We start from the raw sequence: 56,174 nt of genomic DNA, 5'->3' as shown, positions 1-56,174 counted from the left end.
GCCGGAGCGGCTATGACGGCGCTGGGTTTCTACGGCAAGTTGGCCAGCCGCGGTGATTTTGTCAGCCGCGCCTTGCCCCAGAGTTTTATCGGCCCGTGGGACAGCTGGCTGGCGGCGGGTTTGCTTGCCAGCCAAAACAGCCTCGGCGCTGATTGGCTCAACACGTACCTGGTCAGCCCGCTGTGGCGCTTTGTGCTGGCGCCCGGCGTGTGTGGGCCGGACGCGGCGGCGGGCGTGGTGATGCCGAGCATCGATCGGGTCGGCCGCTACTTTCCGCTGGCGGTGGTGGCGTTGCTCGATCACGCCACCAACCCAGCCTCGCTGGTGGGCGGGCCGGACAGCTGGTTCGAGCAGGCCGAAGCGCTGTTGCTCAGCACCTTGGATACTGGTGCCACCTTCGAAGGCTTCAATGACGGTCTCGATAGCCTGGGTTTCCCGGCGAGCGAGCTACGCGCGCAGGACAGCCGTTTCGCCGGTCTGCAACGGGTGGCCGCCACTGAACCGCACCAGCGCATGACCGCGCTCGCCGAACTGGCCTGCGACGGCGCGAGCCTGTGGTGGGGCCGGGGCTCGCAGGCGATTTCCCCAGGTTTGTTGCGGTGTCAGGGCCTGCCTGCCGCCAGCGATTTTGCGCAGTTTTTGCTCGGACAAGAAGGTGTGGTGTAGATGGGGTCGACGTACAAATCCGCGAGCAAAAGCCATGTGGGCATGGTCCGCCAGGTCAACGAAGACGCCTGCCTGGACCTGCCGGAAAATCGTCTGTGGGTGGTGGCCGACGGCATGGGCGGGCATGCGGCGGGGGACTATGTGAGCAGCCTGATCGTCGACAGCCTGCGCAGCGTGCCGGTGGGGCGCTCGCTGGATGAATACACGGCGGCGCTGCGCAACGACCTGATCCGCATCAACGCAGCCGTGCGCGAAGAAACCGCCCATCGTGGCGTGACCATGATGGGCAGTACCGTGGTGCTGTTGGCCGCCCGAGGCCTGCGCGGCGTGTGCCTGTGGGCCGGCGACAGTCGCTTGTACCGCTTGCGCGACGGTGTGCTCGAAGGCATCTCACGCGACCACAGCTACGTCCAGGACCTGCAAGACAGCGGCCTGCTCAGCGAAGCCGACGCCCGCGTCCACCCACGCGCCAATATCGTCACCCGCGCCATTGGCGTGGAGGCTCACTTGGACCTGGCGGTGGTCGACCTGCTGATCGCCCCCGGTGACAGCTACCTGCTGTGCAGCGACGGCTTGAACAAGACCGTCGAAGACCATGAGATCCGCGAAGTGCTCAGCCATGACGCGCCGGATGAAATCGTGCGCAGCCTGGTGCACCTGGGGCTCAACCGGGGCGCGCCGGACAACATCACCGCCATCGTCGTGAAGGTATCGCCATGAACATCGTCATCCCCGGCTACGACATCGAAGGCGAGATCGGCGAAGGCGCGATGGCCAGCGTGTACCTGGCGACCCAGCGCTCGCTGGAGCGCAAGGTGGCGTTGAAGGTGATGGCGGCGGCGCTGGCGGCCGACCCGAGCTTCTGCGAACGCTTCCTGCGCGAGGGTAAGACCCTGGCGCGCTTGTCGCACCCGCACACGGTGACCATCCATGACATCGGCAACGTCGGTGAGCTGTATTACATGGCCATGGAATACCTGCCCAACGGTACGCTCAAGGAGCGCATCGCCGCTGGGTTGACGCCGGAGCAGGGCGTGACGCTGATTCGCCAGATCGCCTCGGCGCTGGGCTATGCGCATGCCCAAGGTCTGGTGCACCGCGATGTGAAACCGGCGAACATTCTGTTTCGCGCTGATGGCACGGCGGTACTGTCCGACTTTGGTATCGCCAAGTCGCTGGACGACCGCACCCAGTTCACCCAGGCCGGGTTTGCCGTGGGCACGCCGAGCTACATGAGCCCGGAACAGGCGCGGGGCCAGGAGATCGATGGCCGTGCCGACCTGTACGCGTTGGGTGTGGTGCTGTATGAAATCCTCGTCGGCAAGCTGCCGTATAGCGGCACCGACGCGCTGTCCACGGCATTGGCGCACCTGACCGAGCCATTGCCGGAACTGCCGGTGCACCACGGTCGCTACCAGGAGGTGCTGCGCAAGCTGTTGGCCAAGGACCCGGCGGAACGGTTCCCGGATGCAGCGGCGTTGTTGCAGGCCCTGGATAACCTGCCGGCGGAGTCGCCGGAGGCCACCTTGGTGCGGCCGCTGCCCATCCCGCTGAGCTTCGACCTGGCGGGCATGACCCCGGTCACTATCGATATTCCGACCGATAAACCACAGCCGCAACCTGTCGCGCGCCAGCCGGTGGTGACACCGACGCAACACAACGCCGTGTCCGAGCAGCGCCGTGGGCCGGTGATGGCGCTGGCGGCGGTTGCGGTGGCGGTGGCCTTGGCCATCGGTGGTGCCAGTTACTGGTGGTTGAGCGGTAGCGATAAGCCCGTCGCCAAGCCGCCGGCTGCGGTGGTGCCGACGGTGGCGCCGCCTGTTCCCGACGTCGACGGCGGCCAGCGTCCGTTATTGATGGCAGGTAAGAAGACACTGTTCCAGCGCGTCCTGAGTAAGCCGGGCGCCAAGCTTTCCTCTGACGCAGGCAGCGCGCCGGGCAAAGCCCTGCCGGCGTTTTCCGTGCTCTATGTCTACCAACGCAAGGACGTTGACGGCAGCCCGTGGGTACGCGTCGGTGCCGCCACCGATGGGCGCAGCGACGGTTGGTTGCCGGCGTCACACGTCAGCGACTGGAAACAGAGCCTGGTGCTCAAGTTCACCGAACGTTCGGGCCGGGCGCCCGTGATGTTCCTGCGCCAATCCGGCGAAGTAGAGAAGTTGTTGGCCGACCCGGCCGCCGCCAAAGGCGTGCTGGCCAAGGCGCAGAAAAACAGCGAAGACAACAGCCAGATACTGGCCCTGGAACCGACGGCCAGCGCGGTGCCGCAGAACCAGTTCTACCTGTTGCCGATCTTCGATTCCAAAGAGAGCTTTGACGAAAACGGCCAGCCGGTGCAGTTGCTCAATGTGGCCTCCATCGACCCCGGCAGCAGCGCGGCCGTCAAGCCCTCGACGCCGGTGATCAAGGCCAACGCCGACGCCTTCCGGACCGCCGTGGTGCTGGTGGTCGACACCACCGTGTCGATGCAGCCCTACATCGACCAGATTCGCGACGTGGTGCACGAACTGCAAACCCGCATCGCCGAGCGTGGCGAGTTGGACAGTGTCAGTTTCGGCATGGTGGGCTTTCGCAGCAGTATCAAGAAAACCCCAGGCCTGGAGTACGTGGCTAAGACCCTGATCAGCCTCGACCAGGGCCGCGACCCGCAACGCTTCCTCGACATGGCGCGCCAGGTCAAGGCATCCACGGTGTCCAGCCATTCGTTCAACGAAGACGCGTTCGCCGGGGTGATGCAGGCGGTGGATGGCATGGATTGGTCCGGCTACGGCGGGCGCATTATCCTGCTGGTCACCGACGCAGGCGCGCTGCGCAAGAACGACCCGTTTGCCGCCACCCAGATGAACGAAGCCGAAGTGCGCCAGGCGGCGCTGGGCAAGCAGATCAAGATCTACGCCCTGCACCTGCGCACCGACGCCGGCAAGAAAACCCATGCCGGTGCCGAGAGCCAGTACCGCATCCTTACCGCCGACGCCAACCCGCAGATCGGCGACCTCTACACGCCGGTGCCGGGTGGCGACGTGCGTAAATTGGGCGAGCGTGTGGACGAAATCGGCACGGTGTTCGCCAACCTTGTTCATCAGGTACGCAGCAATACGCCGCAGCCAGTGCCGTTGTTGAGTTCCGCGCCAACCTTGGCGGATAAATCCGCAGCCGTCGGCTACGCCATGCACATGGATTTCCTCGGTCGCAAAGCCGCGAGCCAGGCGCCGCAACTGGTCAGCGCCTGGACCGCCGACCGCGACCTGACCAACCCGGCACTGCCGGCGTTCCAGGTGTGCGTGATGCTGACCAAATTGCAGCTCAACGACCTGCAACAGTCGTTGAAACTGATCGTCGACGCGGCGCGCAAGACCCAGACTTCGCCCAAGGACTTCTTCCAGGAAATCGCCAGCGCCTCGGCCTACATGAGCCGCGACCCGCAGGCCCTGCGCAAGGGCGGCAACCTGGCCGACGGCGGCATTCTTGGTGAATACCTGGAAGGCCTGCCGTACCGCAGCAAGTCGCTGAACATGACTCAGGACCTGTGGTTGTCGTTGAGCGTGGCCGAGCAGGAAGACTTTATCGACGAGCTGGATTCGAAGATCCGCCTCTATGAAACCTTCCACAATGACGTGGCCAACTGGGTCCGTTTCGGCGATGCCGAGCCGGGCGATGCGTTGTACCGCGTGCCGTTGTCGACGTTGCCGTGATGCTGAACCTGAGCGCGGTGCACAAGAGCCGGGGCGTCGGTAGCCAGCGCTATCGCTTGGTGATCCCGGCGTTGACGCTGCGCGTGGGTGAGCAATTGGCGATTGTCGGGCCCAGCGGTTGCGGCAAAAGCACGTTGCTGGACCTGCTGGCGCTGGTCTTGGCGCCGGACCAGGTCGGGCAGTTCGATTTCCATCAGCACGACATCGCCGGGTTGTGGCGCGGCGAGCAGCAGTCCACGTTGGCCGCGCTGCGTAGCCAGCATCTGGGGTATGTGCTGCAGACCGGTGGCCTGCTGGGGTTTCTCGACGTGCGCGACAACATCGCCTTGTCCCGGCAACTGCTGGGATTGAAGGACGACGGCAGCGTGTTGCGCCTGGCCGAGCAACTGGAAATCAGTGACCAGTTGGCCAAGAAACCGGCCGCGTTGTCGGTGGGGCAGCGCCAGCGCGTCAGCTGCGCCCGCGCCCTGGCCCATGCGCCGCAGCTGGTGCTGGCGGATGAACCCACCGCGTCCCTTGACCCGCTGAACGCCGAGCGCGTGATGCAGGCGCTGCTGGCCCAGGCTCGTGAGCACCGCGCCGCGTGTGTGATCGCCACCCATGACGAACCATTGGCCCGCGCCAGTGGCTTGCAGGTGCGGCGCATCAGTTGCCGTCGCGACACCGACGGCGGCGTCACCGCGACCCTCGGGGAGGCGTGCTGATGCGCATCGGCTTGGTCGCGTCGCTCGCCTGGCAGGATTACCGCAACGACGCGTGGCTGTCGGCCTGTTCGGTGCTGGCATTGGTCGCTGTGATCGCCCCGTTGCTGGTGTTATTCGGCCTGAAATTTGGACTGGTTAGCAGTTTGACCGAACGTTTGGAGACTGACCCCGCCACCCGTGAAATTATTCCGCTGGGCGGTGGTCGATTCAGCAGCGCCTTTATCGAGCAGCTCGGCCAGCGCAGCGATGTAGCGTTTGCCGTACCGCGCACGCGGCAGATTGCGGCAACAGCGCAGGTGGGCTCGTTGAGCTTGGAGATGCTGCCGACGGCGTCGGGCGATCCGTTGTTGAACGGCTTGCCGTTGCCTCGGGGCCTGGACCAGATCGTGCTGAGTCACACCGCCGCCGAGAAGCTGGCGGCGCGGCCCGGGGATTGGCTGGAAACCAGTTTTGCCCGGCAAGTGGCGGGGCGCGTGGAAGCCCAGCGCACGCGCTTGCAGGTGCTGGCGGTACTGCCGCTGGAGGCCTTCGCCCGTGACGGGTTGTTTGCCGATTTGAAATTGCTGGAAGCAGCAGAAGATTACCGTGATGGTCGTGCAGTACCGGCGCTGGGCTGGGTCGGGGAGGCGGTTGGTGTGACCGAGCAGCGTGTGTACCCGGCGTTCCGCCTGTACGCCCGTCACCTCGTCGATGTGGAACCGCTGCGGGTGTTTTTCGCCGGTCAGAACCTGTTGGTGTCGACCCAGGCCCAGACCATCGCCCAGGTGCAGTCGTTGAGCCGCAACCTGTCGATCGTGTTTTGGATGATTGGCGGTTTGGCGGTGGCGGGTGCGTTTGCGGCGATCTTTGCCGGGGCCCTCGCGGCTGTGGCGCGCAAGCGTCGGGAATTGTCGGTGTTGCGCCTGTTGGGGTTCTCGACGGGTGGGCTGTTGCTGTTTGTGGTGGTGCAGGCGCTGTACAGCGCAGGTTTTGCTGCCGTGCTCAGTGCCGGCCTGTATGGCGTGGCCGAGGCGGCGTTGAATCAGTTATTTGTGCAGGTGCCGGGCGAATACGCCAGCCATCTGTTGGCGCGTCATTACGGCCTGGCCCTGGTTGCAGTCATGGGCGTCAGCGCCGTGGCGGCGGCCTGTGGCGGTTGGCGAGTGGCGCGGATCCAGGCTTCTGAAGGAATCAGAGATGTATAAGTTACTGGGCGCCTGCGTGGCGCTGACCCTGGCCTCGATGGCCTGGGCCGATGAGGCGAGTGACAAGCTCGACAACCCCAAACCGTTGGAAGGCGACGTCAGCCTGCCGCTGCCGTGCGAAGGCAACATGGTGTTCCGCTACGCCTACGTGTTGGCCCAGGGCACCCTGGATGACCGCGAGATCAGCCTCGGCTACCCCTTTTCCGAAGGCGAGGCGGGCTATCAGCAGTCGTTTATTTCCGGCTACCGCCGTGACTTCATCAACGGCCAGTTCACCCTCAAGGACTTGCCCAAAGACTGGAACAAAGTCATCGCGCCGCTGATGCCGAAGACCGACGCCAAGACCCCGCTCAAACCGATGCTGTACTTCATCGGCAAGTACGAAGTGACCGCCCGCCAGTACGCCCAAGTGATGTCGCAGGCACAGTCGCTGGCCAGCGGCGAACCGGCACCGGCGTGCGATGCGCCGACCGGCATGGCCGGGCGCTTGCCCAAGGTCAAGCTGTCGCGCTTTGAAGCCGAGCGCTTTTCGGCGGTGTACAGCGCCTGGTTGATGAAATACCACCGTGAGTTGCTGCCGGTCAGCGGTCGTGGCTCGTCGGCGGATGACGGCGGCTTGGGCTTTGTGCGCCTGCCCACCGAAGTGGAGTGGGAATTCGCCGCGCGCGGTGGCCATGCGGTCAGCCGCCAGGACCTGGAAGGGCGCCTGTTCCCCCGCCGCGTCGAAGGCAGTGACAGTGACGGCCCGCTCGGCGATTACGCCGTGTTCAACCAAGTGGCCGGCGGCACTGGCCAGGCTGCGCGCCTGATGCCCATCGGCACCAAATTGCCCAACCCGATCGGCCTGTTCGATGTGATCGGCAACGCGGCCGAAATGGTCCAGGAGTCCTTCCAATTGGTCCACGCGGGGCGCCGTCAGGGCACCTACGGCGGCTTTGTGGTCAAGGGCGGCAACTACCTGGAAGGCGAGGGCACGCTGTTCACCGGCATGCGCCGCGAGTACCCGCTGTTTGCCGCCGACGGCACCGAGCAAAGCAACGAGACCACGGGTTTCCGCGTGGCGATTGGTGCGCTGTCGGCACCGCGTTCGCGCTACAAGGAGCTGTTCGCGCAGTGGCAGAAAGAGGGCCGCCTGGCCTCGCTGACCGACGCCATCGACGACGCCCAGGACCCGACCAAGCGCCTGGACAGCATCATCGCCGCCAGTGTCGATCCCAAGCTGCAAGCTGAGCTGGGGCTGGTCAACGAAGAGCTCAAGCGCAATGTCTCGCTGATCGCCCAGCAACGTGAAGAAGCGGCGGGCAACCTGATTCAGTCGGCCGCGCTGGTGGCCGAGACCATCGCCAACTACAACATTCGCCTGGCCAACCTGCAGAAGAGTCGCCAGCAGGCCCTGGACAACAAGGACGAGGCCAGCGCGCAGCTGTTCGACATGGCCATCGCCAATGGTCGCAGTGCGCTTGATGGCGCGGTGGCGATTTATATCGACAACCTGGCCACCGGCACGCGTTACACCGATGCGGTGATCCAGGCGCAGTTTCAACGGATCAAGGAAGAGTTGGATCGCAAGCCTGTGCTCGGCAAGAGCCTGGTGACGCGCGCAACACTGTTCGTTCGCCATGTCGGCAACTACCGCAAGCAACAGCGGGCCGACCCGGCGACGATCTTGAAGGAATTGCTCGCAGCGAGCGGTCAGCGATGATCGCTGGCTGTATGGCGAGCTTGGAAGGGACTCAGGCGGCGGTGAGCCGTGCTGGGCAAGTCAAACTTAAACGAGAACACACTTATGCTTTTTTCCCGTAAGGCGGTTTCCAAGCGTCACTTGCTGCTGATCGCAGCCGGTTTCAGCACTGTGCTGACCGGTTGCGCCACGTCGCCGGCCTCCAAGGTCACGTCGAGCACCAAGGTCGAGTACTACCCGAACTGCTACGAGCCGGTGCAGCACCTGCGCGCGACTGATTCGGACATGACCAAGTCGGTCGTGACCGGTGCGGCCATCGGCGCTGCCGGCGGTGCACTGCTGGGCGCCCTCACAGGCGACAAGGAAAAACGTGGCCGTAACGCCGCCATCGGTGCTGCAGGCGGCGCGTTGGCCGGCGGCGCGGCGGGTTACTACACCGAACGTCAGAAGCAGATCGCCGATGACAACCAGCGTATTGCCTCGTATGCGGCTGACGTGAACAAAAGCGCCTCTGACATCGACCGCAGCACTGCGTACGCCAAGGCGTCCCAGCAGTGCTACCAGAGCGCGTTCACCAAGTTGGTGGCTGATCGCAAAGCCAAGACCGTCAACGACACCGAAGGCCGCAAGCGCCTGGCGGAAATCGTCTCGGGCCTGAAGGAATCCAATGACCTGATCGTTGCGGTCAACGGTAAAGCCGCCGAAGACCTGAACAACTACACCCAGGCCTACGAGAAAGACCTGCAACAGGTTGGCGTACAGCGTACCGACGTGGTCACCGTGGCCAAGGCCGATGTAACACCCGCTGTGACATCGGGCAAGAAGAAAGGCACAGGCACCAAACCGCCTAAAAAGCCGGTTCTTCCAACCGTACCAACAGAAGCGGTGAGCACCGAGAAGACCTTCCAGACCGCCCAGACCAAGCAAGATGAAAGCAAGAAGGTCGCCAGCGCCGGTAAAGCTCAGCTCGAAGGCAGCTGCCGCGATCCGAACCTGGCCGACTGGGCGCCGGTACCTTGCCCAAACGTTTAAGTAAAATGCTGCTATAAGCGTCAAACGCCAGCCGATCTTCCGCTAAAGCGCTAGATCGGTGGCGTTCTTTTTGCAAATCGTTAAACTGCTGCGGCCACTCAATAATTACACCGAGGCCGTGTGCATGAAATTTCGTCTTCTCCTGTGGGTGCTGGGCCTGATGATGGGCAAAGCCAGCCGCACCAATCCCGCCTTCCAGCAGCAACTGGGTGACAAAGACCTGGCCTTCCAGCTGCAGACCCTCGACGGCAAGGTTGCCCGTCACTTCATCGTCAAAGACCAGCGCATCACCAGTCGCTCGGGTGTTCACCCGGCGCCGGCGTTTGCTATCGCGTTCAAGGACGCCGCCTACGGCTTCGCCACGATGCAGGCGAAGAACAAGCAACTGGCGTTCATGACGGGGATTCAGGACAAGTCGATCCAGATCAAGGGCAACCCGGCGCTGGTGATCTGGTTCCAGGGGTTGACCAAGTATTTGAAGCCGAAGAAAAAGAAGTAGACCGAGGTGGATTCATCGGGGGCAAGCCCCCTCCCACACTTGACTGTGCTCGCAGATCAACCTGTGGGAGGGGGCTTGCCCCCGACAGTGGTCTAACACACTACCGATTCAGCCCTGGCTGAACTGGGACGCCAACTCGCGCAACAGCACTTCAGCATCCAGCACTTTGCCCACCACTTCCTCAGCCTTGTCACGGCTCAAGCCCAGGCGCTCAAGCAGCGCGTCCGGAATCGCCTCGTCCGGCCCGGAGCCAATCCCCCGGCTGCGCAACAAGCGCACCGCCAAGCACACCAGGTTCGGATACTCAGCATATTGCCCGTCGTAGGTCGGGTCGTGCTGGAAGCGCAGGGCGGTGGACAATTCGTCCGGCATGTCCCAGTAGCGCATCAACCAGGCACCGATCTGCTCGCGGCTGATGCCCAGCAAGTGTTGCTCGACATAGCTGTGGCACAGGTGCGGGTTGACCTCCAGGTGGCGGCAGATCAGCGAGAAGTGCGGCGGGAACACGTGGGCCAGCAGCAGGTAACCGAAGTTGTGCAGCAGACCGGCCAGGTAGGTCAGGCCGGCTTCCGGGCGCTGGGCGCGGGGCATGGCGCGGGTCAGGCCTTCGATCACGGCGGCGGTGTAGATGGACTGGTGCCAGTATGGCGTGGCCTGGTGTGGGTGGTCCTTGGGCAGGCTCAGGGTTTTGCCCAGGGCCAGGCCCAGCGCCAGGTTGATCACTAGGTCAAAGCCCAGCACGCGCACGATGGCATCTTCCACCGAGCGGATCTTGCCCGGCGACGCGTAGTAGGGCGACGCGGCCCAGCTCACCACTTGCGCGGCCAGGGACGGGTCGGTCTCGACCACGCCGGTGATGTCATCGATGGTGGCATTGGGGTCGACGCGCAACTTGATGATCTTCTGCGCGGTGTCGGCCAGCGGTGGAATCTCGATGGTCGCTTCCAGGCGTTGCTGGATGCGGCGCGCGGTGAACGCTTGCATCGCCTGGGTGATTTCCTCGCGGTCGTCGTTTGGGCGGTCGAGGTTCGGGCGAATGTTGCTCAGCGGCTCGCCGAATTGAGCGGCGCTGGCCTTGGTCAGCATGGTCTTGAAGTCGTCGCTGGCGATTTCCAGCAGCAGCCCGGCTTCGCCCGAATGCACCAGCAGGTTCGGCTCATTGAGCAGGCTGCCTTCGTAAAGGCACGGTGAGCTGGTGAGGGGCGGCAGGCCTGGCAGCAGGCTCAGGTCATGTTTGCCCAGCATGCGCGCGACGCGCTCCGGCGACACGGCAATGAGGCGGCGACCGGTCAGTTCGGTGAGGCGGTTGAGGTCGAGCAACTGGTTCTGCGGGAACAGCACCATCAGTGCGCCCACCGCATCTTCCAGCAACACGGCCTGGACCTTTCGCGCAGGATTCAGGCCCGGTAGATCCGCGACTTCCGTATAGGGGATGGCGAGTTTTGCGAGCAGAGCCCGAATGACCGGCGGGGCGGTCAGTGGGGCTGTGGCGAGGGCAACTTCTGACATGGCCTGATCCAATTTCTTACAGTCATTGGAGTATAACCAGCTTGCTACCTATGTTGGTCGGTTAAGTGAGTCAGGCGTCACACTTGGCCGTATTGCTGCCCATGGCGCAACCAGCGATTCAGCAACGGGCTGACATGCTCCGGCCAACGTTCGAGCAAGGCTTGCGCGGCATCGCGTACGGCGGGCAGTAAATCGGCGTCGCGCATCAGGTCGGCGACCTTGAATTGCAGCAGGCCGGTCTGGCGGGTGCCGAGCATTTCGCCGGGCCCACGCAGTTCGAGGTCCTTCTCGGCGATGACAAAACCGTCGTTGGTTTCGCGCATGATGCCCAGGCGCTGACGACCGATCTGCGACAGTGGCGGGTGGTAGAGCAGCACACAATGGCTGGCCGCGCTGCCCCGGCCGACACGTCCGCGCAACTGGTGCAACTGCGCCAGGCCGAGGCGCTCGGGATTTTCGATGATCATCAGGCTGGCGTTGGGCACGTCCACGCCTACTTCGATCACCGTGGTGGCCACCAGCAGTTGCAGATTGCCGGCCTTGAACTCGGCCATTACCGCGGCCTTTTCCGCAGGCTTCATGCGCCCGTGGATCAGCCCGACCTTAAGCTCGCCGAGGGCGCTGGTCAGGTCTTCGTAGGTGGTTTCGGCGGCCTGGCAGGTCAGCTCTTCGGACTCTTCGATCAGCGTACAGACCCAGTAGGCCTGGCGACCTTCGGCACAGGCGCCGCGCACGCGCTCGATCACTTCGACACGCCGGGTGTCGGTGACCAGTACGGTGTTGACGGGCGTACGGCCAGGCGGCAGTTCGTCGAGGATCGAGGTGTCGAGGTCGGCGTAGGCGCTCATGGCCAGCGTGCGCGGGATCGGTGTGGCGGTCATGATCAACTGGTGCGGGTTCATGCGCCCGCCCACGCCTTTCTGGCGCAGGGCCAGGCGCTGCTGCACGCCGAAACGGTGCTGTTCGTCGATGATCACCAGGGCCAGGTTCTTGAACTGCACCTCGTCCTGGAACAGCGCGTGGGTGCCCACCACCATCGGTGCGCCGCCGGCGATCTGTTCGAGTGCGGATGCGCGGTTCTTGCCTTTGAGCTTGCCGGCCAACCAGGCGACTTCCAGGCCCAGCGGCTCGAGCCAACGCTTGAAGGTGATGAAGTGTTGCTCGGCCAGGATCTCGGTCGGCGCCATCAGCGCCACCTGGTAACCGGCTTCCAGCGCTTGCAGCGCGGCGAGGGCGGCGACCACGGTTTTGCCCGCGCCGACGTCGCCCTGGATCAGGCGCAGCATCGGTTCTTTCTGGCTGAGGTCATAAGCGATCTCGTTACCCACGCGCTGCTGGGCGCCGGTCGGGGCAAAACCGAGGTTGGCCAGGTACTGCGCGGGCAGACGCGTGGCCTTGGGCATCGCTGGCGCGCGCAGGGAGCGCATGCTTTCGCGCAGGCGTTGCTGGGACAGTTGATGGGTCAGCAGCTCTTCGAAGGCCAGGCGGTGCTGCGCCCAGTGATGACCGAGGGCCAGTTCGTCGACATCGGCGTCGGCGGGCGGGTGATGCAGGTAGCGAATCGCATCGTCCAGCGGCGCCAATTGATAGTCGCGAGCCAGTTCCTCAGGCAGCCAGTCGGGCAGGCTTTTCGGGCCGAGCATCGTCAGCGTCTGCGTGCACAGCTGGCGCAGGCGTTGCTGGGTCAGGCCTTCGGTGAGCGGGTAGATCGGGGTGAGCGTGGTGTCGACCGGCGGCGGTTCATCCCCGGTGATGGCGCGGTATTCCGGGTGATAGATCTCCAGGCCTGACGCACCGGGCCGCGCTTCGCCGTAGCAGCGCACGCGGGTGCCGCGCTTGAGGCCTTCCTTCTGCGCGTTGCTGAAATGGTAGAAGCGCAGGCTGAGGCCGCCGGTACCGTCCTGAAGCCGCACGACCAAGCTGCGGCGTTTGCCCATGACCACGTCGGCACCGCTGACGGTGCCTTCGACCACCGCATCCTGCCCAGGGCGTAACTGGCCGATGGGCACTACGCGGGTGCGGTCCTGATAGCGCAAGGGCAGGTGGAACAGCACGTCCTGGAGGTTCTCCAGGCCGACCTTGGCCAGCTTCTCGGCCATGGCTTCACCGACACCCTTGAGTGCCGTCACCGACACCTGCGACAGCTCAGTCATACCCTTGCTTAACTCGCAGCAGGCGGCTTGGCCACCGAACACAGGCGGATCGAGTCGGCGAGGATCTCAATGGCTTTTGGCCGTGGGAAGCTGGCGCGCCAGGCGATCGCCACGGTGCGGAACGGCACCGGCGGCGTGAGTGGGCGCACTTCGATCACGCCGGGGGCGTAGTGATGGCTGTCCACCGCCGACAGCGGCAGGATCGAGATGCCCAGGCCCGACGCGACCATGTGCCGAATGGTTTCCAGGGAGCTGGATTCCACGGTGGTGTGCTTGGCGCCGTCGTTGCCTTTGGTCAGGGTCGGGCAGGCTTCGAGGACCTGGTCGCGGAAGCAATGACCTTCGCCGAGCAGCAGCAGGCTCTTGTCGTTGAGCAGGCCGGCGTCGATGGTGTCTTTCTGCGTCCACGGGTGGGAGGCCGGCATCAGCACGTAGAACGGCTCGTCGTAGAGCGGCAGGGTCAGCACGTCGGCTTCATTGAACGGCAGGGCGATGATGATTGCGTCCAGCTCGCCGTTGCGCAGTTTGTCGCGCAGCACGTGGGTGAAGTTTTCTTCGATATACAGCGGCATCTGCGGCGCGACGCGGTGCAGTTGCGGAATCAGGTGCGGGAACAGGTACGGGCCGACGGTGTAGATGGCGCCGACTTTCAGCGGTGCGGTCAGCTGGTTCTTGCCGGCCTGGGCCAGCTCGCGAATGCTCTGTGCTTGCTCCAGCACCTTCTGTGCCTGGGCCACAATACCTTCACCCACCGGGGTGAGGCGCACGGCGCTCTTGCTGCGCTCGAAAATCAGCACACCGAGTTCGTCTTCAAGCTTTTTCACGCCCACCGACAGCGTCGGCTGGCTGACGTGGCAACGCTCGGCCGCGTGGCCGAAATGCTGCTCTTGGGCGAGGGTAACGATGTAGCGTAATTCTGTAAGAGTCATAGCGGGCGTCCATGAGGTTGCGGGCCAAGCATACCGGCTGCAATCGATAGACGCACGTTATCAGAAGTTTGGTAGGGATTGAGCGGGGAGTAGTCGGGAATTTTCTTGTGCGATGCAACCAAAATGTGGGAGGGGCAAGCCCCTTCCCACATTGCTTCCTGTGTGCCTTTAGCGGCGGCGTTTCTCGATGTTGTACACGAACGGTGCAACGATCTCGATGCTGCCACCTTTGAGCATGTCCGCCGGCGGCTTGGGCAGAGGCTGGGCACGACGGATCATGTCCAGCGTGGCACGGTCCAGGTCGGCGTTGCCGGAGCGGCCGACCAACTCGTAGGAAAGCACGTTACCGTCGGCATCCACCACGAACTTCAGGCGGTTCAAGCCTTCCTTGCCACGGGCCTGGGCACCTGGCGGGTATTTCTTGTACTTCTGCAAGTGTGCCAGCAGGGTGCCTTCCCAGGACGCTTTGGCGGCGATCTGTTGTGGCGACGGGCCAGGTACCGGTTGGGCCGATTTTTCAGCCGGCGCTTGGGTCGGTGGAGCGTCGCTCGGCGGGTCCTCGGAGGGTTTCTCCTTGGGCGGCTCGATCTTCTTCTCCACCGGCTTGGGCGGCTGCGGTTTAGGCTTGGGCTTGACCGGCTTGGGCACCTGGATTGTCGGCTTGGGGGCCTCGGCCAGTTTCGGCAGGGGCAGCTCTTCTACCGGTGCAGGCGGTTGCGGCGGCGTTACCACTTTGGGCGGTGCCGGCGGTGGTGGCGCTGGCATCGGGGCCAGGTCGATGACCATGGCGGCCGGTGGCAACTGCACCGTGCGCGGCGCCGACCAATGAAGCGCGATAGCAATCGCGATGGCATGCACGCCCAGTACGACGGCGAGGCTGGTGCCATAACGCGTCAGTTTGTGGCGCGTCGTGATCATTTCTTGGCTGCCGTCTCAAGTCCGACCAGGCCTACCTTGAGGTAGCCGGCTGCCCGCAGGGCATCCATCACGCTCATCAGGTCGCCGTAGTCCACGCCCTTGTCGGCCTGGAAGAAGATCGTCGTGTCTTTTTTGCCTTGGGTCTTGGCGTCGAGCACCGGCCCCAAGGTTTCAGCCTTGACTTCCTCTTCGCCCAGGAACAGGCGTTGGTCCGCCTTGACGCTGAGGAAGATCGGTTTCTCTGGTCGCGGTGCCGGCTTGGCGCTGGACGCGGGCAGGTCAACCTTGATGTCCACGGTGGCCAACGGTGCCGCCACCATGAAGATGATCAGCAGCACCAGCATCACGTCGATAAACGGCGTGACGTTGATTTCGTGGTTCTCGACGAGTTCGTCGTCGCCTTGATTCAAATGCAGGCCCATGGCCGATTACCCCACTTTCACCATGTGCGGTTGCGAGCTGCGCTCGGTAGGCAGGTGATCGAGGTCGCGGCTGACCAGCAGCAGGACTTCCGCCGACGCGTCCGATACCTGAGCCTTGTAGCCGGCAATCGAACGGGCAAAGACGTTGTAGATCACCACCGCAGGAATCGCGGCAACCAGGCCCAGGGCGGTCGCCAGCAGGGCTTCGGCGATGCCGGGGGCAACGACGGCGAGGTTGGTGGTCTGGGTTTTAGCGATGCCGATGAAGCTGTTCATGATGCCCCACACGGTACCGAACAGGCCGACGAAGGGCGCAGTGGAACCAATGGTCGCCAGAACGCCGGTGCCGCTGCTCATGTTACGACCGCAGGCCGCCACCAGGCGCTCCAGGCGGAAGGCCACACGTTCCTTGATGCCTTCTTTTTCGCGGGCGTTGGCCGACAGGCGCATTTCTTCCAGTGCGTCGTGCACCAGCGTGTTGGCCAGGGTGCCTTTCTTGGTCGCGCTTTCGCTGGCTTCCTTGAGGGTGGTGGCCTTTTTCAGGTGGACGATTTCGTTACGCAGACGGCGTTTGGCGCCCAGCAACTCGAAGCCTTTGGCGATCCAGATGGTCCAGGTGATGATTGAGGCGATGGCCAGGCCGATCATGACGGCTTTCACCACCACGTCAGCGTTCTGGTACATGCCCCATGGCGACAGGTCGTGGGCCATGCCCAGGGTGTTGTCTTCTTCCAGCACCACACCGGTGTCGTCGGCGGAGGCTGGATCAGCAGCCTGGGCCGGGTCGGTGGCAGCGGGCGCTGTAGCAGGCGCTGCCGGTGCTGCGGCTGCAGGCGGGGTAGCGGGGGCGGTGGCATCAGCGAAGGCGGCGGTCGGTGCCAGCAGTACGCTGAACAGCAGCGCAGCAATCGCGCGCCAGGCGCGGGATGGGCTGTGACGCTTGGTTGGCGAAGCGGGGGTTGTATTACGTGTCATGCTGGCCGGACCTGAGTAAAAAAATGAGTGATCGTCCTTCCAGACCCAGGGGTCGAGGACAAATGGGCGGTTATTATTGCAAGTAATTCTTGTTAACAGAAGTAATACAGTAACTTTATTTGCCCTTTTTCTGGCCGACGGTCATCTGCGAAGGCTAACCTAGACCTTTCAGTAGGGAGTTTTGTGATGTCAGCGCCTTCGGTTGTGATTGCGGGTTGTGGCGATGTGGGGAGTCGGCTGGCCAGCCAGTTGCTCGCCTCCGGATGGGAGGTGCATGGCCTGCGCCGCGATGTTTCGCGGCTTCCCGACGGCGTGATTGGCATCGCCGGCGACCTGTTCAAGAAAGATTGCCCTGACACCTGGCCGATCGGCGGGGTGGATTACCTGGTGTACTGCGCCGCCGCGACGGATCACGACGAAGCCGGTTATCGCGCCGCTTACGTACAAGGGCTGAAACATGTACTGGAGTGGTTGGGCGACTATGGCCAGGAGCCCAAGCACCTGCTGTTTGTCTCCAGCAGCAGCGTCTACGGGCAGCAGAATGGCGAGTGGGTCGACGAAACGTCGGAGACTCAGGCGAAGGGGTATTCCGGGCAAGTGATGTTGGAGGCCGAGCAAGTGGCGCTTAACAGCGGCATCCCGGCCAGCATTGTCCGCCTGACCGGCATCTACGGTCCGGGCCGCGAATGGCTGTTGACTCAGGTCCGCCAAGGCTACCGTGTAGCAGTCGACCCACCTTTATATGGCAACCGCATTCACGCGGAGGACGCAGCGGGTTTGCTGGCGTTTTTGTTGCGGCACGTGGAAAGCGGCGGCGCGTTGGACAAGGTCTACATCGGCGTTGACGATGCGCCCGCGCCACTGGCCGAAGTGGTGGGCTGGTTGCGCGAATTCCTTGGGGTGACCGAGTGGGCTGAGGACGCCAGTGTGCGGCGGGCGGGCAGCAAGCAGTGCAGCAATGCCCGGGCGAAAGCGTTGGGTTGGACGCCGACCTACCCGACTTATCGCGAAGGCTATGCTGCGATCCTCAAGGGCTGAAACGCAGTCAAAAAATGTGGGAGGGGGCTTGCCCCCGATAGCGGAGTGTCAGCCACAGTTGTATTAGCTGATGTACTGCAATCGGGGGCAAGCCCCCTCCCACATTTGGATTTGCGGCATGGCGGCTATTGTTTTACCAGCAGCCATTGACGGGGCCCGGGGGTGAACTGCGGTACTTCGTCGGCCTGCGCGGTATTCACCGCCTGGAAAATCTCCAGTTGCTTGCCCTTGCGCACAAAGATCCACGGGTTGCCCTGGCCATTGAGTTGCAGCCAGATGCTGTCGTAGCCACCGCTCATGGAGGCGCAGTCACCCGCCAGGCACAGCGAGTACCGATCGACATTCGGCAGGCCCGCGACCTTGCCGTCGGCCTGGAACTGTACGATGGCGCCGCTGCCGAAGCCGTCGGCGATCTTCCAGTCGCCGCCCATGTAGGCCGCGTACAGCGCGCGTTCGAAGTTGGCGCCAATGGGCGCACCGTCCGGCGCGGGCTCTTTGGCGCGGGCAAACAGCTGTTCAGGCTCGTTGTCGTTGGCCACTTGCAGCAGTTGCTTGCCTTTGCGCTTGAGTTCGGTGGCGGAACTGCCGTAGAAGTCCACGCTCCAGGCGCCGGATTTTTCACCCAGCAACTTGCCTTCGGCCACTTCAAAACCGTTGTAATAGCGCGCTTGCGAGGCCTTGGAATTGACCTCCCACTCGAGGTTCGGGCCAAAGCTCTGCAAGGCTTCACGCAAAGGGCCGCCCTTGGCTGCCGCATCGATGGCGGCCTGGTTGATCCAGGTGCCGCTCACATCCAGGTCCGCAGGGTTGCTGGCGCAGCCGCTAAGCAACAGGGCGAGCATTGATGAGGCTACAAGCGCTTTGCGCATCATGAAATCCTTTCGAAACGAAGTCGGCGCAGCCTGTGCGGGCTGCGCCGGGTGTTTTACTCGATGACCAGAATGGCGTCCATCTCAACCTGTGCACCCTTAGGCAGGGCGGCAACACCGATGGCGGCGCGGGCTGGGTAGGGCTGTTCGAAGTACTTGCCCATGATCTCGTTGACCTTGGCGAAGTGGCTCAGGTCGGTGAGGAAGATGTTCAGCTTGACGATGTCTTTGAACGAACCGCCAGCGGCTTCAGCAACCGACTTGAGGTTTTCGAAGACCTGTACGGTCTGTGCTTCGAAGCCTTCCACCAGTTCCATGGTCTTTGGGTCCAATGGGATCTGGCCGGACATGTAGACGGTGTTGCCCGCCTTGATCGCCTGGGAGTAAGTGCCGATGGCAGCAGGGGCTTTGTCGCTGGTGATAACAGTCTTGGTCATGAATGACTCCTTGTAATAAGTGGGCTCGCTGAAGCGCTATGCGCGCATGCGGGTGATGCGGATGACCCCGGTCAAGGCACGCAGTTTCTTGATCACGCGGGCCAGGTGCACGCGGTCGTGGACGCTGACCACAAGCTGGACCACGCTGATACGGCCATCGCGCTCGTCCATGCTGATTTTCTCGATATTGCCGTCGGCCGCATTGACGCTGCTGGCGAGCAGGGCGATCAGGCCGCGCTGGTGTTCGAGCTCCACCCGCAGCTCGACGTTGAATTCGCCGGTGACGTCCTTGGCCCAGGACAGCTGGATGCATTTTTCCGGGTTGTGACGGATTTCGGTGATGTTGCGGCAGTTGTCCAGGTGCACCACCATGCCTTTGCCCGCCGACAAGTGGCCGACAATCGGGTCGCCTGGGATCGGCGTGCAGCACTTGGCGTAGCTGAGCACCAGGCCCTCGGTGCCGCGAATCGCCAGCGGGCCTTCCGGGCTTGGCAGCTGTTCGCCTTCGCCGAGCAGGCGGCGTGCGACGACATAAGCCATGCGGTTGCCCAGGCCGATATCTTCCAGCAGGTCTTCGATGGTTTCCTGGCGGTACTCGTGGAGCATCGCTTGCACGCGCTCTTGCGGGATCTTGTCCAACGCACTGTCGAAACCGTTGAGCACCTTGTTCAGCAGGCGTTCGCCCAGGCTGATGGACTCGGAACGGCGCTGCAGTTTCAAGGCGTGACGGATGTGCGTGCGCGCCTTGCCGGTAACCACAAAGTTGAGCCACGCCGGGTTCGGGCGAGCGCCTGGAGCGCTGACGATCTCGACCGTGGAGCCGCTTTGCAGCGGTTCGGACAGCGGTGCGAGACGGCGATTGATCCGACAGGCGATGCAGCTGTTGCCCACGTCGGTGTGCACGGCGTAGGCAAAGTCGACAGCGGTGGAGCCTTTGGGCAGCTCCATGATCCGACCTTTGGGCGTGAACACGTAGACCTCGTCCGGGAACAGGTCGATCTTCACGCTTTCGATGAATTCCAGGGAATTGCCGGCACGTTGCTGCATTTCCAGCACGCCCTTGACCCACTGGCGGGCGCGAGCATGAGTGCCCTTGGGCTGCTCGTCGCCGCTGGATTTGTACAGCCAATGGGCGGCGATGCCGTTGTTGGCCATCTCTTCCATTTCGCGGGTGCGGATCTGGATCTCGATCGGCACCCCGTGCATACCGAACAGCGTGGTATGCAGCGACTGGTAGCCGTTGGCCTTGGGAATCGCGATGTAGTCCTTAAAGCGGCCCGGCAGGGGTTTGTACAAATTATGCACAGCGCCCAGCACGCGGTAGCAGGTGTCGACCTTGTCGACGATGATCCGGAACGCGTACACGTCCATGATCTCGTTGAAGGCCCGGCGCTTGCCGCGCATCTTTTTGTAGATGCCGTAGATGTGTTTTTGTCGGCCGCTGACTTCGCCCTCGATCTCGTCGATCGCCAGGCAATGGCTCAGCGACTCTTCGATCTTGTTGACGATTTCCTTGCGGTTGCCCCGTGCGCGCTTGACCGCCTGGTAGATGCGCGCCGAACGCATCGGGTGCATGGCCTTGAAACCGAGGTCTTCGAATTCGATACGAATGGCGTGCATGCCCAGCCGGTTGGCGATGGGCGCGTAGATTTCCAGGGTTTCCTTGGCGATGCGCCGACGTTTTTCGCCGGACAGCACTTCCAGCGTGCGCATGTTGTGCAGCCGGTCGGCCAGCTTGACCAGGATCACGCGGATGTCGCGTGCCATGGCCATGGCCATCTTCTGGAAGTTTTCCGCCTGGGCTTCGGCCTTGGTCTCGAAGTTCATCTGGGTCAGTTTGCTGACCCCGTCGACCAGTTCGGCCACGGTTTCGCCAAATTGCGCGCTGAGCGCTTCCTTGGCGATGCCGGTGTCTTCGATCACGTCATGCAGCATCGCGGCCATCAGGCTCTGATGGTCCATGTGCATGTCGGCCAGAATATTTGCCACCGCAAGAGGATGGGTGACATACGCCTCGCCACTGCGGCGGCGTTGGCCGTCGTGGGCTTGTTCGGCGTAGAAATACGCTCGGCGGACCAGGTTGACCTGGTCTGGGCCGAGGTAGGTCGATAAGCGATCGGCGAGGGCGTCTATGCTCGGCAAAGGATGAACTCCTGCCGTTGGCTGTGACCCCGCGCCGTGCTACGTCGACCAGGCATAGGCTTAGACGGCCTCGTTGGACTCGTCCTCGAACGCTGCAAACAGCGGTTCGTCTTCAACGATTTCAGCGTTGGCGATGAACTCGTAGCTCATCAGGCCTTCAGCGATTTCACGCAGGGCTACAACGGTAGGCTTGTCGTTTTCCCACTGGACCAACGGCTCTTTGCCGCCAGTGGCCAGTTGACGGGCACGCTTGGTAGAGAGCATGACCAGCTCAAAGCGGTTATCCACGTGTTCTAGGCAGTCTTCAACGGTTACGCGGGCCATGGTATTCCTCGGAGCGAATGCAAGATGCGCGCTGCCCGGTTGGGCGAGCGGACTAAACAGTTTAAAAAATCACCAGCGTTTAGGGAAGCGCTGATTTTTCGCAGGCCCTCGCAAAACCGCTACAAGCGCCAATGTAAAGCCCTTGCAGCGGTTTTGGGAAGAGCCAATCAGCCGAGCAATTCGGCGAGTAATTTGCCGAAACGCTGCTGTTGGCGTTTTTGCTGGAGCTGATTGGTGCGGAAAATCGCCTTCAAATCATCCAGTGCATGGGCAAAATCGTCGTTGATGATCAGGTAGTCGTAGTCGACGTAGTGGCTCATTTCGCTGACGGCTTCACGCATGCGGCCTTCGATGATCTCGTCACTGTCCTGGCCACGGTTGGTCAAGCGCTGGTGCAACGCCTCCAGGGACGGCGGCAGGATGAAGATCGAACGCGCCTTGGGCATCAACTGGCGCACTTGTTCGGCGCCCTGCCAGTCGATTTCCAGGATCAGGTCGTGGCCTTCGTCCAGGGTCTGCTGTAAGTGGCTCTGCGACGTGCCGTAGAGGTTGCCGAACACTTCGGCGCGCTCGAGGAAGTCGCCATGTTCGATCATCTTGACGAACTCGGTGCGCTCGACGAAGTGATAGTGCACGCCGTTCACCTCACCCGGGCGCATGGCGCGGGTGGTGTGGGAGACCGAGATGCGGATCTGCTCGTCAGCGTCGGTCAGGGCCTTGACCAGGCTGCTCTTGCCCGCGCCCGAAGGGGCGGAAATGATGTAAAGGGTGCCGGTGCTGTGGGTCATGGAGGTTGCCTTACTCAATATTCTGTACTTGTTCGCGCATCTGCTCGATCAACACTTTGAGGTTGACCGCCGCCGTGGTGCTGCGCGGATCGAAAGCCTTGGAGCCCAGTGTATTGGCTTCGCGGTTGAGTTCCTGCATCAGGAAGTCCAGGCGCCGACCGGCGGCACCGCCGGACTTGAGCACGCGGCGCACTTCAAGGATGTGGGTGCTCAGGCGGTCGAGTTCTTCGGCGACGTCGCTCTTCTGCGCCAGCAGGACCATTTCCTGCTCCAGGCGTGTCGGGTCAAGGTCGGCCTTCATGTCGGCGAAGCGGTCGAGCACCTTCTGGCGCTGGGTGGCAAGCATCTGCGGGACCAGCTCACGCAGGGTGACCACGTCTTCTTCGATGGAGGTCAGGCGCTCGTTGATCAGGCGTGCCAGCTCGGCGCCTTCGCGCTCGCGGCCGGCCTTGAGCTCCTTGAGGCCCTGGTTGAACAGGGCCAGGGCTTCGGCATTGAGGGCCTGCGGGTCGGTGGCGTCGGCCACCAGTACACCGGGCCAGGCCAGCACTTCCAGGGGGTTGAGCGCGGCCGGCTGCTTGATCAGGCCGGCGATGGTTTCGGCGGCGGCCACCAGTTGCGCGGCACGGTCGCGGTCGACCTGCAGCGGCTTGCCGGTGGTTTCTTCGGTAAAGCGCAGGGTGCATTCCAGCTTGCCGCGGGAAATGCCCTGGCGCAGCGCTTCACGCACGGCGCCTTCGAGGTCGCGGAATGACTCCGGCAGGCGCAGGTGCGGCTCCAGGTAGCGGCTGTTGACCGAGCGCAGTTCCCAGCTCAGGGTGCCTTGTACGCCGGCTTTTTCGACGCGGGCGAAGGCGGTCATGCTGTGCACCATGGAGGTACCTCGCGTTGCAGTCCCGCAAACACGGGCTGATGGTTAAGAAGGCGCAGGATTGTAGCGCAGTGGGAGGAGCGCGCCCAAACCGAGCATTCGTAACCGGATTTTTTAGCAGTGCCCCGAACCGGTTCACGGCTCTATAATGCTCGGCAGTTTTTCGTCCTCAGTACAGGTGTCTCCCTATGAAACGTCCAAGTGGTCGCGCTGCCGATCAGCTCCGCTCGATCCGCATCACCCGCAACTACACCAAACACGCCGAGGGGTCTGTACTGGTCGAGTTTGGCGATACCAAGGTTATCTGCACCGTCAGCGTTGAAAACGGCGTACCGCGGTTCCTTAAAGGCCAGGGCCAGGGTTGGTTGACCGCCGAGTACGGCATGCTGCCGCGCGCCACCGGCGAGCGTAACCAGCGTGAAGCCAGCCGTGGCAAGCAAGGCGGTCGCACCCTGGAAATCCAGCGTTTGATCGGCCGTTCCCTGCGCGCAGCCCTGGACATGTCCAAGCTGGGCGACGTGACCCTCTACGTCGACTGCGATGTGATCCAGGCCGACGGCGGCACCCGTACCGCGTCCATCACCGGCGCCATGGTGGCCTTGGTCGACGCACTGAAAGTGATCAAGAAGCGCGGCGGCCTGAAAGCGGGCGACCCGCTCAAGCAGATGATCGCTGCCGTATCGGTAGGCATGTACCAGGGCGAGCCAGTGCTGGACCTGGACTACCTGGAAGACTCGGCCGCCGAGACCGACCTGAACGTGGTCATGACCAGCACCGGTGGTTTCATCGAAGTGCAGGGCACTGCCGAAGGTGCGCCATTCCAGCCGGCCGACCTGAACGCCATGCTGGCCCTGGCCCAGAAAGGCATGACCGAGATTTTCGAACTGCAGAACGCCGCCCTGGCTGACTGAGTCGGCCTCAAGGAGAAACGCCATGAATGACAACCAGACGCCAGTGCCTACGCCTTCCTACGAAGTGCGCCAGGGGGCAATGTTGTGCCATCTCGCGGCGTTTCTGGGGTTTGTGTTCCCCTTCGGCAGTGTCGTGGGGCCGCTGATCCTGTGGCAGATGAAGAAAGAAGTGGACCCGTTCATTGATGATCAGGGCAAGGAAGCCCTGAACTTCCAGATCACCGTGGCCATCGCCTGGATAGCTTGCATCGTGCTGGCCTTCGCGGTGATTGGCTTTTTCCTGATGTTCGCCCTGGCGATCGCCACGGTGGTGCTGACCATCATTGGTAGCATCAAGGCCAACAAGGGGATCGCCTATCGCTATCCGCTGACCTGGCGCGTGATCAAATAATGAACAGGCACAAAAAAACCGACAGCGATGTCGGTTTTTTTGTGCCTGGAAAAAGACCTCAGATGGTCAATGTCCAGTCGTAGTCCACGATCAGCGGCGCGTGCTGCGAGAAGCGTGGCTGGCGCGGCAGGCGTGCGCTGCGAACGAACCGGCGCAGGCCGGGGGTCAGCAACTGGTAGTCGAAACGCCAGCCCAGGTTGAGCATCTCAGCCTGTTCGTTATCCGGCCACCAGCTGTACTGGTCGCCTTCGCGGCTGACTTCGCGCAGTGCGTCGACATAGCCCATGTTGCCGACAATCTCGTCCATCCAGGCGCGTTCCGGCGCCAGGAAGCCTGGAGATTGCTGGCTGTCGCGCCAGTTCTTGATATCCAGCTTCTGTTGCGCCACGTACAGCGAGCCACAATAAATGTACTCGCGACGTTTGCGCCGCTGTTTGTCCAGGTAACGGGCGAAATCGTCCATTAGCTTGAACTTCTGGTTCAAGTCTTCATCGCCGTTCTGCCCCGAAGGGAGCAGCAAGGTCGCGATGCTGACCTTATCGAAATCGGCTTGCAGGTAGCGCCCGTAGCGGTCGGCTGTCTCGAAGCCGAGGCCGCTGATGACCGCCTTGGGTTGCAACCGCGAATACAAAGCCACGCCACCTTGGGTGGGCACTTCGGCATCGCAGGCATAAAGGAAGTAGCCATCCAGTTGGAAGGCTGGGTCGTCCAGTTCAAAGGCGGAGGCGCGGGTATCCTGCAGGCAGATGACGTCGGCATTCTGGGCTTGCAGCCAACTGAGCAAACCACGCTCGACTGCAGCCTGAATACCATTAACGTTCACACTGATGATCCGCATAAATGGCCCCAAAAATCGCGTGCGTGTATGATACACGCCGTCTACCTAATTAGCTAAATCCGTGGTATCTGAGGCTTTTTTCATGCAGGCGTATCAACGCGATTTCATTCGTTTTGCCATCGATCGCGGCGTTTTGCGCTTCGGTGAGTTCACCCTCAAGTCCGGGCGCACCAGCCCGTACTTCTTCAATGCGGGTTTGTTCAACTCCGGTTCGGCCCTGGCTCAGCTGGGTCGTTTCTATGCGGCAGCCATCGTTGAAAGCGGTATTTCCTTTGATGTGTTGTTTGGCCCAGCCTACAAGGGCATTCCCCTGGCCGCCGCGACAGCCGTGGCCCTGGCTGAACATCACGGGCAGGACCTGCCGTGGTGCTTCAACCGCAAGGAGGCCAAGGCCCATGGCGAAGGCGGGAGCCTGGTGGGCGCACCGCTGACCGGTGACGTGCTGATCATCGACGACGTGATCACCGCTGGCACCGCCATCCGTGAGGTGATGCAGATCATCACCTCCCAGGACGGCGCCAAAGCTGCCGGCGTGTTGATCGCGCTGAACCGCCAGGAACGTGGCAACGGTGAGTTGTCGGCGATCCAGGAAGTGGAGCGTGATTTCGGTATTCCGGTGGTGAGCATCGTGTCGCTGAATCAGGTGCTGCAGTTCCTGGAAGATGACCCGCAGCTCAAGCAGCATTTGCCTGCTGTTCGTGCGTACCGTGAACAATTCGGCGTCTGACACAGAGCCCCCTCCCACATTTGGATCACCGCAAGGCTCAAGTTAATCGCCTGTATAAAAAAGCCCTGCTCAATCAGATTGAGCAGGGCCTTTTTGTGTGTGGCGTTTAAGGACGCTTGCGGTTACTGATCAGGGTGCCCACACCGGTATCGGTGAAGATTTCCAGCAGGATCGCATTCGGCACTCGGCCGTCGAGGATCAGCGAGCTGCCCACGCCGCCTTGCACCGCTTCCAGCGCGCAACGGATCTTCGGCAGCATGCCACCGTAGATGGTGCCGTCGGCGATCAGCTCGTCGACCTGTTGGGTCGTCAGGCCGGTCAATACCTTGCCTTCCTTGTCCATCAAGCCGGCGATGTTGGTCAGCAGCATCAGCTTTTCAGCCTTCAGCGCTTCAGCCACCTTGCCGGCCACCAAGTCGGCGTTAATGTTGTAGGACTCGCCATTGGCGCCCACGCCGATCGGTGCGATCACGGGAATGAAGTCGCCCTTGACCAGCAGGTTCAGCAGGTCGGTATTGATACCGATCACTTCGCCTACCTGGCCGATGTCGATGATTTCCGGCTGGGTCATTTCCGGCGTCTGACGGGTCACGGTCAGTTTTTTCGCACGGATCAGCTCCGCATCCTTGCCGGTCAGGCCGATGGCGCTGCCGCCGTGGCGGTTGATCAGGTTGACGATGTCCTTGTTGACCTGGCCGCCGAGGACCATCTCCACCACGTCCATGGTCTGCGCGTCAGTGACGCGCATGCCATCGATGAAGTGACTCTCGATCGACAAACGCTTGAGCAGGTCGCCGATTTGCGGGCCGCCACCGTGGACAACTACCGGGTTGATCCCCACGGCTTTCATCAACACGATGTCGCGGGCAAAGCCGGTTTTCAGCTCGTCGCTTTCCATGGCATTGCCGCCGTACTTGATCACCAGCGTCTTGCCGACGTAGCGTCGAATGTAAGGCAACGCTTCGGAAAGGACCTTGGCGGTATTGGCAGCGGCTTCGCGTTCGAGGGTCATTCAGGGCTCCGGTAAAAAATCAGAACGGTAATTGGAGATCAGGGGCAACACGTTTCAACTGGGCGTGGAACACGTCCTTGATGCGCTGCAACTCAGCCTCGGTATCCGCCTCGAAACGCAGGACCAGCACCGGTGTGGTGTTGGACGCGCGAACCAGGCCCCAGCCTTTGGCGTAATCGACTCGCACACCATCAATGGTGGTCAGGTTGGCGCCTTCGCCCCATTGCGCATCGTGCAGTGCGTCAATGATGCTGAATTTGCTCTCCTCGGTCACATGGATATTGATCTCTGGCGTAGAAATATCGTTCGGGAAGGTCTGGAACAGCTCTTCGGCGGTGGATTTTTCCTTGCTGAGGATCTCCAGCAAGCGTGCGGCACTGTAAATGCCGTCGTCAAAGCCGAACCAGCGCTCCTTGAAGAACACGTGACCACTCATTTCGCCGGCCAACAGCGCGCCGGTTTCTTTCATTTTCTTTTTGATCAACGAGTGACCGGTCTTCCACATTAGCGGGCGACCACCGTATTCCTTGATCAGCGGCGTGAGGCGGCGGGTGCACTTCACGTCGAAGATGATCTCGGCGCCTGGGTTACGCGCTACCACGTCGCGGGCAAACAGCATCAGCAGGCGGTCCGGGAATACGATTTCACCGGTTTCAGTCACCACCCCCACGCGGTCGCCGTCGCCGTCAAAGGCCAGGCCGACGTCAGCCCCGGTTTCCTTGACCTTGGCGATCAGGTCAACCAGGTTTTCAGGCTTGCCCGGATCCGGGTGGTGGTTGGGGAAGTTGCCGTCGACCTCGCAGAACAAGGGGATCACTTCGCAGTTCAGGGCTTCGAGCAGCTGCGGGGCGATCACGCCGGCCGCGCCGTTGCCGCAGTCCACCACCACTTTCAGGCGGCGCTCAAGTTTGACGTCACGGGTGATTTCGTCAGAGTAGCGCTGCAAGATGTCGACTTTGGTGATGGTGCCCTTACCGCTGGTCAGGTCGTTGGTTTTCAGGCGGTTGTGCAGGGCCTGGATCTGTTCGTTGGCCAGGGTGTCGCCAGCGATGACGATCTTGAAGCCGTTGTAGTCCGATGGGTTATGGCTGCCCGTGAGCATCACCCCGGACTTGCCGGCCAGTACGTTGGCTGCGTAGTACAGCGCTGGGGTCGGTACCAGGCCGACATCACTCACATGGCAACCGCTGTCGGCCAGGCCCTGGATCAGTTGCTCCACCAACTCCGGGCCGGACAGGCGACCGTCACGGCCGACCGACACATTGGGCTCATCCTGGGCCAGGCTCTGTGAGCCGATGGCGCGGCCAATCCAGTAGGCGGTTTCGGCAGTCAGCGTCTTAGGCACCACGCCACGGATGTCGTAGGCGCGAAAGATGCTGTCGGGGAATGTCGGGGCTACTCGGGCTGCGGTACTCATCGCGGGGGGAAACTCCATCTGAAGGGGGCAAGGCTGGCCTTAATGTGGCTGACCGGCAGGCTCAAACTGAAGGGTATGACGGTGTTTTCGGCAGAGAGTTCGTGGTGCAAAAGTGCCAGCAGCGTGCTGGCTTTGTCCTGCTGTTTACGTAATTCATTGATTTCTATGGGGAAATCTCGCTGATAAAGTCCGCGCATTCTTCGTCCTGAAAAGCCTTGCGGTGGCGTCGGGCCGGGCAACGACGCCCGGCCAGATTCAGCTTAGTCAGTGACTGCCGGAATGCCCAAAGCCGCCTGCGCCACGCTGGGTCTCATCAAACTCTTCTACCAGTTCAAAGTGCGCCTGCACCACCGGTACCAGTACCAGCTGGGCGATTCGCTCGCCGACGGCGATGTTGAACGCGGTCTGGCCACGGTTCCAGCACGACACCATCAGCTCGCCCTGGTAGTCCGAGTCGATCAGGCCCACCAGGTTGCCCAGCACGATGCCGTGTTTGTGGCCCAGGCCGGAGCGCGGCAGGATCAGCGCCGCCAGGCCAGGGTCGCCGACGTAGATCGACAGGCCCGTCGGAATCAGCAGGGTCTGGCCCGGCTCAAGCACGGTGTCTTCCTTGAGCATAGCGCGCAGGTCGAGGCCGGCGGAGCCCGGTGTGGCGTAGGCCGGCAGTGGGAATTCGTTGCCGATGCGTGGGTCGAGGATCTTGGCTTGCAAAGCGTGCATGGAAATTAAACCTGGTTCAGCCGTTGGGCGATAAAAGAGATCAGTTGGCGGGCAATCTTGCCCTTGCTGGTCTGGGCGAAAAGGGTGGCGTGCAGCTCGCGGTCGATCACGCTGCAGGCGTTTTCCTCGCTGTTGAAGCCGATGCTCGGGTTGGCGACATCATTGGCCACGATCAGGTCGAGGTTTTTGTCTTTCAATTTGCGTGCGGCGTAATCCAGCAAATGCTCGGTCTCGGCGGCGAAGCCGACGCTGAACGGACGGTCCGGACGCGTGGCGATGGTGGCCAGGATGTCTGGGTTGCGCACCATTTGCAGGAGCAGGCCATCACCGCTTGTAGGGTCTTTCTTGAGTTTTTGCGGGGCGACGACTTCCGGGCGGTAGTCCGCAACCGCTGCCGAGGCGATAAACAGGTCGCACGGAATAGCGGCCTCACAGGCCGCCAGCATGTCGCGGGCGCTGACTACGTCGATTCGCGTGACCCGATCAGGGGTCGGCAAATGCACCGGGCCGGTGATCAAGGTGACACGTGCGCCTGCCTCGACCGCCGCTTCGGCCAAGGCGAAGCCCATTTTTCCTGAGCTATGGTTGGTGATGTAGCGCACCGGGTCGATGTTTTCCTGGGTCGGGCCAGCCGTAATCAGCACGTGCTTGCCGGTCAGGGCCAGGTGCTGGAAGCACTCGGCGGCGCACAGCGCCAGGTCGGTGGCTTCGAGCATCCGGCCCATGCCGACGTCGCCGCAGGCTTGGCTGCCGGACGCCGGGCCGAACACCTTGAGGCCACGGCTTTGCAGGAGTTGAGTGTTGGCCTGGGTGGCCGGGTCGCGCCACATGGCCTGGTTCATGGCCGGGGCGATGGCGACGGTGGCGTCGGTGGCCAGTATCAGGGTGGTCAGCAGGTCATCGGCAATGCCTTGGGCCAGTCGCGCGATCAGGTCGGCGGTGGCGGGGGCGATCAGCACCAGGTCGGCCCATTTGGCCAGCTCGATATGGCCCATGGCGGCTTCGGCCGCGGGGTCCAGCAGGTCCAGGTGAACCGGGTGCCCGGACAACGCCTGCATGGTCAGTGGAGTAATGAACTCACTGCCGCCGCGCGTCATGACCACGCGCACTTCGGCGCCCTGGTCCAGGAGCCTGCGGACCAGCTCTGCGCTCTTGTAGGCGGCAATGCCGCCGCCAACGCCGAGAACGATGCGTTTCCGATACAGACGCTGCATTGGTTTGCCTTTCCAGTTCAGTGATGCCAGTTCAGTGACGCCTGCGATGCCCCCTCCCCAGGGGAAATCACATGCAAAAAAGAGGGCCTACGATAACACAGCGTCCGCGAGTCAACAGCGGTGCACATGGCGTATAGGGAGAGGGAGCAGGGATGAGTATTCGCGATTGGCCGGCGGCGGAGCGGCCGCGAGAAAAGCTTTTGGAATGGGGCGCGGCGAGTCTGTCGGATGCCGAGCTGCTGGCGATCTTCTTGCGTACAGGGGTTTCCGGCAGGAGCGCAGTGGACCTGGCGCGCCATCTGTTGGCGCAATTCGGCGGCTTGCGCCCGTTGTTGGAGGCCAGTCAGGCACTGTTCAACCAACAATTGGGTTTGGGGCCGGCGAAGTTTGCCCAGTTGCAGGCGGTACTGGAAATGGCCAAGCGGCACATGGCCGAACGCCTGCGACATGACTCGGTGCTGGAGAGCCCGAAGGCCGTGCGCGATTACCTCAAAGCCATGCTGCGGCACGAGCCCCACGAAATCTTCGGCTGTCTGTTCCTTGATTCAAGGCACAGGGTGCTGGGTTTCGAGGCCTTGTCCCAAGGCACTATCGACGCGGCGATGGTTTACCCCCGGCAGGTGGTCAAGCGCGCCCTGGCCTATAACGCGGCGGCGCTGATCCTTTGCCATAACCATCCTTCCGGCAGCCTTGAGCCGAGCGCAGCTGATCGAAAATTGACCAAGTTGCTGCAAAAGGCCTTGGAAGTGGTGGATGTGCGAGTTCTCGATCACATCATCGTAGGGGACGGCGACCCGTTGTCGATGGCGGAATATGGGTGGCTGTAGAGGCAGCAAATGAACGGGTGAAGCTGCAAGCCTCAAGTGGGCTTGCAGCGTGCAGCTTAGGGCTTGACGCTGACCTTCGAGAAATCCTGGCGCCCGAATGGGCTCACCTGGTAGCCCTCGACATTCTTGCGGGCCAGGGCAAACGCCGTAGGGTGCGCGAGCGGCAGCCACAGTGCCTGCTGCTGGATCTGCGCCTGGGCCTGCTGGTAGAGCTTGCTGCGCACCCCTTGCTCGCTGGTGGTCTTGCCGGCGCTGATCAGCTTGTCCAGCGTTGGGTCGCAGTAGCGGGCGAAGTTGGTGCCGGATTTCACTGCCGCGCACGAGAACTGCGGGGTCAGGAAGTTATCCGGGTCACCGTTGTCGCCGGCCCAGCCCATGAACAGCAGGTCGTGTTCGCCGGCTTTGGCGCGGCGGATCAGCTCGCCCCATTCGATCACACGGATCTCGGCCTGGATGCCGACCTTGGCCAGGTCAGCCTGCAGCAGTTGGGCACCGAGGTTCGGGTTGGGGTTCAGCAGGCTGCCGGTGGGGCGGGTCCAGAGGGTGGTCTTGAAACCCTCCTTCAGACCGGCGCGGTCCAGCAGTGCCTTGGCCTTGGCAAGGTCCTGCGGGTAACCGGGCAAGTCCTTGGCGTAGCTCCAGGTGTTGGGCGGGTAAGGGCCATTGGCGGCCTCGGCGGTCCCTTCAAACACGGCTTTGAGGTAGCTGCCCTTGTCGAAGGCCAGGTTGATCGCCTGGCGCACTTCAGGTTTGTCCAGGGGCGGGTGCTGGCTGTTGATGGCCACGAAGGCGGTCATGAAGGCAGCGGTTTTCTCGACCTTGAGCGCCGGGTCTTTTTCGGCCTCGCCCACGTCCAGCGGCTTGGGCGACAGGGCAATCTGGCATTCATCACGGTGCAGCTTCTGCAGGCGCACGTTGGCGTCCGGGGTGATGGCGAAGATCAAGTTATCCACAGCCGGTTTGCCGGCGAAGTAGTCCGGGTTGGCTTTGTAGCGCACCACGGCGTCTTTCTGGAAACGGCTGAAGATGAACGGACCGGTGCCGATCGGTTGGCTGTTGAGCTTTTCCGGCGTGCCAGCCTTGAGCAGTTTATCGGCGTATTCCGCCGGGTAGATCGAGGCAAAACCCATGCTCAGGGCGGCGAGGAAGGTGGAGTCGGCATGGTCCAGGGTGAAGCGCACGGTGAGCGGGTCGAGGGCGTCGATTTTCTTCACCAGCGTCGGCAGTTGCAGCGACTGCGCGTGGGGGAAGCCACTCTGGGCGATCTTGTGCCATGGGTTGGCCGGGTCGAGCATGCGCTCGAAGCTGAAGCGCACGTCTTCGGCGGTCAGGGTGCGGCTTGGGGTGAAGTAATCGGTGCGATGGAATTTCACATCCGGGTGCAGCTTGAAGGTATAGGTCAGGCCATCTGGCGAGACGTCCCAACTGTCTGCCAGGCTGGGCACCAGTTTGCCGCTGGTCGCGTCATAGTCCACCAAGCGGTTCATCAGCACATCGGCCGAGGCGTTGGTGGTGGTCAGCGAGTTGTATTGCACCACATCGAACCCTTCGGGGCTGGCCTCGGTGCAGACGCTCAAATTGCTGGCGGCAGAGGCCAGCGGGGCGATGAATAGAGGGGCTAGCAATAGCGGTAGGGCAGCGAGGCGCATGTTCGGTTTCCTTTGCAGATCGAAGGCCCATCTGCGAGTGCAGTCTGGAAAAGTCCTACCGTAGTGGTCTGATAGGTAAATGACTAGCCCATTTTTGGCTGTGCTTTTGCCCCAAATGCTGTTTTGATGGCGCCTCATCGCGTTTCGTCGAGCACTTCACGGTGTTCGCGCGCGCTGTAAATCATTCTGTGCGACGAGCGGTCGGCTATGACAGCGGCCCCTCCTGGCAGCGGTTCAGGCGTCTGTCGCCAAGATTTACGCCAGTAAAAACACGCGGGCTGTTGTTGCACTGGGGTCTTTCTGGTATAAAGCAGCGCTCTTTTCTAGGGGCCCGGTTCCTTCGCTTGTAGGTGTAGCCGGTAAGACCCTAAAGAAACGCGGCGCCTGGCGCCAAATGACTGAGAGATTAAGCGGCCAACCCATGCCGGGTTGGGCATGTGGTTTTAGAGGGCTGAGGCATGTCGAGAGTCTGTCAAGTTACCGGTAAGGGTCCGGTGACTGGGAATAACATTTCCCACGCAAATAACAAAACCCGTCGTCGTTTCCTGCCGAACCTGCAGCATCACCGCTTCTGGGTTGAAGAAGAGAAACGTTTCGTCCGTCTGCGCGTATCCGCTAAAGGCATGCGCATTATCGACAAGCGTGGCATCACTGTCGTGCTGGCCGAAATCCGTGCCGCTGGCAAGATCTAAGGAGCTCTATCATGCGTGAATTGATTCGAATGATCTCTAGCGCCGGTACTGGTCACTTCTACACTACCGACAAGAACAAGCGTACTACCCCGGACAAGCTCGAAAAGAAAATGTTCGACCCGCGCGTTCGCAAGCACGTGATCTACAAAGAAGGCAAAATCAAGTAATTGATTTTCCTCCTTGTGAAAAAAAGCCCGTATCTCACGATCCGGGCTTTTTTTTGCCTGCGATTTGCCGGTCAGGCTTTCTGTTCGAACACCACGTAGATCTTGCGGCAAGGCTCCAGCACTTCCCAGGTGCCGCTGAAGCCGGCGGGGATCACGAAGCGATCACCCGCGCGCAAGGTCTTGGCATTGCCGTCGGCATCACGTAGCACGGACACACCTTGCACAATCTCGCAGTACTCATGCTCGGTGTAGTTGACCTTCCATTGCCCGACCTCACCTTCCCACACCCCGGCGCTCATCTGGCCGCACGGGCTGTTGTAGTGGTTGTAGATCGTTTGCTCGGGATCACCCTTGAGGATTTTTTCGGCGGCGGGGCGGTAGCGGTCTGGGGCGGTGCTGGCTTGGCTGAAGTCGACGATGTCCTGGATGCTCATGTGCGTGTCCCGTCTGGCCTGCGGTTGGAGAACCCAAAGTCTATGTTTATTAAAATGAACATCGCAAGGGCGTTTTCCTACGTTATGTCAAATATATTGAAACATCCCCAGCCGCTGGTTTAGGGTGGCAGCTGCCTTGAGCCGAACAGCTGGCTGGCGGGGCACGCATTCTTTGAGGCTGCCGGGGCACATCGCCTGGCCCTTGTATTCCATAAGAGGAGGACACTCGCATGACCACCCTGACCCGTGCCGACTGGGAACAACGCGCCAAGGATCTGAAGATCGAAGGCCGCGCCTACATTAATGGCGAGTACACCGCCGCTGTTTCCGGTGACACCTTCGAGTGCATCAGCCCGGTCGATGGTCGCCTGCTGGCCACTGTTGCCAGCTGTGACGCCGTCGACGCCCAGCGCGCCGTTGAAAACGCGCGTGCCACGTTCAACTCCGGTGTGTGGTCGCGCCTGGCGCCGGCAAAACGCAAAGCCACCATGATCCGTTTCGCCGCGTTGCTCAAGGCTAATGCTGAAGAGCTGGCGCTGCTTGAAACCCTGGACATGGGCAAGCCGATCAGCGACTCCCTGAACATCGACGTACCCGGCGCGGCGAATGCCCTGAGCTGGAGCGGCGAAGCCATCGACAAAATCTACGACGAAGTCGCCGCCACTCCGCACGACCAACTGGGCCTGGTGACTCGTGAGCCGGTCGGCGTCGTCGGCGCCATCGTGCCGTGGAACTTCCCACTGATGATGGCCTGCTGGAAACTCGGCCCGGCGCTGTCCACCGGTAACTCGGTGATCCTCAAACCGTCCGAAAAATCCCCACTGACCGCCATCCGTATCGCGGCCCTGGCCGTTGAGGCCGGTATTCCAAAAGGTGTGTTCAACGTGCTGCCGGGCTACGGCCACACCGTGGGCAACGCGCTGGCGCTGCACATGGACGTCGACACCCTGGTGTTCACCGGTTCGACCAAGATCGCCAAGCAACTGTTGATCCGCTCCGGCGAGTCGAACATGAAGCGTGTATGGCTGGAAGCGGGCGGCAAGAGCCCCAACATCGTGTTTGCCGATGCACCGGACCTGCAAGCCGCCGCCGAGTCCGCCGCCGGCGCTATCGCCTTCAACCAGGGCGAAGTCTGCACCGCCGGTTCGCGCCTGCTGGTGGAGCGTTCCATCAAGGATAAATTCCTGCCACTGGTGATCGAGGCCCTCAAGGGCTGGAAGCCAGGCAACCCGCTGGACCCGGCCACTAACGTCGGCGCGTTGGTGGACACCCAGCAGATGAACACCGTGCTCTCGTACATCGAAGCCGGGCATGCCGATGGCGCCAAGTTGGTCGCCGGTGGCAAGCGCACCTTGGAAGAAACCGGCGGTACTTATGTCGAGCCGACGATTTTCGACGGCGTGACCAATGCGATGAAGATCGCCCAGGAAGAGATCTTTGGTCCCGTCCTGTCGGTGATCACCTTCGACAGCGCCGAGGAAGCGGTCAAGATCGCCAACGACACCGTCTATGGCCTGGCCGCCGCCGTGTGGACAGCCGATATCTCCAAGGCGCACCTGACCGCCAAGGCCCTGCGCGCCGGTAGCGTGTGGGTCAACCAATATGACGGCGGCGACATGACTGCGCCGTTTGGTGGCTTCAAGCAATCGGGTAACGGTCGCGACAAGTCGCTGCATGCGTTCGACAAGTACACCGAGCTGAAGTCGACCTGGATCAAGCTCTAAGCCACACCGCTCGCCAAAGGTGGGGGGGCTTGCTGTGGTGAGCAGGCTTGCCCTGCGCTGGGCTGCGAAGCGGGCCCGCCGGATTCTCAGTGAACCCGGCGGGGGACAAGCCCCCTCACCACAGCAAGCCACCTCCCACACTGTTTTGTGTGTTCTCAAGAATTATCCACAGGAGCGTGGCAATGCGTTGGGCGACTTATTTCGCCGTCCTGGCCTCGGTACTCAGCGTCGGCCTGGCGCTGGGTGTCAGCATGCCGCTGGTGTCCCTGCGCCTTGAAAGCTGGGGCTACGGCAGCTTTGCCATTGGTGTGATGGCGGCTATGCCCGCGTTTGGTGTGCTGCTGGGCGCCAAGGTCTCCAGTCGCATGGCCTCCTGGCTCGGCACGGCCAACCTCATGCGCCTGTGCCTGTGGGCGGGCGCGGTGTCCATCGGCTTGTTGGCGATCCTGCCCAGCTATCCGGTCTGGCTGGTGTTGCGGCTGATGATCGGCGTGATCCTCACCATCGTATTTATCCTCGGCGAAAGCTGGATCAACCAATTGGTAGTGGAGCAGTGGCGCGGCCGGCTGGTGGCCCTGTATGGCTGCAGTTATGCCTTGAGCCAACTGTCGGGCCCGTTGCTGCTGGGCCTGATCGGTACCGACCATGATTATGGTTTCTGGGTGGGCGTAGCCCTGCTGATGGTGGCGCCGCTGTTGCTGCTGGGACGCTCCGGCGCACCGAGCGCCGAGTCCTTCAGCGTGACCTTCGCGCAACTGTGGCGCTTCTGCTTGAGTCTGCCCGCGATTGCATGGGCGGTGGCGCTGTTCGCCGCATTCGAGGCGATGATCCTCACGTTGCTGCCGGTGTATTGCCTGCAGCAAGGCTTCACCGCCGAAGTTGCCCTGGCCATGGTCAGCACGGTGGTGGTCGGCGATGCGCTGCTGCAACTGCCCATCGGTGCGCTGGCCGACTACCTGCCGCGACGCACGTTGTTCCTGGGCTGTGCGCTGCTGTTGCTGGCATCGAGCCTGGCCATTGCGCCGTTGATGCACACGCCGCTGATCTGGCCGGTGTGGGTGCTGTTCGGCGCCAGTGCCGGCGGTTTGTTCACCCTGTCGCTGATCCTGATCGGCGAGCGTTACCGTGACGATGCGCTGGTGCGCGCCAATGCCCATGTGGCGCAGTTGTGGGGTATCGGCTGCCTGATCGGGCCGTTGGTTGCGGGTGCCGGCAGCCAGTGGGTCAGCGGGCATGCGCTGCCGTGGCTGATGGCGGCGGGCGCGCTGGGGCTGGTGGTGCTGTTGCTGCGCCAAGGCGCCTTCGGCGCAGCACAGCCAGCCTGACCTGACATGCAATCGCGTGTGGGGCTTCGTCTTTCTTAAAGCATCCGCTCGAGGCCAACGCTGGTGGCGAACCACGCATTGAACCGCCGCCACCAGTTGCCCGGCTCGCGGGTCAGGGTGTGCAATTGGCCGTTGTCCTCGGTGACCCACACGATCTGGCCATCCTGCAATTTCGCCTCATAGCTCAAGGTCGGGGCCATGCCTTGCAGCGCCAGGTTACGCACGTGTTCCGCCAGCTCCGGGCTGTCGACCAGCACACCCACTTCGGTGTTCCACAGCACCGAGCGCGGGTCGAAGTTGAAGGAGCCGATAAACGATTTCGTCCGATCAAAAATCATCGCCTTGCTGTGCAAGCTGGAGTCCGAACCACGGAAGGTACCGCGTCGAAACAGGTGTGGGCCGCTGCCGCCGCCGTCCCCGGGTTGGCGGCGCAGCTCATAGAGCTTCACGCCATGTTCCAGCAGGGCCTTGCGGTAGGGCGCGTAACCGCCGTGCACAGCCGGCACGTCGGTGGCTTCGAGCGCGTTAGTCAGCAGGCTGACCGACACGCCGGCGTCGGCGCGCCCGGTCAGGTACACCAGCCCCGGTTGCCCCGGCACGAAGTAGGCCGAGATCATGATCAGCTCGTGGTTGACCCCTTCGAGTTCCGGCGCCAGTTGCGTCGTGAGCAGCAGCCGAGGGTCTGGGTCGGCCTTGGACAGCACCTTGCTCGGCGCATCCCAGAGCGCCTGGTTCCAGGCCCAGATCAGCTCGCGGCGCCAGATGTCCATGCGCGGTTGGGTCTGGTAGGTGCGCAAGCGGTTGTACAGCGCGTGATTCTGCTGGCGCGACTCGGCCAGCGAGGCTTCCAGTCGCACGCGTGCGGCGGCCAGGTCGCCTCGGGTCGGCGCAATAGACACGAAGTCATCAATGGGCTTGCTCAGGGCACTGTTCCAGTACTGGTCGAAGCTGTGGCCGAGCTGCTCAGCCACCGGCCCTACGCTGAGCATGTCGATGTCGGTGAAGTTCAGGTTGGGCTCGGCGTCGAAATATTCATCCCCCAGGTTGCGCCCGCCGACGATGGCCACGCTGTTGTCCGCCAACCACAGCTTGTTGTGCATGCGCCGATGCTGCAGCGACAGGTTGAACAAGCGGCCCATGGCCCGTGTCGCGCCGGTGCTGCGCCCTAGGTGCAGCGGGTTGAACAGGCGAATCTCGATCTTGGGGTGGGCGGCGAGGGTGGCGATGATCTGGTCCAGGCCATCACTGGTGGTGTCGTCCAGCAGGATACGCACGCGCACGCCGCGGTCAGCGGCCTTGAGCAGTTCGTCCACCAGCATGCGGGTGCTGATGCCGTCGTGCACGATGTAGTACTGCAGGTCGAGGCTGGTCTGGGCGTTACGGATCAGCTCGGCACGTGCCATGAACGCCTCGCTGCTGTTGGGCAGCAGGCGAAAACCGGAGCGCCCTTGATAGGGCGCGGCCTGGGCCTGGATCGACCGGCCGAACGACGATTGCGCGGCGGGCAGGGCGTCGCTGGGGATGCGCGGTACGCTCACCGTGGCGCAGCCACCCAGGGCCAGGGCTCCCAACAGGAAAAACGGTAATAGCCGTTGAATCATCAAGGGAGCTGCTTCCAGATCAGGGCGGTTGTCGGCATATGACGGCAATTTCCCGCGAAAGGTCAGTCGGCCACCTCAGCGAGCATTTTGCTGGCGGCGGCACCGACCTTGCGCACGGCTTCTTCAATCTGTGCGGTTGGCTTGGCAGCGTAGTTCATGCGCAGGCAGTTGCGGTACTTGCCCGATGCGGAAAAGATGCTGCCTACGGCCACCTGCACGCCTTGTTCCATCAGCACACGGTTGAGCTTCAACGTATCAAAGCCTTCCGGCAGTTCGATCCACAGCATGAAACTGCCCTGGGGGCGACTCGCCCGCGTACCTGCCGGGAAATAACGGCTGACCCAGTCGAGCATCAAGTCGCGATTACGCTGGTATTGCGTGCGCATCCGCCGCAAATGGGGCTCGAAGTGGCCGCCTTTGAGGAATTCGGCTATTGCGATCTGCGGCTGCGTGGCGGTTGATCCGGTGCTGATGTACTTCATGTGCAGCACCCGCTCCAGGTAGCGGCCGGGAGCAACCCAGCCGATGCGCAATCCGGGCGCCAGGGTTTTCGAGAACGAACTGCACAACAATACTCGGCCGTCTTCGTCGAAGGACTTGATGGTGCGCGGGCGTGGGTAGCTGTAGGCCAGTTCGCCGTATACGTCATCTTCGATGATCGCCACGTCAAAGCGCTGGGCCAAGGTCAGCAGCGCACGTTTGCGCGCTTCCGGCATGATGTAGCCCAAGGGGTTGTTGCAGTTGGGCGTGAGCTGGATGACCTTGATCGGCCACTGTTCCAGTGCCAGCTCCAGGGCTTCGAGGCTGATGCCGGTGATGGGGTCGGTAGGGATTTCCAGGGCTTTCATGCCCAGCCCTTTGAGGGTCTGCATGGCGCCGTGGAAGCTCGGTGAATCCACCGCGACGATATCACCCGGCTCGCAAATGGCATGGATGCTGGCGGACAGCGCCTCATGGCAGCCGGTGGTGATGACGATATCGTCGGCGGTCAGTTGGCAGCCGGAATCCAATGACAGTCGCGCAATTTGTTCGCGCAATTCCATACAGCCCATGATGTTGTCGTAGTACAGCCCCGGCAAGTCCTGGCGCCGGCTCACACGGGCGAGGCTGCGCAGCAGGGGCTTGATCGTAGGTGACAATACGTCCGGCATGCCACGGCCCATCTGTATGACGTCTTTGCGGGGGACGGCGCGAATCAGTTCCAGCACCTGGTCCCATTGCGATATTTCCACCGGGCGCTGGGCGGGTCGACCGATTTCGGGCAGGGCCGGCAGCGCTCGGCCGACCGGCACAAAATAGCCAGACTTGGGTTTGGGCATCGCCAGGCCATTGTCTTCCAGCAATCGATAAGCCTGTTGCACGGTGCTCAGGCTGACCCCGTGCTCCACGCTCAGGGCCCGTACGGAAGGCAATCGATCGCCGGGGCGGTAGAAGCCCTGTTCGATGCGTGTACCCAGCAGTTCGGCAAGGTTGACGTAGAGGGTCATGGCGGTCGCTCCCGAGAGACCAGTACAGATAGGGGGAAAATACAGGATTCAGGCGTCCGCAGGCAGTGTCTGTATGGATTTAATAAGGTTAAGTTGAATCTGTAATGCTTTTGCCCCTGCACTCATGCTTGTCACTCGTAGCAACAAGCAATCGAGGGGCAACACCATGAGCGGTATGAGCGATGTGCGGCTGGCGTTACACAGTCAGGAGTTGGAGGCAGGGCAAGCGCGCGCGACGGCGCCGCGGGATATCAGCCGCTGGAGCCTGTTCTGGCACCGCCGTCACACGCGCAGGGCGTTGCTGCACCTGACCCGCGAGCAGTTGCGTGACGTCGGGCTGACCGAGGAGCAGGCGCGCCAGGAAGGGGTGAAACCGTTCTGGCGCAGTTGATTCACACCCGCTCTTTGAGCCTGTGCCAGAGCATCCCCAATGCCAGCAGTGGCGAGCGCAGGTGCTTGCCGCCGGGGAAGGTGAGGTGCGGCACCTGGGCGAACAGATCAAAGCGCGCCTGTTGTTGGCCACTGATGGCTTCGGCCAGCAGCTTGCCCGCCAGGTGCGTGGCGTTGAGGCCATGGCCGGCATAGGCCTGGGCGTAATACACGTTGGGTTGGGCGGCCAGTCGGCCAATCTGCGGTAGGCGGTTGGCGCCGATGCCGATCATGCCGCCCCATTGGTAATCGATTTTTACATCGGCCAGTTGCGGGAACACCTGCAGCATCTTCGGACGCATGTACGCGCCGATGTCCTTGGGGTCGCGACCGGAGTAGTGGCACGCGCCGCCGAACAGCAATCGGCGGTCGGCAGACAGTCGGAAGTAGTCCACCGTGACGCGCTGGTCGCACACCGCCATGTTCTGTGGCAGCAGGTTGGCGGCCTGGGCTTCGCTCAACGGCTCAGTGGCGATGATGTAGCTGCCGGCGGGCAGCACCTTGCCGCTCAGGTGTGGGTTGAGGTCATTGAGGTAGGCATTGCAGGCGAGTACCAGGGTCTTGGCGCGTACATTGCCCTGAGCGGTATGCACGTTGACCTCGGGGCCGTAGTCGATGCGCGTGACTTCGGACTGTTCGAACAACTTCACGCCCAATTGCTGCGCCGCAGCGGCTTCGCCGAGGGCCAGGTTGAGCGGGTGCAAGTGACCGGAGCCCATGTCGATCATACCGCCCACGTAGCGGTCGGAGCCAATTACGCTGCTCATCTCGCTGGCCTGCAGCAGGCGCACTTCATGGCGATAGCCGAGGCTGCGCAGTTCTGCGGCGTCTTCGGCCAGGCCTTGCAGGTCGCGAGGTTTGTTGGCGAGGTCGCAGTAACCCCAGGTCAGGTCGCAAGGGATCTGAAAGCGCTCGACGCGCTCGCGCACGATCTCCACGGCTTCCAGGCCCATCAGCTTCATCTCGCGCACGCCCTCGGTCCCGATCACGTTGGCGAACTGGTCCAGGCCGTGGCCCACGCCGCGAATCAACTGGCCGCCGTTACGCCCGCTGGCGCCCCAGCCGATTTTGCGCGCTTCCAGCAACACCACGCTGAAACCGCGTTCGGCCAGCTCCAAAGCCGTGTTGAGCCCGGAAAAACCACCGCCTACCACGCACACATCCGCCGTGTTATCGCCGGTCAGTACCGGGTAATCGGGGTGCGGCACGCTGCTGGCCGCGTAGTAGGAAGTGGTGTGCCGGGCGCTGGCGGTCATGGGGAGCATCCCTGTTTGGAAAATTTGACGCAGGATACAGCGGTCGGACGAAGCTGTCTGCGCAGGGCGTTTTGCGGCAGAATCCACGTCTATTCGCCGTTCGGTACGTGTTTCGATGAGTTGCAACAGCCAGAAAATCAGCGCGCTGCGCAGGCAGATTCCTTCGTTCGAGTGCGTTCCCGGTTGCCACGATTGCTGTGGGCCAGTGACGACTTCGCCCGAGGAAATGTCGCGCCTGCCGCGTAAGACGGCGGCCGAGCAGGACGCGGCCATGGACGAGTTGAATTGCGTGCACCTGGGGCCTAAGGGCTGCACCGTGTATGACGAGCGCCCGCTGATCTGCAGGCTGTTCGGCACGACAAAGACCCTGCCGTGCCCCAATGGGCGCGGGCCTGTTGAGCTGATTCACCCGCGGGTGGAAAAACAGATCCATGAATACATGGCCAGCACCCGGCAGGTACTCGTCTAACGGTTGTGCTCGATTCAATCCGGGATCGGCAGGTTCAGGCTCTCCTTCACCTCTTCCATCACGATATAGCTCTTCGATTCCCGCACATGGGGCAGTTTGAGCAGGATATCGCCAAGCAATTTGCGGTATGAGGCCATCTCGGAAATCCGCGCCTTCACTAGGTAGTCGAAGTCCCCGGACACCAGGTGGCACTCCAGCACGTGCGGCAGTTTCAGTACCGCGCGACGGAACTCTTCAAAGGTGTCGCCGGATTTGTAATCGAGGCTGATCTCGACAAATACCAGCAAGCTGCCCTTTAAATGCTGGGGGTTGAGCCGCGCGTTGTAGCCCATGATGATCCCTTCACGCTCCAGCCGACGCACGCGCTCGGTACACGGCGTGGTCGACAGCCCGACCTTTTCCCCCAACTCCGTGAACGAAATACGTCCATCGGTTTGCAGGATGCGCAGGATGTTGCGATCAATCTTGTCCAGCTCGCGCTTGGTCTGGGTGTTGGTACGCATAGGGGATACGCCTCTGTGAAAAGGGTTTTTGCCGAGAATTGTCGCCAAATATAGGCAGTTATATAGTGAAATGCACTGGCAATTGTTTTTTACACTGCGCTCATCATTGCTCGAATAACACACGTCAGCGGCCATGCCCGCGATGAGGATATAAAAATGCGCGTTCTGGTCTTGGGTAGCGGTGTCATTGGGGTGACCAGTGCCTACTATTTGGCGCGGGCCGGGTTTGAAGTGGTCGTCGTCGACCGTCAACCCGCCGCTGCCATGGAAACCAGTTTCGCCAACGCCGGCCAGGTGTCCCCAGGCTACGCCTCGCCATGGGCCGCACCGGGCGTGCCGCTCAAGGCCATCAAATGGCTGCTGCAGCGTCACGCGCCGCTGGCGATCAAGGCTACCGCCGATATCGACCAATACCTGTGGATGGCGCAGATGCTGCGCAACTGCACCGCCAGCCGTTACGCGGTGAACAAGGAGCGGATGGTGCGCCTGTCCGAATACAGCCGTGACTGCCTCGACGAATTGCGCACCGAGACAGGCATTGCCTACGAAGGCCGCAGCCTCGGGACTACCCAACTCTTCCGCACCCAGGCTCAGCTCGACGGGGCCGCTAAAGACATCGCCGTGTTGAAGGAATCCGGTGTGCCGTTCGAGCTGCTCGACCGCGCCGGCATTGCCCGCGTTGAGCCGGCCCTGGCCAGCGTGACCGATATCCTCGCCGGTGCCCTGCGATTGCCCAACGATCAGACGGGTGACTGCCAGATGTTCACCACCCGCCTGGCCGACATGTGCAAGCAATTGGGCGTTGAATTCCGCTTTGAACAAGACATCCAGCGCCTCGACTACGCGGGCGACCGCATCAACGGCGTGTGGATCGACGGCAAGCTGGAAACCGCCGACCGCTACGTACTGGCCCTCGGCAGCTACTCGCCGAAGCTGCTCAAGCCGCTGGGAATCAAGGCACCGGTATACCCGCTCAAGGGTTACTCGCTGACCGTGCCGATTACCCATTCGGCGATGGCGCCGACGTCGACCATCCTCGACGAGACCTACAAGGTCGCGATCACCCGCTTCGACAACCGCATTCGTGTCGGTGGCATGGCTGAAATAGCCGGTTTTGACCTGTCGCTTAACCCGCGTCGGCGCGAAACCCTGGAGATGATCGTCAACGACCTTTATCCTCAGGGCGGCGATCTGTCCGCAGCCACCTTCTGGACCGGCCTGCGCCCGACCACACCCGACGGCACGCCGATTGTCGGTGCCACCCCATTCAAGAACCTGTTCCTGAATACCGGCCATGGCACCCTCGGTTGGACCATGGCGTGTGGTTCCGGTCGTTTGCTGGCCGACCTGATGGCGAAGAAAACTCCGCAGATCAGCGCCGAAGGCCTCGATATTTCCCGTTATGGCAACCACCAGGAGTCCGCAAAACATGTCAATCCATCGCCAGCTCACCAATGAGCGCATGAGCCAGATCGTTGTCCACAGCGGTACCGTGTACCTGGCAGGCCAAGTCGGCGACGACATGAGTGCCGGGATTGAGCAGCAGACCCGTGAAACCCTGGTCAATATCGAGCGTTTGCTGGACCTGGCCGGTACCGACAAATCCAAATTGCTGTCGGTGACGATCTACCTGAAAGACATCGACGCCGACTTCGCCGGCATGAACGCGGTCTGGGACAAATGGCTGCCCAAAGGCGTCGCCCCGGCCCGCGCCACGGTGGAAGCCAAGCTGTGCGAACCGGAAATCCTGGTAGAGCTGTCTGTCGTGGCGGCTTTGCCTTAAACAACGATCCTTCTTCCGGTGCCGAAGCCGTCGGTGGGTGCCGGTTTTTTCTTCACTTTGCTGCCTAGAAGCGTGCCGCCATGCGTCCTGCCCGTGCCCTGATCGACCTCCAAGCCCTGCGTCACAACTACCAACTGGCCCGTGAAGTCACGGGGGCCAAGGCCCTCGCCGTGGTCAAGGCTGACGCTTATGGCCACGGTGCCGTGCGCGTGGCACAGGCGTTGGAAGCCGACGCCGATGGGTTTGCCGTGGCGTGCATCGAAGAGGCTTTGGAGCTGCGCGCCGCCGGGATTCGTGCGCCGGTGCTGCTGCTGGAAGGTTTTTTCGAGGCCGACGAGCTGCCGCTGATCCTCGAGCACGATTTGTGGTGCGTGGTGCATTCGCTGTGGCAACTGGAAGCGATTGAGCAGGCGCAGTTGCGTACGCCGCTGACCGTCTGGCTCAAGCTGGATTCGGGCATGCACCGTGTCGGCCTGCACCCCAAGGATTTCCACGAGGCGTACCAGCGCCTGTTGGCCAGCGGAAAAGTGGCCAAGATCGTGTTGATGAGCCACTTCGCCCGCGCCGATGAGCTCGATTGCGTCAGCAGCGATGAACAAGTCGCGGTGTTTGAGGCGGCGCGCCAGGGCCTTTCGGCCGAGGTCAGCTTGCGCAATTCGCCGTCGGTGCTGGGCTGGCCGAGTGTGTCCAGCGACTGGGTGCGCCCGGGCATCATGCTTTACGGCGCCACGCCGTTTGGCGAAGACCAGGCCCTCGCCGCGCGTTTGCAGCCGGTGATGACCCTGGAATCCAAGGTTATCTGCGTGCGCGAACTGCCGGCCGGTGAGCCGGTGGGTTATGGCGCCAAGTTCATCACGCCAAAACCGATGCGCATCGGTGTGGTCGCCATGGGCTATGCCGACGGCTACCCGCGTCACGCCCCCACCGGCACGCCGGTACTGGTCGCCGGGCAGCGCAGCCAACTATTGGGCCGTGTCTCCATGGACATGCTGTGCGTCGACCTGACGGACGTGCCTCAGGCCGGCCTCGGTGCCACGGTGGAGTTGTGGGGCAAAAACATCCTCGCCAGTGATATCGCCACCGCCGCCGAGACCATTCCCTACCAGATTTTCTGCAACCTGCGCCGCGTGCCAAGGCTCTATTCCGGCGCTTGATCGCCAGGTACGAACCCAACCGCCTGGGATTTAGGCCCAAGTGTTGTAAATACTGAACGCTGTCGCCATGATAACGCTCAATTACAACAAAGCCTGAATCCTAGGAGGCTCCTGCATTGGACGTCGGCGAACGACTGCAATCCATCCGTAAACTGAAGGGTCTTTCCCAGCGCGAGCTCGCCAAGCGCGCGGGTGTCACCAACAGCACCATTTCGATGATCGAAAAAAACAGCGTCAGCCCCTCGATCAGCTCCTTGCGCAAGGTGCTGGGCGGCATCCCCATGTCGATGGTCGAGTTCTTTTCCGAGGAGATCCTCCAGGAAATACCGACGCAGATCGTCTATAAAGCCAATGAGCTCATCGATATCTCTGACGGCGCCGTCACCATGAAACTGGTAGGCCGCGCGCACCCCAGCCGGGCGATTGCATTTCTCAACGAGATCTACCCACCGGGCGCCGACACGGGCGAAGAAATGCTCACCCACGAAGGCGAAGAAACCGGGATTTTGGTGGAAGGTCGCTTGGAGTTGGTGGTCGGTCTTGAAACTTTTGTGCTCGAAGCCGGCGATAGCTACTACTTTGAAAGCACCAAGCCGCATCGTTTTCGTAACCCGTTCGATGTGCCGGCGCGACTAATCAGCGCAGCCACGCCCGCGAACTTTTAAGAATAGAGGCGCCCTGCCAGCGTTGCAGAGGTTCCCGCAGCTGTAATCCGCGAGGCTGAATCTCCCTTTATTTAATAGGGTTGTTTCGGCCAGGCGGGCTAACCGTTATACTTTCGCCGCCTGCGAAACCGTGGCCGCAGGCGTGAATAGCCACCATTGAGGGTGAACGCGTGAACCTAATTATGAAAATGCTGGCTGCACCAGCAACCGTACTGGCCCTATGGGCTGTCAGCGCTCAAGCTGCGACCAACGACGACATTGCCAAGCGCCTGGAGCCTGTGGGTCAGGTTTGCGTCCAGGGCCAGGAATGCAAGGGCATGGAAGTGGCGGTAGCCGCCGGCGGCGGCGCGGCGAAGACGCCGGATGAGATCATCGCCAAGCACTGCAACGCTTGCCACGGTACGGGCCTGTTGGGCGCGCCGAAAATCGGCGATACCGCCGCCTGGAAAGAGCGCGCCGACCATCAGGGCGGCCTGGATGGGATCCTGGCCAAGGCGATCACGGGCATCAATGCCATGCCGCCAAAAGGCACGTGCTCTGATTGCTCGGATGATGACCTGAAAGGTGCGATCGAGAAGATGTCGGGTTTGAAATAAACCAATCTTCGCCAAAAAGCCGCTTACGGGCGGCTTTTTTGTGGCCGCGATTTGTGTTTCAACACTGTTCTTTGCAGCAAAGACCCTGCAAGCTCGGTCCAACCCCTAATCATGGAATGTTCAGGAGGGTCGGATGGTGCAGTTGTGTTCAATCGAGCAAGCAGTTGACGACATACTGGAACGGTTGCCGGCGCATATCCACATGGGTATGCCGCTTGGCCTGGGCAAGCCGAACCTGTTCGCCAACGCGCTGTACCGGCGCATCGCCAAATTGCCGGAGCGGTCGCTGACGATCTATACCGCCTTGAGCCTTGGCCGGCCAACGCTGGGCGATGGCTTGCAGAAACGCTTTCTCGAACCTTTTATCGAGCGGGTGTTTGGCGATTACCCCGAGCTGGATTTCCTCGCCGACCTGCACAAAGACACGCTTCCAAAAAATATCCACGTACAGCAGTTCTTCATGCAGCCCGGCAGCCTGCTCCACAGCGAGTCGGCGCAGCAGGACTACGTCAGCAGCAACTACAGCCACGCCGCCCGCGACATCAACGCAGCCGGCTTGAACCTGGTGGCGCAATTGGTTGCCAGCAGCGCCGAGCATCCTGATCGCCTGAGCCTGAGCTGCAACCCGGATATCACCCTCGACCTGCTGCCCATGATCGCCAAGCGCCGTGAGGCCGGTGAAACCGTGCTGATCGTCGGCCAGGTCCACAGCGATTTGCCCTACATGCCAGGGGATGCCGAGTTGGGCATGGACGCCTTCGACTACCTGCTCGATGAAAAAGACAGCACCACGCTGTTCTCGACGCCGAATATGCCGGTGGGTTTCCAAGACCACTTTATCGGCCTGCATGCCAGCACCCTGGTGCGCGATGGCGGCACCTTGCAGATCGGCATCGGCTCCATGGGGGATGCGCTGACGGCCGCGCTGTTGGCGCGCCAGGCCGACAACGAAGCCTATCGATTGCTGCTGACCGACCTCGATGTGTACCAATGGGCACCGTTGATCAGCCGAGAAGGCGGCGTCGACCCCTTCGCCCGTGGCCTCTACGGTTGCAGCGAAATGTTCGTCAACGGCCTGTTGGTGCTGGCGGACGCGGGGATTATCCGCCGCAAGGTCTACCCGGATGTGGCAACGCAGGAACAGGCTAACGCCGGCACGCTCGACGACGCCGCACAGCCCGACGGCATCTCCATCCACGGCGGATTCTTCCTGGGTCCGAGAAGTTTTTACCAGCGCCTGCAGGAAATGACCCACGCCAAGCGTCTTGAATTCAACATGACCCGCATCAGCTACATCAACGAGCTGTATGGTCAGGAAGCACTCAAGCGCCTGCAACGCCTGGACGCACGGTTTATCAACAGCGCGATCATCGTCACATTGCTCGGTGCTGGCGTTGCCGATCAACTGGAGGACGGTCGCGTACTCAGCGGCGTGGGCGGGCAGTACAACTTTGTCGCCCAAGGCCATGCGCTGGAGGGCGCGCGGTCGATCCTGATTTTGCGCAGTTGGCGCGAGTCGGCGGGGGAGGTCAGTTCCAACATCGTGTGGGACTACGGCCACTGCACGATTCCTCGACACCTGCGGGACATTGTCATCACCGAGTACGGCATTGCCGATCTGCGGGGTCAGACGGATGCCAAGGTGATCGAGGCGTTGCTCAATATCACCGACTCACGGTTCCAGGACGATTTGATCGAGCAGGCGCAAAAGGCCGGCAAGCTGCCCAAGGGTTTCCAGTTGGATCCGCGCTTCGCCGATAACACGCCGGAGCGGCTTCAGGCCATTCAAGCGCGCCATCGTCGGCTGTTTCCGGAGTATCCGCTGGGCAGCGATTTTACGGATGAGGAGCGCGATTTGCTGCGGGCGCTGAACTGGCTCAAGAGCAAGTTCAAGCTCACGGAGATTCTGGAATTGGGCAAGGCGGCGTTGGATGCGCCGGAGCCGGAGGCGTTTCCTGAGCATTTGAAGCGGATGCGGTTGGATAGCCCGGAAGGTTTGAAAGAAGATTTATATCAGCGGCTGCTGCTCACCGGCCTCCAGGCCACCACACACTAAAAACCAACACAAAACCAAATGTGGGAGGGGGCTTGCTCCCGATAGCAGTGGGTCAGCCAACCCATTGGGTGATTGATACACCGCGATCGGGGGCAAGCCCCCTCCCACACTTTTAACCGTGCCCACACAAGATAGGCGTGGGCTGCGATTACTCGATGAAGGTGACCACACCACCGGCGAGGGATTTGACCCGTGCCAGGGATTCCACTCGGTATCCCTGCGCATCCAGCTCCGCACGGCCGCCCTGGAACGACTTCTCGATCACAATCCCCAAGCCGGCCACGGTCGCGCCGGCCTGCTTGATGATCGAAATCAGCGCCTGGGACGCCTTGCCGTTCGCCAGGAAGTCATCGATCACCAGCACGCGGTCGCTGCTGGTCAGGTGGCGCGGGGAGATCGCCACGGTGCTCTCGGTTTTTTTGGTGAAGGAATACACCGTCGCCGACAGCAGGTTTTCGGTCAGGGTCAGGGATTGCTGCTTGCGCGCGAAGATCACCGGTACGCCCAGGTTCAAGCCGGTCATGATCGCCGGGGCGATGCCCGAGGCTTCGATGGTGACGATCTTGGTGATGCCCGAGTCCTTGAACAGCGCGGCGAATTCGTCGCCGATCAGCTTCATCAGTGCCGGGTCGATCTGGTGGTTCAAAAAGGCGTCGACCTTGAGTACCTGATCGGAAAGCACGATGCCTTCTTCGCGAATTTTCTTATGCAGTGCTTCCACGGAAAGCTTCCTCTAATGGCGCGGTGCGCGCCGAAAGTAGATTAAAAAGTAGTCGATTCTAGCGCTTTAACATCGCGCGTATGTCCGCCAAGGCGGTGTTGCCGCGAACGGCCTTCACCTCGGTGGGGGTGTCGTCATTGCCTTCCCAGGCCAGATCGTCCGGTGGTAGCTCGTCCAGGAACCGGCTGGGGGCACAATCGATGATTTCGCCGTATTGCTTGCGCTTGGCGGCAAAGGTGAAGGCCAGTGTCTGGCGCGCGCGGGTGATGCCCACGTAGGCCAGGCGACGTTCTTCTTCGATGGTGTCGGCTTCGATGCTGGAGCGGTGCGGGAGGATTTCCTCTTCCATGCCCATGATGAACACGTAGGGAAATTCGAGGCCCTTGGATGCATGCAAGGTCATCATCTGCACACCTTCGGCGCCGTCTTCTTCTTCCTGCTGGCGCTCGAGCATGTCGCGCAGCACCAGTTTGCCGATGGCGTCTTCGACGGTCATCTCGCCGTCTTCGTCTTTTTCCAGGGTGTTCTTCAAGGCTTCGATCAGGAACCAGACGTTGCCCATGCGGTAGTCCGCGGCCTTGTCGCTGGAGCTGTTGGTGCGCAGCCAGTTTTCGTAGTCGATGTCCATGACCATGCTGCGCAGGGCGCTGATCGGGTCTTCGCCGGCGCACTGCTCACGCACCTTGTCCATGAAGCGCTTGAAGCGCGACAGGCGATCGGTGAAGCGCGTGTCCAGGTGTTCACCCAGGCCGATTTCGTCGGTGGCGGCATACATCGAGATCTTGCGTTCAGTGGCGTAGTTACCGAGCTTTTCCAGGGTGGTGGAGCCGATTTCGCGGCGCGGCACGTTGATCACGCGCAGGAAGGCGTTGTCGTCGTCCGGGTTCACGATCAGGCGGAAGTAGGCCATCAGGTCCTTGACTTCCTGGCGTCCGAAAAAGCTATTGCCGCCTGACAGGCGATATGGCACTTGGTGGTGCTGCAATTTCAGCTCGATCAGCTTGGCCTGGTAGTTGCCGCGGTACAGGATCGCGAAATCGCTGTAGGGCCGGTCGGTGCGCAAGTGCAGGCTGAGGATTTCCACGGCCACGCGCTCGGCTTCGGCGTCTTCGTTGCGGCAGCGGATCACGCGGATCTCGTCGCCATGGCCCATCTCGCTCCACAGCTGTTTCTCAAATTCGTGTGGATTGTTGGAGATCAGCACGTTGGCGCAGCGCAGGATGCGGCTGGTGGAGCGGTAGTTCTGCTCCAGCATCACCACTTTCAAGGACGGGTAGTCGTCCTTGAGCAGCATCAGGTTTTCCGGGCGTGCGCCGCGCCAGGCGTAGATCGACTGGTCATCGTCGCCTACCACGGTGAACTGGTTGCGCTTGCCGATCAGCATTTTCACCAGCAGGTATTGGCTGGCGTTGGTGTCCTGGTATTCGTCCACCAGCAGGTAGCGCACCTTGTTCTGCCACTTTTCGAGGATGTCGGCGTGTTCCTCGAACAGCTTCACCGGCAGCAGGATCAGGTCGTCGAAGTCCACCGCGTTGAACGCCTTGAGCGTGCGCTGGTAGTGGGTGTAGACGATGGCGGCGGTCTGCTCCTTGGGGTTGCGTGCGTTTTCCAGGGCCTGGGCGGGCAGGATCAGGTCGTTTTTCCAGGCGCCGATCATGTTCTTGATCTCATCCACGCCGTCGTCGCCTGCGTATTCCTTTTGCATGATGTCGGTCATCAGCGACTTCACGTCGGTCTCGTCGAAGATCGAGAAGCCCGGCTTGTAGCCCAGCCGCGCATGCTCCTTGCGGATGATGTTCAGGCCCAGGTTGTGGAACGTGCACACGGTGAGGCCACGGCCTTCGCCACCCTTGAGCAGGGTGCCGACGCGCTCTTTCATTTCCCGCGCTGCCTTGTTGGTAAAGGTCATGGCGACGATGTACTGGGCGCGGATGCCGCACTGCTGGATCAGGTGCGCGATCTTGCGGGTGATCACACTGGTTTTGCCGGAGCCTGCACCGGCGAGCACCAATAGAGGGCCGCCGACGTAGTTCACGGCTTCTTGCTGCCGGGGATTGAGTCGGGACATACAGAATTCAGGGAGTCGTTATTCAAAAGGGCGGGCATTTTAACAGGCTGGCAGGATTCTGCCCTGTCAGAACGACAGTGTGACGTACCACTCGATCTAAATTTGCCGGTTTTGTTACTTTGCCGCAGGATGTGCGGGTTGTTAGAGACTAATGTTTACAGTTCGCGTGTTTGATAACCCCTATCATTGGTGATTATCGGGCCGCACGTCATAATGCCCGTCGCCAACGAAATCTTGCAGAGTCTAGGGAGCTAGCTTGTCTACGCCTGTCGAACCCTTGCGTTTGCTGCTGCTGGCCGATGAGCCCGCGTGGGCAGCGTTATTGCGCGAGTGCCTGGCGCCGATGGGCGATGGGGCTGTGCTGATCAGTGCGCCAAACTGGGAGTCTGTGAGCCGTCTGTTCGATGACGACCACAGCGCCGTGTTGTTGACCACGCCCAGCCTGCAACCCGGCCCCGGCCGTTGCAGCCTGCCGTGTGTGTTGCTGCTGGAGCAGGAACCGCTGGTGTCGCCCCTCGGTGTCAGCGATTGGCTGGTCCGCGATGTATTGGACGCCGATACGTTGCGCCGCTGCCTGCGCCACGTTCGTGAGCGCGGTTTGCTGGAAAACACGCTGCAACGCCTGGCCGAGCAGGACCCGCTCACCGGTATCGCCAACCGCCAGGGCTTTCAGACCCTGCTGGCTGCGCGGCTCGCCGAGAATGACGGGCGCGGCCTGGCGCTGGGCCACCTGGACCTCGATAACTTCCGCCATGCCAACGACGCCCTCGGCCACCAGGCCGGCGACCGGCTGATCCTGCAAGTGGTCTCGCGGCTCAAGAGCCAGCTGGAGGCCGGGGATCAACTGGCGCGCCTGGGCAGCGATGAATTCGCCCTGTTGATCGACACCCGCCGTGCCCCCCAGCGCGCCGAGTGGATGGCCGAGCGCATCACCGAGGTCATGGCCGAACCTTACTGGGTGGATGGTGAAAGCCTGCTGATCGGTTGCAGCCTGGGTGTGGCGCATGCCCGCGCCCGCGCCGGTGCCGACCCATTGATGTGGCACGCCCATATCGCCATGCAACAGGCCAAGAGCACCCAGGGCTGTACCTTTCATATCTTCAACGAGCGCATCAACCGCAATGCGCGCAGCCTGGCCGACCTGGAAAGTGAACTGCGCCGTGCCTTGCGCCGTGATGAATTGGAGCTGCATTACCAGCCGCGCCTGGACCTCGACGATGGGCATATCGTCGGTCTCGAGGCCCTGGTGCGCTGGCGCCATGGCGAGCGTGGCCTGTTGCCGCCCAGCGAGTTCGTGCCCCTGGCCGAGCAAAGCGGCTTGATCGTGCCGTTGGGCTACTGGGTCATCTCGCGGGCCCTGCGCGATATGCAAGACCTGCGCGAACGCGGCCTGCCGCCGCTGCACATGGCGGTCAACCTGTCGTTCCGCCAGTTCCAGGACAGCCAGTTGCTCTCGACCCTCAGCCGGCTGATTGCCGAGCGTGGCGTGGAGGCGCAGTGGCTGGAGTTCGAACTCACCGAAACCGCCGTGATGCGCCGCAGTGATCTGGTCAAGCAGACCATGGACGCCCTCGGCCGCCTCGGTGTGCGGTTTTCCCTGGATGATTTCGGCACGGGTTTCTCTTCGTTCGTGCACCTCAACAGCCTGCCGATTGCCTTGTTGAAGATCGACAAGAGCTTCGTCGGCGGCATGGAAGAGCGCGAGGAAAACCGCAAGCTGGTGCATGCCATGATCAACTTGGCTCACAACCTCAACCTGGAAGTGGTCGCCGAAGGTGTGGAAACGCCGGAGCAGTTGGCGCTGTTGCGGTTGTTCGGCTGTGATCAGGCCCAGGGTTACCTGATCAGCAAGCCGTTACCGTTGCCGGAGCTTGTGGACTACCTGACCTTCGGCAAAAGCCAGCAAGCGCTGCTAGGCTGAGGTGCGAACCCAATCAACATGTGGGAGGGGGCTTGCCCCTTCCACATCAACCGAGCAGGGCTTTTAGTCTGCCTGTGCGGCTTGAAATGAGCCTAGAGGGTCAGGCTCTTGCCGAATCATGCGCTTCATCTTCGCCTCAAATGCCCAGGTCAGGCTCACTGCCGCGCACGCCAGGCCCAGTGCCAGACCCCACCACACGCCGGTCGGCCCCCAGCCCAGCGTGAAGGCCATCAGCCAGGCCGATGGCGCACCAATCAACCAATAGCAGCCCGCGCCGATCAGAAAGGTGGTCTTGGCGTCTTTCAGCCCACGAATGCAGCCCATGGCGATGGTTTGCACGCCGTCGAACAGCTCGAACCATGCCGCCACCGCGAGCAGGCTGACGGCCAGGACGATGACGTCATGGAACGCCGGGTCGTGGTGGTCGATGAGCAGTCCGATCAGCGGATCGGAAAACAGCCATAACACCACGGCAAATCCCAACATCACCGCCGCACCAAATCCTATGCCGACACGCCCGGCCAGGCGTGCCTGCAGTAACTGCCCGGCGCCGTAATGCTGGCCGATGCGCATGGTCACCGCGTAGGACATCCCCGCCGGCACCATGAACGCCACCGAGACGATCTGCAGCGCAACCTGATGCGCGGCCAACTGTGTGCTGCCCATGGTGCCCATGCACAACGCCGCAAAGGCAAACAACCCGACTTCAACGGCATAGGTGCCGCCAATCGGCAGGCCCAGGCGCCACAGCTCACGCAGGTACTGGGTATTGAGGCGCAGCAGGCCGGTGCTGAGCGGGTAGGCTGCATAGGCACGGTTCCTGTGGATGTACCCCATCAGCGCCAACGCCATGCCGTTGGCGACGACGGCGGTGACCAGGCCGATGCCCATCAGGCCCAATTTCGGCAGGCCGAACATGCCTTCGATCAACGCGTGGTTGAGCAGGTAGTTGGCCACCGCGCCGCCGAGGCTGATGACCATCACCGGCTTGGCTTTGCCAATTGCGCTGGTGAAGCCGCGCAAGGCCATGAAGCTCAGGAAACCGGGCAGGGCGAATGGCAGGATCGTCAGGAATTGCCCGGCCGAGTGAACATTGGTTTCGGTCTGGCCAAACATCAGCAGCAACGGCTTGAGGTTCCACAACAGCAAACCGGCCGCCAAGGCCATCAGCCAGGCCAGCCACAGCCCGGCCTGGGTCAGGCGGGTGGCGCCCTCGATATCGCCCGCGCCTTGACGGATGGCCACCAGGGTACCGACGGCAGCAATCACGCCGATGCAGAAAATCGACACGAACGAATAGCTCGCCGCGCCCAGCCCACCACCGGCCAGGGCTTCGGGGCTCAGACGGGCCATCATCAGGGTGTCGGTCAACACCATCAGCATGTGCGCCAACTGTGAGGCAATCAACGGCCCTGACAGCCGCAGAATGGCCCAGAGTTCGGTACGTGCCGGATGCTGCATGATCATCACACTCGAAAATTCGCAGGGGTGGGGAAGGGTGGATTCTCGGCGCTCTCAGTGCATTGCACAAAGGGATAAATGCGATCGCTCGCATGATTAAAACTCATGCTTGCTTGATTCTGGTAGGGTTTGCGCATTGCGCTGTCGGAGCTTTTCCTATGTCCCGTCGTCTTCCTCCGCTTTATGCCTTGCGTGCATTTGAAGCCGCTTCTCGACACAACTCCTTCACCCGCGCGGCGGAGGAACTGTCCATTACTCAAAGTGCGGTGAGCCGGCATATCCGCACGCTGGAAGAGCATTTCGCCTGCCGCCTGTTCCAGCGCAGCGGCCGCACCTTGCAGCTCACCGAGGCCGCGCGCCTGCTGCTGCCCGGCGTGCGGGAAGGGTTTGCCGCGCTGGAACGGGCCTGTCATACCTTGAACGCTGAAGATGACATCCTGCGTATGAAGGCGCCGTCGACCCTGACCATGCGTTGGCTGCTGGCGCGGCTCAGTCGCTTCCGGGCGCTGCAGCCGGGCAATGAGGTGCAACTGACCAGCGCCTGGATGAGCGTGGACGAGGTGGACTTCAACCAAGAGCCGTTCGACTGCGCGGTGCTGCTGAGTTACGGGCATTTCCCGGCCGACTGGGAGGCCAGTTATCTATTCCCGGAATTGCTGATCCCGGTAGGCGCGCCGAACCTGCTGGAAGATGGGCCCTGGGATGCAGCACGCCTGGCCACCGCCGAATTGCTGCACCCCACCCCTGACCGTCGCGACTGGCGCAATTGGTTGGAACGCATGGGGTTGTCATCCCAAGTGTCGCTCAAGGGTGGGCAGGTATTCGATACGCTCGAACTGGGCATGATCGCCGCCGCGCGGGGCTATGGCGTGTCCATGGGCGACCTGTTGATGGTGGCCGAAGACGTGGCCCAAGGGCGGTTGAGCCTGCCGTGGCCAACCGCCGTGGCCAGTGGCGAAAATTACTACCTGGTATGGCCGAAAACCCGCCCCGGCGGCGAGCGTTTGCGGCGCTTGGCGGAGTTTCTCCAGGCAGAAGTCAAGGCCATGGCGTTGCCCGAGGTCGAACGTCTCGATTGAGTGCCGGCAGACGCTCCTGCAATCGTTTGCGCGATGTCCCGGTG

At 62.0% G+C, this 56,174-nt stretch carries 54 protein-coding genes and 1 pseudogene (1 of these 55 only partly in view); 28 read left to right on the top strand and 27 right to left on the bottom strand.

All coding sequences use genetic code 11. The features are described 5' to 3' along the window. From tssM to BM403_RS10325, 9 genes are all read left to right on the top strand, one after another. Positions 1-16: the final stretch of a type VI secretion system membrane subunit TssM gene (tssM, locus tag BM403_RS10365; protein ID WP_093542671.1), read on the top strand. The gene continues 3,485 nt to the left of window position 1, outside the view; only the last 16 of its 3,501 coding nucleotides appear in the window; the start codon falls outside the window, past its left edge; its stop codon occupies positions 14-16. Further along, positions 13-666: a type VI secretion system-associated protein TagF gene (gene tagF, locus BM403_RS10360; protein WP_093542669.1), complete on the top strand. Its 654-nt coding sequence runs from the start codon at positions 13-15 to the stop codon at positions 664-666. Before tssM ends, tagF begins: the two co-directional genes overlap by 4 nt. Continuing rightward, the gene (locus tag BM403_RS10355; protein WP_046034844.1) at positions 667-1,386 is read left to right on the top strand and encodes a PP2C family protein-serine/threonine phosphatase; all 720 of its coding nucleotides are present in this window, start codon (positions 667-669) and stop codon (positions 1,384-1,386) included. It begins immediately after the preceding gene. After that, entirely contained in the window at positions 1,383-4,358 is a 2,976-nt protein-coding gene (locus BM403_RS10350; protein ID WP_046034845.1) for a serine/threonine-protein kinase, read from the top strand. Before BM403_RS10355 ends, BM403_RS10350 begins: the two co-directional genes overlap by 4 nt. Further along, a complete protein-coding gene (locus BM403_RS10345; protein WP_093542667.1) occupies positions 4,358-5,062 on the top strand; it encodes an ABC transporter ATP-binding protein in 705 nt (234 codons plus the stop codon). Before BM403_RS10350 ends, BM403_RS10345 begins: the two co-directional genes overlap by 1 nt. After that, positions 5,062-6,246 (top strand): ABC transporter permease, encoded by a 1,185-nt coding sequence (locus BM403_RS10340; RefSeq protein ID WP_046034848.1) that lies wholly within the window; start codon positions 5,062-5,064, stop codon positions 6,244-6,246. Before BM403_RS10345 ends, BM403_RS10340 begins: the two co-directional genes overlap by 1 nt. Beyond that, complete coding sequence (locus tag BM403_RS10335; protein ID WP_093542665.1) at positions 6,239-7,948, top strand: SUMF1/EgtB/PvdO family nonheme iron enzyme; 1,710 nt, start codon at positions 6,239-6,241, stop codon at positions 7,946-7,948. The genes BM403_RS10340 and BM403_RS10335 overlap by 8 nt, the downstream gene beginning before the upstream one ends. Before the next feature lie 84 nt (positions 7,949-8,032). Then, positions 8,033-8,959, top strand: a complete 927-nt coding sequence (gene tagQ / locus BM403_RS10330) for a type VI secretion system-associated lipoprotein TagQ (RefSeq protein ID WP_043206064.1) — start codon at positions 8,033-8,035, stop codon at positions 8,957-8,959. 124 nt (positions 8,960-9,083) lie between these two features. Next, positions 9,084-9,458 (top strand): hypothetical protein, encoded by a 375-nt coding sequence (locus tag BM403_RS10325; RefSeq protein ID WP_003195530.1) that lies wholly within the window; start codon positions 9,084-9,086, stop codon positions 9,456-9,458. Positions 9,459-9,566: 108 nt separating this feature from the next. Here the strand turns inward: BM403_RS10325 and BM403_RS10320 are convergent, their stop codons facing one another. The 6 genes from BM403_RS10320 to exbB form a co-directional block, all read right to left on the bottom strand. After that, complete coding sequence (locus BM403_RS10320; RefSeq protein ID WP_015886542.1) at positions 9,567-10,967, bottom strand: aminoacyl-tRNA deacylase and HDOD domain-containing protein; 1,401 nt, start codon at positions 10,965-10,967, stop codon at positions 9,567-9,569. Between the two features lie 77 nt (positions 10,968-11,044). Beyond that, entirely contained in the window at positions 11,045-13,120 is a 2,076-nt protein-coding gene (recG, locus tag BM403_RS10315) for an ATP-dependent DNA helicase RecG (RefSeq protein ID WP_046034850.1), read from the bottom strand. 8 nt (positions 13,121-13,128) lie between these two features. Further along, complete coding sequence (locus BM403_RS10310) at positions 13,129-14,049, bottom strand: hydrogen peroxide-inducible genes activator (RefSeq protein ID WP_015886540.1); 921 nt, start codon at positions 14,047-14,049, stop codon at positions 13,129-13,131. Positions 14,050-14,217: 168 nt separating this feature from the next. Then, positions 14,218-14,967, bottom strand: coding sequence for a TonB family protein (locus tag BM403_RS10305; RefSeq protein WP_015886539.1), 750 nt, complete (start codon positions 14,965-14,967; stop codon positions 14,218-14,220). Continuing rightward, positions 14,964-15,389, bottom strand: coding sequence for a TonB system transport protein ExbD (gene exbD, locus BM403_RS10300; protein ID WP_003195519.1), 426 nt, complete (start codon positions 15,387-15,389; stop codon positions 14,964-14,966). Before exbD ends, BM403_RS10305 begins: the two co-directional genes overlap by 4 nt. 6 nt (positions 15,390-15,395) lie before the next feature. Next, positions 15,396-16,364: a tonB-system energizer ExbB gene (gene exbB / locus BM403_RS10295; protein WP_046034851.1), complete on the bottom strand. Its 969-nt coding sequence runs from the start codon at positions 16,362-16,364 to the stop codon at positions 15,396-15,398. Positions 16,365-16,550: 186 nt separating this feature from the next. On the opposite strand from exbB, the gene BM403_RS10290 reads away from it, so the two are divergent. Then, a complete protein-coding gene (locus BM403_RS10290; protein WP_043206063.1) occupies positions 16,551-17,402 on the top strand; it encodes an SDR family oxidoreductase in 852 nt (283 codons plus the stop codon). A gap of 125 nt (positions 17,403-17,527) precedes the next feature. On the opposite strand, the gene BM403_RS10285 is transcribed toward BM403_RS10290, so the two are convergent. The 6 genes from BM403_RS10285 to BM403_RS10260 form a co-directional block, all read right to left on the bottom strand. Continuing rightward, positions 17,528-18,271, bottom strand: coding sequence for a hypothetical protein (locus BM403_RS10285; RefSeq protein ID WP_093542663.1), 744 nt, complete (start codon positions 18,269-18,271; stop codon positions 17,528-17,530). Positions 18,272-18,327: 56 nt separating this feature from the next. Further along, positions 18,328-18,708: a RidA family protein gene (locus BM403_RS10280; protein ID WP_003176922.1), complete on the bottom strand. Its 381-nt coding sequence runs from the start codon at positions 18,706-18,708 to the stop codon at positions 18,328-18,330. A gap of 36 nt (positions 18,709-18,744) precedes the next feature. Beyond that, positions 18,745-20,850: a bifunctional GTP diphosphokinase/guanosine-3',5'-bis pyrophosphate 3'-pyrophosphohydrolase gene (spoT, locus tag BM403_RS10275; RefSeq protein WP_015886535.1), complete on the bottom strand. Its 2,106-nt coding sequence runs from the start codon at positions 20,848-20,850 to the stop codon at positions 18,745-18,747. A 60-nt stretch (positions 20,851-20,910) separates the two neighbouring features. Further along, a complete protein-coding gene (rpoZ, locus tag BM403_RS10270; RefSeq protein WP_003176920.1) occupies positions 20,911-21,174 on the bottom strand; it encodes a DNA-directed RNA polymerase subunit omega in 264 nt (87 codons plus the stop codon). A gap of 167 nt (positions 21,175-21,341) precedes the next feature. Continuing rightward, positions 21,342-21,962 carry a guanylate kinase gene (gene gmk / locus BM403_RS10265; RefSeq protein ID WP_010168203.1) on the bottom strand — a complete coding sequence of 207 codons (621 nt, stop codon included), beginning with the start codon at positions 21,960-21,962 and terminating at the stop codon, positions 21,342-21,344. 10 nt (positions 21,963-21,972) lie between these two features. Next, on the bottom strand, positions 21,973-22,836 hold the full coding sequence (locus tag BM403_RS10260; protein WP_064053246.1) for a YicC/YloC family endoribonuclease: 864 nt from the start codon (positions 22,834-22,836) through the stop codon (positions 21,973-21,975). Between the two features lie 185 nt (positions 22,837-23,021). Between BM403_RS10260 and rph the strand changes: the two genes are divergently transcribed. Together rph and BM403_RS10250 are read left to right on the top strand one after the other, a co-directional pair. Continuing rightward, positions 23,022-23,744 (top strand): ribonuclease PH, encoded by a 723-nt coding sequence (rph, locus tag BM403_RS10255; RefSeq protein ID WP_010207511.1) that lies wholly within the window; start codon positions 23,022-23,024, stop codon positions 23,742-23,744. 22 nt (positions 23,745-23,766) lie between these two features. Then, complete coding sequence (locus BM403_RS10250; RefSeq protein ID WP_015886533.1) at positions 23,767-24,135, top strand: DUF4870 domain-containing protein; 369 nt, start codon at positions 23,767-23,769, stop codon at positions 24,133-24,135. A 58-nt stretch (positions 24,136-24,193) separates the two neighbouring features. On the opposite strand, the gene BM403_RS10245 is transcribed toward BM403_RS10250, so the two are convergent. Continuing rightward, on the bottom strand, positions 24,194-24,973 hold the full coding sequence (locus BM403_RS10245; protein WP_003195493.1) for an exodeoxyribonuclease III: 780 nt from the start codon (positions 24,971-24,973) through the stop codon (positions 24,194-24,196). Positions 24,974-25,055: 82 nt separating this feature from the next. On the opposite strand from BM403_RS10245, the gene pyrE reads away from it, so the two are divergent. Then, complete coding sequence (pyrE, locus tag BM403_RS10240; protein ID WP_093542661.1) at positions 25,056-25,700, top strand: orotate phosphoribosyltransferase; 645 nt, start codon at positions 25,056-25,058, stop codon at positions 25,698-25,700. A 106-nt stretch (positions 25,701-25,806) separates the two neighbouring features. Here pyrE and argB read toward each other — a convergent pair whose 3' ends face one another. The 5 genes and pseudogenes from argB to coaBC form a co-directional block, all read right to left on the bottom strand. Continuing rightward, positions 25,807-26,712 carry an acetylglutamate kinase gene (gene argB / locus BM403_RS10235; RefSeq protein WP_015886532.1) on the bottom strand — a complete coding sequence of 302 codons (906 nt, stop codon included), beginning with the start codon at positions 26,710-26,712 and terminating at the stop codon, positions 25,807-25,809. Positions 26,713-26,731: 19 nt separating this feature from the next. Beyond that, positions 26,732-28,153, bottom strand: a pseudogene (locus BM403_RS10230) (phosphomannomutase/phosphoglucomutase); the annotation flags it as partial. After that, positions 28,126-28,326 (bottom strand): hypothetical protein, encoded by a 201-nt coding sequence (locus tag BM403_RS10225; RefSeq protein ID WP_093542659.1) that lies wholly within the window; start codon positions 28,324-28,326, stop codon positions 28,126-28,128. The gene BM403_RS10225 and the pseudogene BM403_RS10230, both read right to left, overlap by 28 nt. A gap of 67 nt (positions 28,327-28,393) precedes the next feature. Next, positions 28,394-28,849, bottom strand: a complete 456-nt coding sequence (dut, locus tag BM403_RS10220; RefSeq protein WP_010207501.1) for a dUTP diphosphatase — start codon at positions 28,847-28,849, stop codon at positions 28,394-28,396. A gap of 5 nt (positions 28,850-28,854) precedes the next feature. Then, positions 28,855-30,063 carry a bifunctional phosphopantothenoylcysteine decarboxylase/phosphopantothenate--cysteine ligase CoaBC gene (gene coaBC / locus BM403_RS10215; protein WP_046034856.1) on the bottom strand — a complete coding sequence of 403 codons (1,209 nt, stop codon included), beginning with the start codon at positions 30,061-30,063 and terminating at the stop codon, positions 28,855-28,857. A gap of 152 nt (positions 30,064-30,215) precedes the next feature. Here coaBC and radC point away from each other — a divergent pair, with 152 nt between their 5' ends. Continuing rightward, entirely contained in the window at positions 30,216-30,890 is a 675-nt protein-coding gene (radC, locus tag BM403_RS10210; RefSeq protein ID WP_015886529.1) for a RadC family protein, read from the top strand. A gap of 56 nt (positions 30,891-30,946) precedes the next feature. On the opposite strand, the gene BM403_RS10205 is transcribed toward radC, so the two are convergent. After that, entirely contained in the window at positions 30,947-32,539 is a 1,593-nt protein-coding gene (locus tag BM403_RS10205) for an ABC transporter substrate-binding protein (protein WP_093542657.1), read from the bottom strand. A 458-nt stretch (positions 32,540-32,997) separates the two neighbouring features. Between BM403_RS10205 and rpmB the strand changes: the two genes are divergently transcribed. Next, on the top strand, positions 32,998-33,231 hold the full coding sequence (rpmB, locus tag BM403_RS10200) for a 50S ribosomal protein L28 (RefSeq protein ID WP_003176907.1): 234 nt from the start codon (positions 32,998-33,000) through the stop codon (positions 33,229-33,231). An 11-nt stretch (positions 33,232-33,242) separates the two neighbouring features. Further along, on the top strand, positions 33,243-33,398 hold the full coding sequence (gene rpmG / locus BM403_RS10195) for a 50S ribosomal protein L33 (RefSeq protein ID WP_003176906.1): 156 nt from the start codon (positions 33,243-33,245) through the stop codon (positions 33,396-33,398). Positions 33,399-33,469: 71 nt separating this feature from the next. On the opposite strand, the gene BM403_RS10190 is transcribed toward rpmG, so the two are convergent. After that, positions 33,470-33,832: a cupin domain-containing protein gene (locus BM403_RS10190; protein ID WP_015886527.1), complete on the bottom strand. Its 363-nt coding sequence runs from the start codon at positions 33,830-33,832 to the stop codon at positions 33,470-33,472. Positions 33,833-34,062: 230 nt separating this feature from the next. On the opposite strand from BM403_RS10190, the gene BM403_RS10185 reads away from it, so the two are divergent. Both BM403_RS10185 and BM403_RS10180 read left to right on the top strand, forming a co-directional pair. Next, on the top strand, positions 34,063-35,556 hold the full coding sequence (locus BM403_RS10185) for an aldehyde dehydrogenase (protein ID WP_015886526.1): 1,494 nt from the start codon (positions 34,063-34,065) through the stop codon (positions 35,554-35,556). 182 nt (positions 35,557-35,738) lie between these two features. Continuing rightward, entirely contained in the window at positions 35,739-36,881 is a 1,143-nt protein-coding gene (locus BM403_RS10180) for an MFS transporter (protein WP_015886525.1), read from the top strand. A gap of 35 nt (positions 36,882-36,916) precedes the next feature. Here the strand turns inward: BM403_RS10180 and BM403_RS10175 are convergent, their stop codons facing one another. Continuing rightward, on the bottom strand, positions 36,917-38,482 hold the full coding sequence (locus tag BM403_RS10175; protein ID WP_093542655.1) for a phospholipase D family protein: 1,566 nt from the start codon (positions 38,480-38,482) through the stop codon (positions 36,917-36,919). Between the two features lie 62 nt (positions 38,483-38,544). Continuing rightward, the gene (locus tag BM403_RS10170; protein WP_064053255.1) at positions 38,545-39,969 is read right to left on the bottom strand and encodes an aminotransferase-like domain-containing protein; all 1,425 of its coding nucleotides are present in this window, start codon (positions 39,967-39,969) and stop codon (positions 38,545-38,547) included. A 166-nt stretch (positions 39,970-40,135) separates the two neighbouring features. Between BM403_RS10170 and BM403_RS10165 the strand changes: the two genes are divergently transcribed. Next, positions 40,136-40,360 carry a DUF1127 domain-containing protein gene (locus BM403_RS10165; protein WP_093542653.1) on the top strand — a complete coding sequence of 75 codons (225 nt, stop codon included), beginning with the start codon at positions 40,136-40,138 and terminating at the stop codon, positions 40,358-40,360. A gap of 1 nt (position 40,361) precedes the next feature. Here BM403_RS10165 and BM403_RS10160 read toward each other — a convergent pair whose 3' ends face one another. After that, positions 40,362-41,654, bottom strand: coding sequence for an NAD(P)/FAD-dependent oxidoreductase (locus BM403_RS10160; protein ID WP_093542650.1), 1,293 nt, complete (start codon positions 41,652-41,654; stop codon positions 40,362-40,364). 115 nt (positions 41,655-41,769) lie between these two features. Between BM403_RS10160 and BM403_RS10155 the strand changes: the two genes are divergently transcribed. Beyond that, positions 41,770-42,123: a YkgJ family cysteine cluster protein gene (locus tag BM403_RS10155; protein WP_015886520.1), complete on the top strand. Its 354-nt coding sequence runs from the start codon at positions 41,770-41,772 to the stop codon at positions 42,121-42,123. 14 nt (positions 42,124-42,137) lie between these two features. Here the strand turns inward: BM403_RS10155 and BM403_RS10150 are convergent, their stop codons facing one another. Then, complete coding sequence (locus BM403_RS10150; protein WP_003176896.1) at positions 42,138-42,626, bottom strand: Lrp/AsnC ligand binding domain-containing protein; 489 nt, start codon at positions 42,624-42,626, stop codon at positions 42,138-42,140. 156 nt (positions 42,627-42,782) lie between these two features. Here BM403_RS10150 and dadA point away from each other — a divergent pair, with 156 nt between their 5' ends. The 6 genes from dadA (at position 42,783) to BM403_RS10120 (ending at position 48,880) form a co-directional block, all read left to right on the top strand. After that, positions 42,783-44,084 (top strand): D-amino acid dehydrogenase, encoded by a 1,302-nt coding sequence (gene dadA, locus BM403_RS10145; protein ID WP_015886519.1) that lies wholly within the window; start codon positions 42,783-42,785, stop codon positions 44,082-44,084. Beyond that, positions 44,056-44,409 carry a RidA family protein gene (locus tag BM403_RS10140; RefSeq protein ID WP_015886518.1) on the top strand — a complete coding sequence of 118 codons (354 nt, stop codon included), beginning with the start codon at positions 44,056-44,058 and terminating at the stop codon, positions 44,407-44,409. Before dadA ends, BM403_RS10140 begins: the two co-directional genes overlap by 29 nt. An 80-nt stretch (positions 44,410-44,489) precedes the next feature. Further along, on the top strand, positions 44,490-45,563 hold the full coding sequence (gene alr, locus BM403_RS10135) for an alanine racemase (RefSeq protein ID WP_015886517.1): 1,074 nt from the start codon (positions 44,490-44,492) through the stop codon (positions 45,561-45,563). A gap of 116 nt (positions 45,564-45,679) precedes the next feature. Beyond that, a complete protein-coding gene (locus BM403_RS10130; protein ID WP_003176893.1) occupies positions 45,680-46,228 on the top strand; it encodes a cupin domain-containing protein in 549 nt (182 codons plus the stop codon). A gap of 182 nt (positions 46,229-46,410) precedes the next feature. Next, positions 46,411-46,824 carry a c-type cytochrome gene (locus tag BM403_RS10125; RefSeq protein WP_016975909.1) on the top strand — a complete coding sequence of 138 codons (414 nt, stop codon included), beginning with the start codon at positions 46,411-46,413 and terminating at the stop codon, positions 46,822-46,824. 133 nt (positions 46,825-46,957) lie between these two features. Continuing rightward, positions 46,958-48,880, top strand: coding sequence for an acetyl-CoA hydrolase/transferase C-terminal domain-containing protein (locus BM403_RS10120; RefSeq protein ID WP_093542648.1), 1,923 nt, complete (start codon positions 46,958-46,960; stop codon positions 48,878-48,880). A gap of 148 nt (positions 48,881-49,028) precedes the next feature. On the opposite strand, the gene BM403_RS10115 is transcribed toward BM403_RS10120, so the two are convergent. Together BM403_RS10115 and rep are read right to left on the bottom strand one after the other, a co-directional pair. After that, a complete protein-coding gene (locus tag BM403_RS10115) occupies positions 49,029-49,601 on the bottom strand; it encodes a xanthine phosphoribosyltransferase (RefSeq protein WP_003195447.1) in 573 nt (190 codons plus the stop codon). A 58-nt stretch (positions 49,602-49,659) separates the two neighbouring features. Continuing rightward, positions 49,660-51,669, bottom strand: coding sequence for a DNA helicase Rep (gene rep / locus BM403_RS10110; RefSeq protein ID WP_015886514.1), 2,010 nt, complete (start codon positions 51,667-51,669; stop codon positions 49,660-49,662). Positions 51,670-51,925: 256 nt separating this feature from the next. Here rep and BM403_RS10105 point away from each other — a divergent pair, with 256 nt between their 5' ends. After that, positions 51,926-53,590, top strand: coding sequence for a putative bifunctional diguanylate cyclase/phosphodiesterase (locus BM403_RS10105; RefSeq protein WP_015886513.1), 1,665 nt, complete (start codon positions 51,926-51,928; stop codon positions 53,588-53,590). 63 nt (positions 53,591-53,653) lie between these two features. On the opposite strand, the gene BM403_RS10100 is transcribed toward BM403_RS10105, so the two are convergent. After that, positions 53,654-55,057 (bottom strand): NorM family multidrug efflux MATE transporter, encoded by a 1,404-nt coding sequence (locus BM403_RS10100; RefSeq protein WP_093542646.1) that lies wholly within the window; start codon positions 55,055-55,057, stop codon positions 53,654-53,656. A gap of 152 nt (positions 55,058-55,209) precedes the next feature. On the opposite strand from BM403_RS10100, the gene BM403_RS10095 reads away from it, so the two are divergent. After that, positions 55,210-56,130 carry a LysR substrate-binding domain-containing protein gene (locus BM403_RS10095; protein ID WP_015886511.1) on the top strand — a complete coding sequence of 307 codons (921 nt, stop codon included), beginning with the start codon at positions 55,210-55,212 and terminating at the stop codon, positions 56,128-56,130. The last annotated feature ends 44 nt before the right edge of the window (positions 56,131-56,174 follow it).

This window comes from Pseudomonas sp. OV546, assembly GCF_900116845.1.
Classification (GTDB): domain Bacteria; phylum Pseudomonadota; class Gammaproteobacteria; order Pseudomonadales; family Pseudomonadaceae; genus Aquipseudomonas; species Aquipseudomonas petroselini.
The sequence above is the reverse complement of the archived record's forward strand: the minus strand, read 5'-3'. Positions and strand labels throughout refer to the sequence as shown.

Coding starts and splice junctions, on each gene's coding strand:
- tagF (WP_093542669.1), top strand. CDS start 13: ATGACGGCGCTGGGTTTCTACGGCAAGTTGGCCAGCCGCGGTGATTTT.
- BM403_RS10355 (WP_046034844.1), top strand. CDS start 667: ATGGGGTCGACGTACAAATCCGCGAGCAAAAGCCATGTGGGCATGGTC.
- BM403_RS10350 (WP_046034845.1), top strand. CDS start 1,383: ATGAACATCGTCATCCCCGGCTACGACATCGAAGGCGAGATCGGCGAA.
- BM403_RS10345 (WP_093542667.1), top strand. CDS start 4,358: ATGCTGAACCTGAGCGCGGTGCACAAGAGCCGGGGCGTCGGTAGCCAG.
- BM403_RS10340 (WP_046034848.1), top strand. CDS start 5,062: ATGCGCATCGGCTTGGTCGCGTCGCTCGCCTGGCAGGATTACCGCAAC.
- BM403_RS10335 (WP_093542665.1), top strand. CDS start 6,239: ATGTATAAGTTACTGGGCGCCTGCGTGGCGCTGACCCTGGCCTCGATG.
- tagQ (WP_043206064.1), top strand. CDS start 8,033: ATGCTTTTTTCCCGTAAGGCGGTTTCCAAGCGTCACTTGCTGCTGATC.
- BM403_RS10325 (WP_003195530.1), top strand. CDS start 9,084: ATGAAATTTCGTCTTCTCCTGTGGGTGCTGGGCCTGATGATGGGCAAA.
- BM403_RS10320 (WP_015886542.1), bottom strand. CDS start 10,967: ATGTCAGAAGTTGCCCTCGCCACAGCCCCACTGACCGCCCCGCCGGTC.
- recG (WP_046034850.1), bottom strand. CDS start 13,120: ATGACTGAGCTGTCGCAGGTGTCGGTGACGGCACTCAAGGGTGTCGGT.
- BM403_RS10310 (WP_015886540.1), bottom strand. CDS start 14,049: ATGACTCTTACAGAATTACGCTACATCGTTACCCTCGCCCAAGAGCAG.
- BM403_RS10305 (WP_015886539.1), bottom strand. CDS start 14,967: ATGATCACGACGCGCCACAAACTGACGCGTTATGGCACCAGCCTCGCC.
- exbD (WP_003195519.1), bottom strand. CDS start 15,389: ATGGGCCTGCATTTGAATCAAGGCGACGACGAACTCGTCGAGAACCAC.
- exbB (WP_046034851.1), bottom strand. CDS start 16,364: ATGACACGTAATACAACCCCCGCTTCGCCAACCAAGCGTCACAGCCCA.
- BM403_RS10290 (WP_043206063.1), top strand. CDS start 16,551: ATGTCAGCGCCTTCGGTTGTGATTGCGGGTTGTGGCGATGTGGGGAGT.
- BM403_RS10285 (WP_093542663.1), bottom strand. CDS start 18,271: ATGCGCAAAGCGCTTGTAGCCTCATCAATGCTCGCCCTGTTGCTTAGC.
- BM403_RS10280 (WP_003176922.1), bottom strand. CDS start 18,708: ATGACCAAGACTGTTATCACCAGCGACAAAGCCCCTGCTGCCATCGGC.
- rpoZ (WP_003176920.1), bottom strand. CDS start 21,174: ATGGCCCGCGTAACCGTTGAAGACTGCCTAGAACACGTGGATAACCGC.
- gmk (WP_010168203.1), bottom strand. CDS start 21,962: ATGACCCACAGCACCGGCACCCTTTACATCATTTCCGCCCCTTCGGGC.
- BM403_RS10260 (WP_064053246.1), bottom strand. CDS start 22,836: ATGGTGCACAGCATGACCGCCTTCGCCCGCGTCGAAAAAGCCGGCGTA.
- rph (WP_010207511.1), top strand. CDS start 23,022: ATGAAACGTCCAAGTGGTCGCGCTGCCGATCAGCTCCGCTCGATCCGC.
- BM403_RS10250 (WP_015886533.1), top strand. CDS start 23,767: ATGAATGACAACCAGACGCCAGTGCCTACGCCTTCCTACGAAGTGCGC.
- BM403_RS10245 (WP_003195493.1), bottom strand. CDS start 24,973: ATGCGGATCATCAGTGTGAACGTTAATGGTATTCAGGCTGCAGTCGAG.
- pyrE (WP_093542661.1), top strand. CDS start 25,056: ATGCAGGCGTATCAACGCGATTTCATTCGTTTTGCCATCGATCGCGGC.
- argB (WP_015886532.1), bottom strand. CDS start 26,712: ATGACCCTCGAACGCGAAGCCGCTGCCAATACCGCCAAGGTCCTTTCC.
- BM403_RS10225 (WP_093542659.1), bottom strand. CDS start 28,326: ATGCGCGGACTTTATCAGCGAGATTTCCCCATAGAAATCAATGAATTA.
- dut (WP_010207501.1), bottom strand. CDS start 28,849: ATGCACGCTTTGCAAGCCAAGATCCTCGACCCACGCATCGGCAACGAA.
- coaBC (WP_046034856.1), bottom strand. CDS start 30,063: ATGCAGCGTCTGTATCGGAAACGCATCGTTCTCGGCGTTGGCGGCGGC.
- radC (WP_015886529.1), top strand. CDS start 30,216: ATGAGTATTCGCGATTGGCCGGCGGCGGAGCGGCCGCGAGAAAAGCTT.
- BM403_RS10205 (WP_093542657.1), bottom strand. CDS start 32,539: ATGCGCCTCGCTGCCCTACCGCTATTGCTAGCCCCTCTATTCATCGCC.
- rpmB (WP_003176907.1), top strand. CDS start 32,998: ATGTCGAGAGTCTGTCAAGTTACCGGTAAGGGTCCGGTGACTGGGAAT.
- rpmG (WP_003176906.1), top strand. CDS start 33,243: ATGCGTGAATTGATTCGAATGATCTCTAGCGCCGGTACTGGTCACTTC.
- BM403_RS10190 (WP_015886527.1), bottom strand. CDS start 33,832: ATGAGCATCCAGGACATCGTCGACTTCAGCCAAGCCAGCACCGCCCCA.
- BM403_RS10185 (WP_015886526.1), top strand. CDS start 34,063: ATGACCACCCTGACCCGTGCCGACTGGGAACAACGCGCCAAGGATCTG.
- BM403_RS10180 (WP_015886525.1), top strand. CDS start 35,739: ATGCGTTGGGCGACTTATTTCGCCGTCCTGGCCTCGGTACTCAGCGTC.
- BM403_RS10175 (WP_093542655.1), bottom strand. CDS start 38,482: ATGATTCAACGGCTATTACCGTTTTTCCTGTTGGGAGCCCTGGCCCTG.
- BM403_RS10170 (WP_064053255.1), bottom strand. CDS start 39,969: ATGACCCTCTACGTCAACCTTGCCGAACTGCTGGGTACACGCATCGAA.
- BM403_RS10165 (WP_093542653.1), top strand. CDS start 40,136: ATGAGCGGTATGAGCGATGTGCGGCTGGCGTTACACAGTCAGGAGTTG.
- BM403_RS10160 (WP_093542650.1), bottom strand. CDS start 41,654: ATGACCGCCAGCGCCCGGCACACCACTTCCTACTACGCGGCCAGCAGC.
- BM403_RS10155 (WP_015886520.1), top strand. CDS start 41,770: ATGAGTTGCAACAGCCAGAAAATCAGCGCGCTGCGCAGGCAGATTCCT.
- BM403_RS10150 (WP_003176896.1), bottom strand. CDS start 42,626: ATGCGTACCAACACCCAGACCAAGCGCGAGCTGGACAAGATTGATCGC.
- dadA (WP_015886519.1), top strand. CDS start 42,783: ATGCGCGTTCTGGTCTTGGGTAGCGGTGTCATTGGGGTGACCAGTGCC.
- BM403_RS10140 (WP_015886518.1), top strand. CDS start 44,056: ATGTCAATCCATCGCCAGCTCACCAATGAGCGCATGAGCCAGATCGTT.
- alr (WP_015886517.1), top strand. CDS start 44,490: ATGCGTCCTGCCCGTGCCCTGATCGACCTCCAAGCCCTGCGTCACAAC.
- BM403_RS10125 (WP_016975909.1), top strand. CDS start 46,411: ATGAAAATGCTGGCTGCACCAGCAACCGTACTGGCCCTATGGGCTGTC.
- BM403_RS10120 (WP_093542648.1), top strand. CDS start 46,958: ATGGTGCAGTTGTGTTCAATCGAGCAAGCAGTTGACGACATACTGGAA.
- rep (WP_015886514.1), bottom strand. CDS start 51,669: ATGTCCCGACTCAATCCCCGGCAGCAAGAAGCCGTGAACTACGTCGGC.
- BM403_RS10100 (WP_093542646.1), bottom strand. CDS start 55,057: ATGATCATGCAGCATCCGGCACGTACCGAACTCTGGGCCATTCTGCGG.
- BM403_RS10095 (WP_015886511.1), top strand. CDS start 55,210: ATGTCCCGTCGTCTTCCTCCGCTTTATGCCTTGCGTGCATTTGAAGCC.